Consider the following 47,520-nt stretch of genomic DNA (forward strand, 5'->3'; position numbering starts at 1 on the left):
TACCACCAGCGCGAGCTGGAAGGACAGACCGTGCGCGAGCATCGGGGCCTGCCGTACAAGGCCTGCCGCTATTCGAGCGACGCCGAGCCGGCGCTACCGAGTTCTCTCCGCTCATCGCCCTACCCCGCCTTCCGCGCCGGCTCGGCGTCGGTCGAATAGCGGCTGGCCTTGTACGGCAGGCCCAGATGCTCGCGCAGGGTCTGTCCTTCCAGCTCGCGCTGGTGGTAGCCGCGCGCCTGCAGGATCGGCAGCACCTGGGTCACGAAATCGTCCAGGCCCTCGCGCTGCGCGGCGAAGCCGAGAATGAAGCCATCGCTGGCACCGGCATCGAACCAGCGGATCAACTCATCGGCCACGTGCTCCGGTGTGCCGATGAAGTTCGGCCGTGGGCTCACTGCTTCCAGTGCCACCTGGCGTAGGCTCAGGCCCTTCTCACGCGCATTCTGCTTGATGCGGTCGGTGGTGGAACGGAACGAGTTGCTGCCGATGTCACCCAGCTCCGGGAACGGTGCATCCGGGTCGTACTGGCTGAAATCGTGGTGATCGAAGAAGCGCCCCAGGTACGCCAGTGCATCCTCCAGCGTGGCCAGTGCGGCAATCGCCTGATACTTGGCTTCGGCTTCCTCGGCGGTGCGGCCGACGATGGGGCCGATGCCCGGGAAGATCTTCACATCGCTGCCGCTGCGGCCGTGCGCGATCGCCGAGTTCTTCACCTTCTGGGTGAATGCACGGGTTTCTTCCAGCGACGGCGAATGGGTGAACACCGCATCGGCGTACTTCCCGGCCAGCGCGATGCCGTCGTCAGACGAACCGGCCTGGAAGATTACCGGCTGTCCCTGCGGCGAACGCTGGATGTTGAGCGGGCCTTCCACCTGGAAGAAGCGGCCCTTGTGGTCGAGGCGGCGGAATTTCTCCGGTGCGAAGAAGGTGCCGCTGTCGCGCTCACGCACGAAGGCGTCGTCATCCCACGAATCCCACAGCCCCTGCACGACGTCCAGATACTCATCGGCGATCTGGTAGCGCAGCGCATGCTCCGGGTGTGGCCGACCATAATTCCGGCCCGAACCTTCCAACGGCGACGTCACCACGTTCCAACCGGCGCGGCCGCCACTGAGCAGATCCAGTGAAGCGAATTGCCGTGCCACCGTGAACGGATCGCTGTAGGACGTCGACAGCGTGCCCGCCAGGCCGATCTTGTTCGTTGCCGTGGCCAGCGCCGACAGCAGCGAGATCGGCTCGAAGCGGTTGAGGAAGTGCGGGATCGACTTCTCGTTGATGTACAGGCCATCGGCCACGAAACCGAAGGCAATGCCGTTGTCCTCGGCGGTGCGCGCAATGTCGATGTAGAACTGCAGGTTGACGCTGGCATCGGCCGGATTGGACGGATGCTTCCAGGCATGCATGTGGCTGCCGGGGCCCTGCAGCATGATGCCGAACGGAATGTGGCGCGGGGTGGTGCTCATGGGAATCGCTCCTGCAGGTCAGGCCACCGCCGCGCGCGGCGCGGGCGACAGCAGTTCAAGGGATGTCAGGCGTGCGTCGAGGTCGGCCACCGGCGCGTCGAGGATGAATTCACCGACGCCGAAGCGTCGGTGCAGCGCATCCAGTTCGCCGCGTACCTGTTGCGCATCGCCGGACAGCACGCTTGGCCGTGTTTCCTCGATGCGGAAGTCCGCCACACCTACCTGGCGTGCATACTCGGCAGCCGCCTCGGGGCTGGGCAGGTTCACCGTCTGCCCCGGGCCAAGATGCAGCTTGTAGACGCGCAGCGCGCCGATATGGCGTGCGGCTGCTTCGGCAGTCGGTGCGGCGAAGGCCACCGTGGCCAGCAACGGCGGCTGCGAGGCGACGCTGCGGTAAGCGTCGAACGCAGCCTCGATATGTTTCGGGTTGCCATCGAAGTGCGCGGCGTACACGAAGCGCCAGCCGAGCTCGGCCGCCTGCCGTGCACTCTGCGGGCTGGCACCGAGCAGGAAGCGCTCCGGCGCCTGCTGCGGAATCGGCCGCGCCAGCACATCGGCTTCCGCGCCGGACAGATAGCCCTCAAGGTCGCGCACTTGCTGGTCGAAGTCGGCGAACGCCGGGCGCCCGGCCGCCAGCGCGGCAGTCGACGCTGGCAGGCCGCCCGGTGCCTTGCCCACGCCCAGATCCACGCGCCCTGGCGCCAACGCTGCCAGCAGGTTGAAGTTCTCCGCCACCTTGTACGGCGCGTAGTGGCGCAGCATCACCCCGCCGCTGCCGACACGGATGCGCCGAGTCTGCGCCAGCACCCACGCCGCAAGCACCTCCGGTGCGGGACTCGCCAACGTCGGCGCGGCATGGTGCTCGGCAAACCAGTAGCGGTGATAGCCCAGCTGTTCGGCGCGCTGCGCCAGCTGCAGGCTGTTGCGCAGCGCCTGCTCCGGCGAGGCGCCTTCGGCCACCGGGCTCTTGTCCAACACGCTGATCTGATAGCTCATGGTCGCGTCCTCGCTCAGGGATGGGCCACGGGGATGCCGAGCAACCCGTTCAGCGCGGCCAGGATCGGCTCGGCACCGGAGATGTACTGGCGGTCCTGGTGCACGCCACTCGCGAGGTCACTGCGCACGCCCTGCGGCAGCACCAGCTTGGGCAGCGACTGGTCCTGCTCGCCGATCTCGGCGATCACCTCCCGGCGCGGCCGTGCGAAACCGATGCGGCGCACGTCCAGCTGCGCGTCCAGGCCGTCGATGCTCGACAGCGCACCTTCCAGCAACAGGCTGTGCCGGCAGAAGAAACGCTGGCCGGGAATCTGTCCGTCCTCGAACTCACGGTCGAGCAGGAACAGGATGGGCTTGTCGGTTGCGTCCAGACTCACGGGGTCGTCCTCATCGGGGGGGCGGCAATGCGATGCCGCTTCGATATCGATGCTAGAGATGACGGCGGTCGGCACGGCGATGCCAGGCGACAATCGGCGGTCAGATCCGGCCATGCAGATGCGGCTTGGCCATAAGCAAAGCGCCGCCGGTTATGCCGTCAGGCGATGCGTCGCAGCGGCGCCGCTACCGCCAGCGCCTGCGTAGCCAGATGGCCGGCCGCCCGCTCGGTCGCCAGCGCGATCCGCGCCTGCAAGGCCACACTGGTGATGTGCTCGCCATCGAAGTCGGCAGGCGTGGCATACACCCCGATCGGCAGCGTGTGCGCCTGCAGGAAGCTGAACAATGGCCGCAGCTGGTGGTCGATCACCAGCGCATGGCGCTCGCTGCCGCCGGTCGCTGCCAGCAGTACCGGCGTATCCACCAGCGCTTCCAGCCCGATGAAGTCGACCAGGTGCTTGAACAGTCCCGGATACGATCCCCGATAGACCGGCGCAGCCACTACCAGCAGCCCGGCCGCCTCGATCTTCTGCAGCGCCTGCTCCACGGCGGGCTCCACTTCGTCGCGCGACAACGACTGCCCCAGCGAACGCGCGATCGGTGCCAGCTCCACCAGCTCCACGCTGGCATGCACCCGCTGCTGCAGCGACGCCAGCAGGTGCCGCACCAGCAGCAACGTGCGCGACGTCGCCGAACTGGTCGGCGACCCCACCACTGCAACCACCCTCAATGCAGAAGACATGAACTGCTCCTCGATGATGCCGAACTGCCGCCGGCCGCCTTTCGCCTTGTGTAGAACCGAGCCATGCTCGGCTGCTTTCGCCTTTGTGGAGTCGAGCCATGCTCGACTGCTCCAGATCAGAACCGGTAATTGATCCGCCCGTACCAGAACGCCCCGATTCGGCTCAGCACGTCGCCCGAATCCCAGGTCGTCTCGATGCTCGCCACATCGGTGGCACTGCGCGCGTACTCCGGCACCTTGCGGGTGCGCTTGTCGAACACGTTGTTGATGCCCAGCGCCGCACTCCAGCCCGCACCCAGTTCCACGCCACCGGAGAGATTGGTCACCAGCACCGGCGGCTGTTTGTACTCCACGCCGTTGTTCAGGCGCTTGATCGGGCCGTAGTAGGTGAAGTCGACGTTCGAGCGCCAGCGCCCGTTCTGCCAGCCCAACCCCGCCACCTGCGTGTAGCTGGGCGTACGGAAGCGCAGCGCGTACTCGCTGCTCTTGGTCAGCAGGTTGATGTTCGGCAGCCCCTGCAGCGCCCCTGGAATGTCGCTGACCTTCTGGATGGTGGTGCGCCCCACGTTGGCCGCATAGCTCCAGCGCAGCTTGCCCCACACGGTTTCCTGGTTGGCCTCCAGGGTCAGCTCGACACCGCGTGTGCGGGTATTGCCCACGTTGGTGAAGTAGCTGGCATAGAACGCATCACCCGGCAGGATGCTGATGCCGGCCGAACCCAGCAGCGCATCGATGGTGTTCTTCTGCGCCGCAGTCAGCACCGTGCCGCTGTTGTCGGTGATGCGCGCTGGATCCTGCGCGTTGTAGCCGATCTGGCTGGACTGGCCGAGCTGGCCACGGATGTCGATCTGGTAGGCATCCACGGCCAGGTGGAACGCCGGGCTCGGGTCCCAGGTCACGCCCAGGCTGTAGTTGGTGGCTTTCTCGGGCTTCAGCGGCGTGGCACCCAGTGCAACCGCCGCCGGCGAAGACACCTGCGCCACCAGCGTGGTGCCGCACGGGCAGCTGCCGGTGGCCTGGTAGTACTGCGCGCCCAGGCTGGGCGCGTGGAAACCGTTGCTGACCGTGGCACGCACGCCCAGCGCGTCGGTGAAGTCGAAACGCGTGGTCAGGCGGCCGGTGGAGACACTGCCGAAGTCGGAGTGATCTTCCCAGCGCGCGGCCGCATCCAGATACCAGCGCGAGGTGATGTTGGTGGCCGCGCCCACATAGACCGCCTTGCTGTTGCGGGTAGCCTTCACCGCGTCCGCCGTGGAATAGCCGACGAAGGCCGCAGCACCAAAGCCGGTATACGACTCCCACTGCCCCGCCCCACGTTCGTACTGTTCGTGCTGGTACTCGGCACCTGCGCTCACTTCCAGCGGCGAGGCGAACGCAGCCACCTCGAAGCCACGGCGCAGGTCGAGGTTGGCGATACCCTGCTGGTAGTCCAGCTTGCCGTCGTAGAAGTCGGTAGGCGAACCGGGGTATGGCAGCGAGTAGTTCACCGAGTTGCGCGTATAGGTGCGCACCGTGCTGCGGTTGCCGGTAAGGCTGGCGTCGTAGTCCCAGCCTGCGATCTGGCCTTTCACGCCCGCGGTGCCGGTGTACTGCTTCTCCTTGGTTTCCAGCACCGGCAGGAAGCCATCGGGAAACACGCTCAGCACGCCTGGAGCCTTGTAAGTGGTGAAGATGGTCGCCGGCAGACGGAAGTTCTGGATCGCCTGCGCGGTGCGGTCACTGGCCGTAGCGTTAGCGTAGAACTGCGCGCTTTCGCCCAGGCCATGGCCCGCATTCACTGCGAAGGCCTTCAGCGCATACGATGGCGAACTGAGGATGGTGTTGGCCTCGGCATCGCGGCTGGCTTCGGCCGGGTTCAGTGATGCGCCGGCCGGCAACCGGTTGTTCGGGCGCAGCGCAACGAGATTGCCGTTGGCATCCACTGCCGGATAGCTCAGGTAGCCATCGATGTAGCGGCGGGTGCGGATCGCATGATGCTGGCGGGTGGTCTCGCCAGACAGGTTGACGAAGCCATCGGCGCCCCACGGCAGGCCCACGTTGGCGCGCACGCTGGTTCGCGATCCATCACCGTCGATGCTCTGCCCGCTTTCCACGGCGAACTCGCCACCGTGTGCCTGCGATTTCAGGATCACGTTGACCACGCCGGTGATCGCGTCCGAGCCATAGATGGCCGACGCACCATCGCGCAGCACTTCCACATGGTCGATGGCCGAGACCGGAATCAGCGCCAGGTCGGCCCAGGCGTGGCCTGGGAAGCCGCCGCCGTTGGCACCGCTCACATAGGCACTGGCATTGCGGCGCTTTCCGTTCACCAGCACCAGCGTGTAGCCGGGCGACAGGTTGCGCAGCTGGTAGCCACGGATCAGGCTCTCCTGGTCGCTCTGGTAGCCACCAATCTGGCTGAGCGACGGCAGTGCGCGCTGCAGTGCTTCCAGCAGGTTGGCCTGGCCGGTGGCGGTGAGGTCTTCGGCGGAGATCACGTCGATCGGCGTGGAACTGTTCTTCACCGTACGCGTACTGGTGCGCGAGCCGGTCACCACCACGGCATCCAGCGTGGACGCGGCCACGTTGGCCGTCGCGGCGGCGGCAGCAGGATCCGCATCGGCTTCAGCCGCAAGGCTGGGCGAAGCGGCGAGGATGGCTGTGATCAGGACAGCGAGAGTGCTCAGGACAGGGGCGTGGGCGACAGGCATGGGGGCTCGTGGGGGTGGGCCGGAAACACGCTTCCATTCAAGGGCCTGTTCACCTGACGCGACAGGCGGGATCACGTCACCCAACCGTCATATCCGGCCACCCACATGACCGCTGGTAATGAGGTTAGGCGGCATTGCCGGTGCACTGCTGTCTGTAGAGCCGAGCCCACGCTCGGCTGCTCTTCGCGACGGCGTCAGATGCATCCCCCTGCCGGTATTGAGCCGAGCGTGGGTTCGGCTCTACAAGAGGGGAGCGACCGCTCCATATGCCTGGTCGGCATCACCTCATGCCCGCGCACCACTCAGCGCCATGCATCTGCACCCGTAGCATCAAGCCATGCCCAGCCCACCCGCCGACCCCGCTGCGCCGCTCGTTGCCATCGTCGCCTGCCACGGCCAGGGGCTGTTCGAATTCGGCTGTGCGGTGGGCCTGTTCGCGCCGATAAGACCCGAGCTCGGCGTGGCCTGGTATCGCACCCAGCTGTGCGCGGGTGAACCCGGTGCGCTGCGCATGCTTGGCGGAACGCAGGTGCAGCTTCCCTACGACCTCAGCACAGTTGATGACGCCGACATCATCGTCATTCCCGGTTGGCGCGAGCCCAGCGAGCGCCCGCCACAGGCGCTGCTTGATGCACTCATCCGTGCCCACGGCCGTGGCGCGCGCATCGCTTCGATCTGCTCCGGTGCCTTCGTGCTGGCGTGGGCCGGGCTGCTCGATGGCCGCCAGGCCACCACCCACTGGCGCCTCACCGAAGCGCTGGCGCGCGACTTCCCACGCATCGATGTGCGCGAGGACGTGCTGTACGTCGATACCGGCAGCATCATCACCTCGGCCGGCTCGGCCACCGGCATGGACATGATGCTGCACATGGTGCGCAAGGACTACGGCGCGCGCGTGGCCAACCTGGTGGCCGAGCGGCTGGTACTGGCGCCATGGCGTGATGCCGGGCGCAGCCAGCGCGTCAGCCGCGCCATTCCCCATGGCGAGCCCTCGCGTCTGGCAAAACTGATGGAATGGATGCGCCGCAACCTGCGCGAGCCGCACTCGCTGGGCAGTCTTGCCGAGCAGGCCGCGCTCAGCCAGCGCACGCTGCAGCGGCAGTTCCTGGAAGCCACCGGCCTGTCACCCATCGACTGGCTGATCCGCGAGCGCGTGGCATTCGCCCGCGAGCTGCTGGAAACCACTGACCGGCCGCTGCAGTGGATTGCCGAGCAGGCCGGCTTTGGTTCGCAGGAGTCGTTCCGCCGGCACTTCCGCGGCCAGGTGGACGCCAGTCCTACCGAATACCGCAGCCAGCATCGCGGCGGAATTGGCGCGGATCGGCTGGTGGGCTGCTGATCCAACGCATCACTCCCAGGTGATGCGTGAGGAAAGGCTCACGGCAGGCTACGGCGCCCCACGTATAGTGACGGGCGTCACAAGAAGCCCCTTCCATGCTCCACGCATTTGCCTACTCCAGCCACATGTCGGCTGGGCTTTCCGATGAAATCCTCCGGCAGATCGTCTCCTGCTCTGCCACGTTCAACCGTCGCGTGGACGTTACCGGAGCGCTGCTCGTCGACGGTCAGCGGTTTTTCCAGTACGTCGAAGGTCCTCCCGACGGGCTGGAGGCGGTCAAGCGCCGCATCCATGACAGTCGCTCGCATGCTGCCGTCGTTCCGGTACTGGACATGGCCATCAGCGCGCGTGCTGTTCCCTATTGGGCCATGACCCGCATCGACACCGGGCAGATCATGGTGTCCGGCCTGGTCAATGCGCGATGGGACGAATTTGGCCATGCCGTTCCGGGCATGGATCAGCTCGTCGGCCTGCTGCGTCCGCACTTTCCGCGCATCGGCCCGCTCAGTGCGCACCATGCGTCCGTCGGATCCAGCTGAACCGCCGCCTTGCGCGCGTAGTCCCACGCGGCCGCGTACTCCCTGCGCACGTCATCATTCAAGCCGCGTTACCCATCGTTCCTGCCAGATCCACAGCATGCCTGTACCCGCTCAACCTTCAACGCAAACACGTGCCTCGCCCGCCGAGTTGTTCGAGGTCGTCGTCCTTCGTGCAGGCACGGCCCTGTTCGCGATCGACGTCCAGGCTGCCGTGGAAATACGCGGCCCCGAGACCTTCGGCCCCGCAGATCATCAGGGCCGGCGGACCCTGGAGGTACGGGGGCAGCCGTTGCCGGTAGCCGACCTGCGCAGGCTCAGCGGTCAACCGGCATTCGGTGGCGGCAGCCCTGCCGTGCTCTTGATCAACGCCGGTAGCGCAACCCTGGCGCTGGCGGTGGATGAAGTGCTGGAGATCGAGACGCCGGACGCAACGCCAGACGTATCCGCGCCTGCCGAGGGTCGGGTGTTCAACTTCTGCAGCCGGCGTGTTCGGGTGGATTCCACACGTTCGGCTGCACTTATCGAACCGCAGTCGTTGCTGGCTGAAATGGCGGTGCGGGACTGAGGTGCCTCTGCTTAAGGGCGCCTGCGAACCGGTTGAGACCGCATGCGCCAGCACTGCGCGGCAAAGGCCAGCACAAACACCGCAGCCAATCCCAGCAGCGTGTGCAGCACCACCGGCGCCATCGGCGCCGCAGCAATCGGATGCGCTGCCGGCAACCGTGTCAGCGTTTCATTCACGCCCGGCACCAGCGACAGCAGGAAGCTGAAAGACAGCGCAAATGTCGACACGTAAGGTGCGGCGCCACCCAGCCAGCGCAGCCGGGCCGCCAGCACGCCGCCGAACGCCACCAGCAGCACGATCACTCCGAATGCGTGGCCCGGGTTGATCCCGCCCGTACTGGAGACGGTGAACGACGTTGCCACCGACAGCACCAGCCCGAGCAGGTACAGCTTGCCGGAGCGTGTCGCGGGGTCGATCGCGCGATGGCGAATGAAGGCATACAGGCCGGCGAACACCGGTACAAGGCTGACGGCCGTGTGGATCACGCCCAGCGTGGACAGAGAGTGCGACATGGAACATCTCCAAGGGTTGATTGAACCTACTAGTAGGTAGACTTCTGAATCAAAGAAAAGGCCTACGTTGCCGCAGGCCCAGCACACATCAATCAGGCAGCCGCGCTCACCCGCGCGATGGCCAGTCGTGCCAGCGCAGCAAACGTCGCCGCATCGCCGAAACCGCGCGCGGCCAGCATCGCGCCATGCACCGATGACATGAACGCCTTGGCCTCATCGGCCACCGAACCCTGCAGGCGCAGTTGACCCAGCGCCGCGCCCTTTTCCAACGTGAGCGCCAACCAGCCACTCAAATCATCGAAATGCCCGCGTACTTCTTCGGCAATCTCCGCAGGGATCATCGGCGCCTCTGCCGCCAGCATCGCGCAGATGCAGAACGAAGACGTGCCACCGGCAATACAGCTCGACCAGTAGTCCACATAGGCGTTGAGCTCCCGCAGCGGGTCGTCCAGCTGCCGGTCCAGCAGCGCCAGGCCTTCGCGCGCCTCGGCCCGGTACAGTTCAACCACCGTGCGCACCAGGTCCGCCTTGCTGGGGAAGTGGTGATGGATGCTGGCCTTGCTGATGTTCACCCGCGCCGACACGTCGGCGTAGCTGAAGCCGTTGTAGCCACCGGCCTCCAGCAGCGAGCGGGCATGGGCCAGGATCTCCTGGGCCTTGGGCGAGAGCGGCTCTTTCATGCCGTCAACCTACTAGTAGGTTGACGGCCTGTCAACTATCCGCGGCCGGGTGGGCAGCATCTGGTAGTGCCGGCCGCTGGCGGGCAACTGCACGCACCCAACTCCACCGGGATGCCGGCCAGCGGCCGGCACTACCGCATCCGGGCGTTCGTGACCGGTTTTGACATGCAGGTAGTTACCTGCATATAGTCCACTCAAGGGCGGCACCTGCCGGCCCATGCGAGGAACCTGCAATGGTGGATATCGCACACCGGGTCGGCATCAAGGCCCCCGTAAGCCAGGTGTACCAGACCCTGGCCACCCCCGAAGGCGTGGCGGCCTGGTGGGCTGAAGACACCCACGGCGACCGCAACGTCGGCAGCACGGTCAGGGTGCGCTTCACGAACAACGGCCAGGAAATCGGCGCCATGGAAATGCTGCTGGAACAGCTCATTCCCGGCGAGCTGGTGCTCTGGAAGTTCCTGGCCGGCCCCGCCGAATGGATCGGCACGCATGCACGCTTCGCACTGAAACAGGAAGGCGAGTACTGCATCGTGCTGTTCACCCACGAAGGCTGGAAGGAACGCGTCGAGTTCACCTCCCACTGCAGCACCAAGTGGGCGGTGTTCCTGATGAGCCTGAAAGCCCTGCTGGAAACCGGCAAGGGCCAGCCCAACCCCCGCGACGTCAGGATCGACAACTGGAACTGAAGACGCCCCGCATGAATGCAGACAAGGTGTTCAAGGCCTTGGCCGACCCCACACGCAGGACGCTGCTGGACCTGCTCTGCGAAGACAACGGCCAGACCCTCGGTCAGCTGTGCGAGCACCTGGACATGGCCCGGCAATCGGTCACCCAGCACCTGGGCCTGCTGGAAGACGCCAACCTGATCAGCACCGTGCGCCGTGGCCGCGAGAAGCTGCACTTCATCAACCCGGTGCCACTGCATGAAGTCTATGAGCGCTGGGTACGCAAGTTCGAGCAGCAGCGCCTGAGCCTGCTGCATGACCTGAAACGCGAACTGGAAGGAGAATGACGATGTCCGCAGAGTCCACCCGCTTCATCCACGTGATCTACATCGCCTCCACGCCACAGAAGGTGTTCGAGGCCATCACCCGCCCCGAGATCGCCCGCCGTTACTGGGGCCACGAGAACATCTCGGACTGGAAGCCCGGCTCGCGCTGGCAGCATGTGCGCGCCAACGAAACGCGCTCGGTCGAGCTGGTCGGCGAGGTGGTGGAAAGTACCCCGCCCTCGCGGCTGGTCATCACCTGGGCCGCCACCTCGCAGGCCGACAACCCGGACGCCTACAGCCGGGTCACCTTCGACATCGTGCCCTACCAGGACATGGTGCGGCTGACGGTTACCCATGAGGAGCTGGAACCGGGCAGCGGCATGGATACCGGCATCCGCCAGGGCTGGCCGATCGTGCTGTCGAGCCTGAAGTCGCTGCTGGAGACGGGCAAGGGGCTGGATGTGTTTGCCAAGCCAGCGTAGCCGTCGGGAGGGTTGGGCCGCGCGAGCGGCACCGGGCAGATGGCCCCCTGTCGCCGCCGCCGCGCAATTCCCAATCGCTCCCGCACATTGCATTTCGTGGAACAATAGGGAGCACATGGTTCTCGAGTTCCGTTATGTCCCCCGCGTTGCTAACCGTCGATCAGGCTGCCCAGCAGCTCAGCCTGCACCCCAAAACCGTCCTGCGGCATATCCGTAGCGGCCAACTGCGCGCGACCCGCATCGGCAAGTCCTATCGCATCACCGCCGAAGACCTCGACGTGTTCACCGGCACCGTGCGTGAGCCCTCCGCTGCGCGCCCACAGCTGACCACAGTGGTGGACATTCCCGGATGCGGTGCGGCACGTGCCGCCGACCTGGTCTGTGCCCTGCATGCGCGCGTCACCGGCCGCGAGGCCGACGATGAGCCGCTGCGCATGGAGACGATCTATTCGCCTGAGCACGATGTGCTCAAGCTGATCGTGATCGGTGGCCTGGCAGGTTCCACGGCGCTGCTGGTCAGCCTGCAGCGTCTGCTGCAGGACCGCAGCGCATGAAGCGGCAGCGCCCCGGCATTCCCACGCAGCACGTACTTGCCGCCTATCGCCAGGTGCTTTCGGACTGGCCGGTACCACACGAATCGCATCATCTCGCCACCCGCGCCGGTTCGACATTTGTGGTCAGCTGCGGGCCGGAACACGGCCCTGCCCTGGTGCTGCTGCATGGCACCCTCAGCAATGCCGCCAGCTGGATGTTCGATGCCGAACGTTGGAGCGAGTACTACCGCGTGCATGCCGTCGACATCATTGGCGAACCGGGCCTCAGCGAAGGCACGCAACCTGCGCTGGACAGCGACGCGCATGCGCAATGGCTGGATGATGTCCTCGACGCACTTGGCGTGGAAAGCGCAGCATTCGTGGGCCTGTCGTTCGGCGGCTTCCTGGCACTGGACTACGCGCTGCGAAGGCCTGCCCGGGTCAACGCACTGGTCCTGGTCAGCCCCTCGGGTATCGGGCGCCAGCGTGCATTCCTGCTCAAGGCGCTGCCACTGTTGCTGCTTGGCCGATGGGGACGCGAGCGCCTGCGCCGCGCGGTCATGGGTCCCGCGCCACTGCATGCACCTGCACGTGCGCAGCCGCTGCTCGACCTGTTGGCATTGATCCGTGCCGAGGTTCGGCCACGTCCGCTGCGCATTCCCCGCATCAGCGACGAGCGCCTGGCTGCGTTGCATCCGCCGGTAGCCCTTGTCATGGGCGCGCGTGATGCCCTCATCGACACCCCTGCCGCCGCCGAACGCATGAAGCGGCTCGTCCCGACGGCGGACGTCACCCTGCTCGCAGACGCCTATCACTACATCCCCGGCCTGCGCGAAGACATCCTCGCCCGGCTGCGTCAACTGCAGAACCTCCAGCATGAATGATTCCATTGAACACATCGGCACCACCGGCCTCCTGCGCATCGCGCCGCAGGGCCCCGCACTCGATGCCAACGGCCTGCGCGATCTGGTCGGCGATGCCCTTGGGTACCAGGCCGAGTGGATTGCCGTGCCGGTGCAGCGCCTTTCGGCAGACTTCTTCGAGCTGCGCTCCGGCATGGCCGGGCAATGGCTGCAGATGCTGGTGAACTACCGCCTGCGTTTCGCCGTGCTGGGCGATGTCAGCGCTTACCGCGCACAAAGCGAATCACTGGACGCGTGGATCACCGAATGCAACCGCGGCCACAACGGCTGCTTCGTGTCCGACTGGGATGCCCTGCTGGCACGTCTTCCCGTGTCGGCCAGCTAGCGCGCCGTCCAGCCCCCATCCACCGGCAGCGCCGTGCCGGTAATCTGCGCTGCCGCGTCCGAGGCCAGGAACACCACCATCTCGCCCAGCTGCTCGGGCGTCACGAACTGCAACGAGGGCTGCTTCTCAGCCAGCAGCGCACGCGCAGCGGTCTCCTGATCCGTGCCTTCGCGCTCGGCCAATGCGGTGATCTGCTGCTCGACCAGCGCCGTTCGCACCCAGCCTGGGCAGATCGCGTTTGCGGTGATGCCGGTGCCCGCATTCTCAAGCGCGGTCACCTTGGTGAACCCCACCACGCCATGCTTGGCCGCCACGTAGGCCGACTTGTTCACCGAGCCCACCAGGCCGTGCACCGACGCAATGTTGATGATGCGGCCGGCGCCCTGCTGCTTCATGTGCGGCAACGCCGCCGCCGTGGCATGGAATACGGCCGACAGGTTCAGCGCCAGGATTGCATCCCACTTCTCGACCGGGAACTCCTCGATCGACGCGGTGTGCTGGATGCCCGCGTTGTTCACCAGGATGTCGATGCGGCCCATCTTCGCCACGGCGTGGTCGATCATGCCTCGCACCGCCTCGCCCCGCGACAGGTCCGCGCCATCATGCGCCACCCGTACACCGAACTCAGTTTCGAGTTGGGTACGGATGCGCTCGATTTCCGCCGCGTCGCCGAAGCCATTCAGCACAATGTCGGCACCTTGCCGCGCCAGGGCTATGGCGATGCCAAGACCGATACCGCTGGTGGAACCGGTGACCACCGCAACCTTTCCACTGAACATGGGCTAGCTTCCATTGGGCGTAGGTGGCCAGTGTAGCTTCACCGGCGCGCCCCTTTAAGCGACGCTACCTTGGTCAATCAACGGTTAGAACGCGTTAGGTACCCGCCGAGGGAAGTGTCCAGCGTTCATTCAAAACGGACGGTACACCTCAGAGGGGGCACAGTCGTGGCCTCCTAGCGATACTGTCCGACTCCGACATAGGGCAATGCATCCATGCTTTGCCCGGCGGATCGAAATCGAACAGGTCCGAAAATAGCTTCTGCGGCCGTTCTACTCCCCCCACCTCCAACCGGGCGGAGCGCCTTTCATCCAGCAGATAAAGACAAGGACCAACACTACGGCCCACGTGTAGAGCTGAAACGCGATGGGCTCGCGAAATGGAGAGAACAGAAACGGACCCGCCAGCAGCAGGCCGAATGCGACTGCGTACACAAGCCAGCCCTGCCACGCGCACGGCATCCCCCAACCCCATCCGTACTTTTTCCTGGTAAACCAGTACTTCCTGCTGATCATTGCAATCTTCCTCGATGGCCGCCGGTCTCACGTACCTGATCCAAGCATGCTTTGAGCTGTTCGTGAAGACGTCGGTCCAGAATCAAGTCAGTATCCCCTCTGGTTGTGACGAGAACAGAGCTACGGTCCGTGCGCAGCACGAAGACGTTGCGACCGTTCTGCATGCGGAACTTGCCAAGTTCAACGCCCCCTGTGCTGGTCCCAAGTTGCCGGTGAGGCAGCTTGATCCTTGAAGCATCGGAAGCGTCCTGCCACGAGACACTGGAAAGCGGGAGCTGCAGTCGGACAAACGCTGCTGACCCAATCAGCTGGCCATCTGTAACGGCGATGTACGCTGTCCGCGCTTGATATACGAGGCCAAAGGCAACTACGACAACAACGGCCAGCGCCGAGCCGAGCGCAGTATTCCTGGCTGGCACGCCGCCAGAGCGGGATGCAAACCATATTGTGATCAGAACCACGGCTGCTGCCACGCATATGCCGAGAGGAAGCGCGTAGGCGTGAATCAGGGATACATCCAGCGTCGATCGGCACATCATCAGGAACTACTGCGCAGAGATTGACCGCATGCCATAAACGTAAATCGTCTCGACAATTGTCTCAAATGCGTCTTCGTCACAGGTGACAAGGCCCACGCTTCGCATCGCGCGCAGAAACGAGCGGACCTCGTCCCATGCTACGGGCTTTGCGTGTTCATCGCAGATCACACTTGCACTGCCACGCATGAGAATGCTTCGGCATCAGATACCGCGCAACAAACGCCCATCTCTCATCGATCACATCGGTCGAACATGGGCTGCGCGCTGTGATGCCATTGCAGTGACACTGTTCATACCGAACTTCAAACACGCTCTAGAAGAGGACGCTCGCTCGATCAACGGTCGCCAGCGGGTTGGCCTTCCGCACCGCCTCCAGAAAGAGCAGGAAGTCGCGGTTGAACAGCGACAGGTTGTTGGTGAACGTCACGCACTTTCTACCCGATGCTCTTCTGAAGCACACCTGCCAGACATAGCGCGAATAGATGACGTCGGACGTTCGTGTGACTGAGGTGATCTGCGAGAGCGGAACTGCCGTGGGCACCGGCCCGCGCCGCAGGTAAAAGGACGCCGCATCAAAGAAGTAGTGCTCGCGATCCTCTTTGCCATCCACCATCACCAAGGTCATGGATGTGCCGGAAATCCGGCGAGGCGGACTCAAACGCAGCCCTGATCCCAACGCAGAACGGGCTCTCAGCGTCCTCCGCCGCTGGATGAACCAAATGGTCAACAACGGAAGTGCCGCAAGGGCAATGAAGCCTACAGTCTTCAAAACGGTTTCCAGCGTGCTTGGCACACAGATCTCCTGGATGATCGTTCAGGATGGGCGACGCCCTGCTCGCAGGCCCGGTAGATCCACGCCACGCGTTGGTGCTCTCGCCTTATCACCCCCCACTTCCAATGCTGAGCTTCCATCGGGTGCAGGAAGCCATTGTAGCTGCTGTCTTTCGCCCTACTGACGGTGTTGCGATGCCCCTCTTCTCTGACCAGAGCTGTTCTGCGTCCCGCCGATTCTTCGGATATCACAGCGTCTGTCGCTTACGCCCTGCCGGGATGGGTAGAATTGGCCAACTTGTGTCGTATAAGGCCATGTCATGGATCACCCTCTTGTTGAGGTTCGGGGCGCTGCCCAGGCGCTCAGGGAGTTCGCTGAAGCCCGCGACTGGGCTCAGTTCCACTCCCCCAAGAACCTTGTCATGGCGCTCTCTGGTGAAGTTGGAGAGCTGAACGAAATCTTCCAGTGGATGGCGGAGGCTGACTCCTTCAAGGCAGCGTCCTCTGAAGCCACCGCCAAGGCCGTGCGCGATGAGATCGCCGACGTAGCCTTGTACCTCATCCGACTGTCTGACGTGCTCGGCATCGACTTGAGTGAAGCCGTCAGCAGCAAGCTGGCCACGAACGCCGCCAAGTACCCGGTGGACCTCTCTCGTGGCGTCAGCACCAAGTACAACAAGCTGGCGCAGTCATGATCGTCTATCAGGCGGACAAGGACGCGTTCCTTCGTGACTGCAACAACGAGGAGATCGAGGAGGTCATCCTCGCCAGCTACAAGGCAGCCACGAACACCAGGGTCAGCAGCTCCGAAGTCGTTTCCTGGCGTGATTCGCTGAGATATGTCGCTCGCGCGCTGAATCACCCCTCCATTCCCGGGGACATCGGCGTGGCAGTGGAGTTCATTCTCCCACAATCGCGAAAGCGCATCGATGTTGTCCTGACCGGCCACGCCGCGGACGATTCGCCCCACGTCATCATTGTCGAACTCAAGCAGTGGTCGGTGATCAAGCCTTCCGCTCGTGACGCGATGATCGAGCTACGCCCGGGAGACCTACGCGTCCACCCCAGTTATCAGGCATGGTCCTATTCCACCTTCCTGGAGGGCTTCAATGAAGCCGTCTACGAAGGCAAGCTCCAGCTTCACCCCTGTGCCTACCTGCACAACTATGTGCGGGATGGCGTGATCGACTCGCCACACTACCAGCCTTACATCCAGCGTGCCCCGCTCTTTCTGAAGGGCTCGTCCGACCTTCAGGATCTGCGCACCTTCATTGGTCAGTACACCAGCAAGGGTAACGGTCTCTCGGTGTTGGCCGAACTGGACAGCGGGCGTATCCGCCCCTCCAAGGCACTCGCCGACGAAGTGTATCGGCTCCTGTCAGGGAATAGTGCATTCACCTTGCTGGACGAGCAGAAGCATGTATTCGAGGCAGCCAAGGCAGCATGTGCTCAGGCGCGCGCAGACAGGAAACCCCGTGTTGTCATCGTTGAGGGCGGCCCAGGAACGGGCAAGTCTATCGTCGCCGTGAACCTCCTGGCCACGCTACGCGATGGCCTGAACGTCAAGTACGTCTCGAAGAATGCCGCACCGCGCGCGGTCTACAGTAACGCGCTCGGAAAATCGAAGGATAACGCGCGCCTGCACCACTTCTTCGGCGGTTCCGGGGCGTTCATTGATTCTCCTGAGAACCAGTTCGACGCTCTGATCGTCGACGAAGCGCACCGGCTTACCGAGCAAGGCGGATTCTACGGAAACGAGGGCAAGAACCAGATCATGGAGCTGATCAACGCTGCCCTGTGCAGCGTGTTCTTCATTGATGAAGACCAGCGGGTCACGCTCAAGGATATCGGCACCAAGGAAGCCATCCGGGAATTTGCGATTGCCCGTGGCGCCACCGTGGAGGAGTACGTTCTGTCGTCGCAGTTCCGCTGTGCGGGCTCGGACGGCTACCTGGCATGGTTGGATGACGTGCTGCAGATCCGCCCAACCGCAAACACCACACTGGATGGGATCAGTTACGACTTCCAGATATTTGACGACCCGACTGCGCTGCATGCCGCCATCGAATCAAAGAACGCCGACAACCGCGCGCGCGTCGTAGCCGGCTACTGCTGGCCATGGAACAGCAAGAAGAATATCAAGGAGATGGACATTGTCATCGGCAGCTACCGGCGGCAATGGAACCTGGACAAGGACGGAAGCCTCTGGATCGTCTCCGCAGACTCGATTGACCAGGTGGGTTGCATCCATACCTGCCAAGGGCTGGAAGTCGACTACATCGGGGTGATCATCGGGCCGGACCTGGTCGTGGAAGACGGCGAGCTCAAGACCGTACCTCGCGCGCGGGACCGGCACGACAAGACCATGAAGGGGTTCGTAAAGCTGTCAAAGTCTCACCCCGCCCAGGCCGCCGAACTCGCGGACACCATCATCAGGAATACCTACCGCACCTTGATGACCCGAGGAATGAAGGGCTGCTACGTCTACGCGACCGACCCACAGGTTGCCGCCTACTTCAGGGCCCGGCTGCAGCGACAGGCAGCCGTAGAACAGTCGGTTGAGGTGGAGGCCTAAGCGCTCCACCTGACGGCCATCCCCGGTAGGTCCACGCCACACGGGGGGCTCTCGCCTCAGCGCCCCATCACTTCCAATGATCCGGCCCCAGGAACGGCAGGCTCAACACAAACACCGGAACCGCCACCGGTACCAACGCGGCGCCCAGCACTTTACCGGCCGCCGAACCCACACCCGGCTTGTCCTCCCGCTCCGGCAGGATCCGCTGCGCCCGCGCATTGATCGGCTGTGCCAGCTTCCCCTTCTCCGCCAGTGCCGCAGCCTCCGGCAACTGCACCTGCTCGCCGTCGCCCTCGAACAGCGCGCTGTAATAGCTGCCGCCCTTCCGTGAAAGATTGCAGGCGCGATCAAACGCCAGCGCGTAGCGGGTCCGGTCCATCGGCAGGTAGTAGCGCGCCCGCTCCTCCACGGCCTTGGCCTCGCGCGGGGGGACCTCAATCCGCTCCAGCTTGAACTGCGCGGCCTGTTCCGCCGTCACCTGCTCCGGCCGCAGCAGCAGCGCATAGCTGCCGTGCACCTTGGCCTTGTTGGCCGGGTCGCGCCAGTCTTCATGGAAGTACATCTGCGCGCAGGCCACCGCCTCGCGCAGCGGGCTGTCCATCAGCGCCCGATATTCGCGGAACGGCGCGGCATTGAAGCGCATCGGCGCGTCATAGCGCGGCAGCAGGTACAGCTGTCCGTCTTCGGCCACAAAGGCGCTGGTGACCTCACGGTTCCAGACGTGTTCCTCCGGCCCGCTGGCGCAACCACCCAGCAGGCCAAGGCACAGGGCGGAGAGAATGAAGAAGGACGTTCGCATGTCGTGTTCGAGGGCTTCCCTGGGAAAACGGCCCCGCCCGAAAGGACGAGGCCAGCCCGTCATGGTGCCACGGCACCGCATGCGATGGAGAACCCGGCTTACTTCAGACGCTCCACCAACCGCTGCCCCACCTCCAGCGCCGAAGCCGGGTTCTGCCCGGTAATCAGCTCGCGGTCCACCACCACATGCCCCGTCCACGGCGTGGTGTTGCTACTGAACGTCGCACCCGCTCGCTGCAACGCCGTCTGCGGGTAGAACTTCATCTCGCCACCACCCAGCATCGGCTTGGCCTGCTCTTCTTCCTCGTTGCTGATCACCGTCATCTGGTAGCCGCTGTAGATCCACTTCGGCGCGGCCGGCATCGCACCCGCCTCTAGCGTCGCCACGAAACCATTGGCATCCGGCAGCGTGGACAGCAGCGCGATCGGCCCGTGGCAGACCAGCGCGGTGGTCTTGTTGCGCTGGTGGAAGTCGGCCAGCAGCCGGCCCAGCGCCGGGCTCTTCAGCAGGTCCTGCATCGGCGCGTGGCCACCGGGGATGTAGACCGCATCGAAACGCGCGTAGCCCTGCTGCTCGATGCGCGCCAGGCTGACCACCGGCGAGGCCGTCGGCGAAGTCAGCGCCAGCTTTTCCAGCAGCGCCTTGTGCAGCGTCAGCTGCGCGGCATCGTTGCCGAAGTACGTCGGCGTTACCGAGGACGCATCCACCGTCGGTGCCCGCCCCTGCGGCGTGGCAAAGGTCACCTCGTGGCCCGCGTCCAGCAGCAGCTTGACCGGCTGCATCAGCTCGTTGAGATAGAAGCCGGTGGACAGCACCTTGCCGTCCTTCAGATCCAGGTGGTTTTCGTCGGACAGCACCACCAGCACGTTGGCGGCCTGCGCGCCGCTGGCGGCCAAGGTCAGGGCCAGCGCTGCGGCCAGCCGGGTCATCAAGTTCATGGGGGAGCTCCTATCGGGGAATGGCCGTCACTTTATTCATCGCCCCTGCGGCGATAAATTGGCCCCATCGCAAAACATCTGTTCCCCGGAGAGCTAAATGAGCCGCAAGTTCGACTACCTGGGCGATGTGGAGGTGTTCCTGGCGGTGGTCGAGCACGGCTCGTTCACGGCCGGCGCGGTGGCGCTGTCCACCACGCCCTCGGTGCTGAGCCGCGCGGTCACCCGGCTGGAATCACGGCTGGGCCGGCAGCTGCTGCAGCGGACTACCCGCCGCGTGGGCCTGACCGACGCCGGGCGGCTCTATCTGGAACAGGTGCGCACCGCCTTTGGCCTGCTGGACGACGCCGAGCGCGACGTACTGGCCCAAGACGGTGCGCTGGCCGGCCGCGTGCGCCTGAGCGTGCCCACCACCTATGGCCACTACCGACTGCCGCCCGTGCTGGCGCGCTTTGCGCGGCAGTACCCGCAGGTGCAGGTAGAACTGAACATCACCAACCGCAACGTGGACCTGGTGGCCGAAGGCTTCGACCTGGCCATCCGCCTGGGCCAGCTGCCGGACAGCGGGCTGGTGGGGCGAAAGCTGGAGGACGCCCCGCTGCTGCTGGTGGCGGCGCCGGACTACCTGCAACGCCGCGGCACGCCGCAGACGCTGGACGACCTGCAGCAGCACCTGTGCCTGCCCTTCGTGATGCCGCGAACTGGGCGGCTGGCGCCTTGGGTGTTCCGCGACGAGGGGTGCAACGTGGACTGGCTGCCGCGTTCGTCCATCGAGACCTCCGACGATGTGCTGGGCGTGGTGTCGCTGGCCGCACAGGGCATCGGCATCTGCCAGAGCTATGAGTTCATCGTGCGCGAGCGACTGCAGCGCGGGCAGCTGGTGGAAGTGCTGCCGCAGCTGCGAGGGCGGTCAAGGCCGTTCTCGGTGATCTATGCACCGCATCGGCGGCAGTCGGCGGCAGCGCGGGCGATGATTGAGTTGTTGGTGGGGAATGCGGCTGAGGATCGCGTTGGTTGAAGTTGGGAGGCTCGTTGGCGGTGTCGGGTTTGAACCGCTTTTCGGGCTGTGCGGCTGATCGCGCGCCGTTGCTTGGCGAGGCGGGCTAAGAACTATTGCAAAGCAGGCTATCGCGCTATTCGCTTGTGGCGTAGGCGATTGCGCCACTTTGAATCGCAATCGACACAGCAGTTGCTCGAATGCGTCTGGTGGCGTCGCGCGATGCACGGATGCCGCATGCAACAATAGTTCTTCGCTCTCGGATTCCGCGATTCCTTCGCGAATTTCTATTGGCATTCGGAGCGGCCGCGTAAACACCATGACGTGCCACCGACAACGGGTGGCTCCGGGTCTGCAAACCCGCGATGAGCAACGACTGTTGTTTACGCTTGCCCGTCGGCACCGTCCTTAACCGGTGCCGGCGGGCAATCCGTCGGCCTATCTGGCGGGCGGTGCGTGGGGGTCTTCGGACCCACCGGTCATTCGTTGCTTCATCCCGGTTTGCAGCCACGCATCGTCCGCCACCCCGCTACGCGGTGGCGCTGTTAAGCACAGCCACGGAAGCCGACGCCATGAACGAATCCGACACCTTCTCTTCGTACAGCGTTGTTGAACCCATCAACGACGACACTCCCCTGCCCGATCTGAACTACCTGCTTGGCATCCTCAAGCGCATGCGCGGCTGCGAGGGGGCGGGTGGGCATCCTTGGCCAGAAACCGATGTCTCGCCCGGCCGCCGCGTGAGTCTTGCCAGGAGCGAGCGCGCGATGGTGGGCGCGCTTACGGTGCTGGAGCTATTGCACGCGGCAGACCGCTGCCGGGTGGCAGCGGACCCGGAGCGGCATCTGGATGAGGGAGTTGTGGATGGGTTGTTTCTGGCTTGTAGGGGGTTGGTTGAGTGGGCTTGTCGGGAGGTAAGGCCGGATTGATCCACCTCCCCAAGCAAACTCACGGCAGACTTGGTCAAGCGTCACATCGAACAACATCCGATTCCGGCCAAGACCGGTTGGTCCACCTGAGAACCTCGAGCACCAGTCTGCCCAAGCAGTGTGGTCTCAGGTTGGTCAATCCTCCCTGCGCATCAGGGTCTCAAATGGATTTTTTCTGGACGCGCGCCAACAACTTCCGCCCGGTCTGCAGCGCGGTGGAGCTGGACCGGCAGCACGGCGAGCGTTACAGCGAACTACTTGGACAGCGCGAGCTCAACACCGCCTAGGTGGAGAAAGCAGAAACCCCGTACGCTTGGCGCAACTAAAAATAGCTAATCGGAATGTCGATATAGAAACATGTTCAACCCTCTTCGACTGAACTAATCCCATGATCTGCAATGACCCGCTCGGCCTCCCGATCATAATCTTCAGCAACTTCCCTGAGCGTTACTGCGAACCGCTGAAAGCCGGCATTTTCAACCTCCTCAGCCTTACAGCGATACTCCTCAGCAAGCTCCCTCTCGGGCGCCCCAGTAGGATCAACCCAATGAACCCCGCGCGAGTTGTAGACCGCAGTTCTAAACCCCCTTCTCAATCCATCGTTATCCCTGACATTAAGTTCCGAGGCGACAGAAGCATCTATCCACAGCCCACTAGCGTCAGGGGGAACGCGTATCAACACCTCGCCCACTTGAATCAAAGCCGCATCCAAATGTCCCGACTCTTTGCAAATTTCCCTGGTTTTCGCCAGCCACTGGGAGAAGCAGGACCCTGAGAATGAACCATCGATTTGAGTTCCGGGGGGAGTTTTCCAGTCATGCAAAAGTCGCCAAGCATTTGTAGCAATGGCTTTTGCATCCTCGCCGTGTTCGACAGCGGGTGCATCCTCCCTCTGAGATCGATAAATCAGCCTAACTATTTCACAGAAGAACTCTGGCTCCGTCGCCAACTTGTGCTCGAGGAGCTTGGGCTTTCCGTGGCCAAGAGAACCCAGTAGTGGAAGATAGGCCCACTCGACGCGAAAGAGATCGTCTTCAGAGACCGATTGTTCTGACTGCAAGAATTTGATCAACTCCCCGATATAGTGGGTGTCCATCGAACTGGACTGGCGAGCGGAAGAAATGGCCAGAAGCAATGCCTGGACAACTTGCTCGACGATGATTAGCTGATTTTCATGAAGTGCTTTATAGAGGCACTCGATTGCGGGATGAGGTCGCTCAAATTCGATTAGTTTGGCAACAGCGAACGAGAGATCCTCATCCGACTGGTATGGGTTTGCCAACACCGCCGACCAGTACAAGCCCTCTTCAGATCCAAGCCAGCTAATTACGCGATCCCAGGTGTCCTTGGAGAACGGCAGTTGGCATAAGAACGCGGCCTTCTGATTCAAAGTCCAATTGGATTCGACGACGCCGTCGCACCACTCCCAGCCCATGACGCTGTAACGCCGAAAAATATATGCATCGACCAAATCCCTCAACTTCCCAGTCGAGCGATCCAGAAAGTCGGGCAGGAGATGCTGATCAGTTGCATTACTGGCGATGCCACCCAACGCACGCCCCACATGCCTCGGGGATCGAACTGCTTCGGCAAACCGGAGAACTTCGCAGACGCCACGAACAGTCAAAATCTCTTGAATAGCACTCTCTCTCTTCGCCTCAAGCCTTCTGAACTGCTCCTGCCAATTTCCCGTTTCTTCGTAGAGATCAAAGTCTCTCTCACTAAATAGATACTGGTACAGGTCGAAGGGGTCCTTTGGCGCGAGCGTCTTGGCCGCCTCCTCAATTTGCTCAACCGCGTCACCAGGCATAGCCCATTCAGCATCTGCAAATTTCCGGTGCTTGCTGGTGAAGCTGACGAGAGCGTCCCATATCTCCCTGCGCTGACCCTCTGGCAATCCAACGACGTCATTTGACTTGAGCCTGCTGAGCAGTTCGTCGAAAGACGGGCGCACGAGATCATCGAGCCGAGAGACCAATTGGCTCAGTCTTTCCGGATCCACACCAGCCGTTCGGACCGCAATTTCAGAATACGCGGATACTTGTTCCGAATACTCCTTACGCGAAACACCCTTCTCCCAGTTTTCGGGAATAGACTTTCGCCACTCAGGCCTGTGCGATCCGGAAGACATTTGGTGGTGGCCTGGCAAGAGTTGAAGCAACAGATTCCAGCCGACTTTAGGTTGCTCAGCAAGCACGGCTTGAACTGCAACCTTGCGCTTCTCGATGGAGCCCAGCGTCTGAGGCAACCAAGGTAGCAATATAGTCACAAGCGAATTCGACGGGCGATTTGCCCAGTTGCCTCCGGGATCATGGCTTGCCAGTTCGGCAAGCAGCACTGAAACCCTGACAAGTAATTCTGGGTCCCAAGCCAGCCCCTCCAGCGCCCAAAGCAGGCCAGTTAAGTAATTCCCCCCCGTCATGCCATTCCCTTCCTGAGCAAACAGCTCATCAAAGGGACATGGGTTGAGTTGAAGCGCCGCGTCGACCGCGTCAAGGAAGTCTTTAGGGGCTGCTTCAGCTAGAGACGGCAGCAGGTTATTCAGGCTCCCCCAAATAACCCAGTCTGCATCGGCGAAGATTTCCCTGACAGCCAGAATAGCAACTGCCTCCGCCTTTCCTCGGGAAGCATTGGGGAACGCTTCGGGATTATTGCCAATTAAGGCCAGCCCTTCGGCTAATCCTTTACGGAAGACCGGCGAATAGGACTGTACCTTTCCATAAATGCTCGCTGCGTAGCGTTCACCTATCGCAAGCTCAAATGCGGGATCTCGTTCCTTCAGCACCTTGACAGCCGCGACTCGGAACGCATCAAGGTTCTGATCAAGAATCCGTGGCCCCAAAAGCTGCAACAGCTCGGCTCGACGTGAGACTTTCCACACGCCATCCTTGACCGAAAGAGGGCTATCCGGTCTTTGAAGTACTTCCTTTGCCTTTGGGAGCCATGATTCATAGCTGACCCCAAGAAGGTTGGAAATTTCCTGGGTGTCGCTATTTTTCATTCCATGCCCCTATCAGCAAAGTCATCGCTATATAGCTCGCATCAGGATGGATGGTCCAGTCGGTGATTGATTGACGGGTCTTCGCCGACAGCTCCTTTGGAAATTCAATCGGGGCCCTCTCTTTAAACATCTCCAGCAAGTCTTCAGGAATGCTGCTCTTCGTTATGGTCGCCGCGTGCTTGTTCATCCTCTGAACAAACTCAACTACACGCAGCCATGCCACAGCAGAGAGTTCCTTCTGGTATTGAGCGATATGTGAATGAAGCAGAGACTTCGTCACGCTGCTCTCAATGTCCAAGTCGTACCCGAGCAGGTGGAAATGCCGCAAGAACTGAAAAGTATCCGCATCAGACACAGGCTCACCACTGTTCGCGGCATCAAGGTGATGCCTGATGGCGTCCAGCTTCTCTCCGCACTTGGCAGGGCTAAAGTTCGCCTGATTGACGTGCCGATAGAACTCTTCGGCACTGGCGGTTGCCCGGGCATGTTCGAGTATCCAAGGCACGTTGCTCTGGTCTACGCCACTGAGCGGCCCTGTAATCAATGCAATCGCATCTTTTCCTTGGTTGAACACGGCGGGGTTGCTGTAGTCATCCCACGCCGCCTGCAAAACCTCCCCCAGCAATTTATCGCCCTTGGTAAACGCTATGAAGTGCTTAACCTGCCCAAGCATTTTCCGAGTCACTTTGCTGGATACGTCCTCCGTGGTGATGATCAAGTCGTCGGTTGCGTACCCATCAACTTTGCCTTGAAGTTTTATTTCTACAATCGGCTTAGATGGAAAGCATGGCGCGTAGCCACCAGTTATCATCAAGGTGACGAAGGCGGCTTGCACATGAGCCTCAAACAGGACGCCTCCACCGCCAGTCGAAAACGGATTGCTAAGCTTCTTCCTGCTCATGCCGTCTGCTCAGCAATTCGCATGAAACCCTCCACCCGCAGTTGCCCGAGAATCTGGCGCAGCAGTGGCGTGTCGCGTATAGCGGCGGTGACGGCGGCCTCGGCTGCCTGCCCTAATACGTCCCGGATCCGTCCCTTTGGGAACGGCTTGTTCATCACCAAAGGCGGTGGTCGGATCATAGACAGGCCCCTAATCTGCAGCATTCATATCCAGTTTAGCTCATGACCGCCTTGCCTGTCGGCGATCTCAATCTCCCACGTGCCACCTTGGATCCCCCGCTCTTCCCCAACAAGTCGGTGTGCTTTTTGGGCGCTTGACGCCCTGCGGCCAAGAAACGAGTTCGTGCGCCCCGCCATGAGGTTGCCAAGATGGACGGTTAGTGCTTCCGCGGCTCAATTACAAGAGGGCGGCCTTGAATGCTGGGCACGGACTACTCCTCCACCGTGAAAGGGCCTGGTTCGGCAGGGATCAACACTAGAATCGCGTCGCGGATGCCACTGGCAAGCATGTAGCGCTCGACTTGAGCGATCGACATCTGGGTGTTCCTTCTGAAGTGGTGCTTCAATTCGATAAACACTCGCTCATCGCGACTTGCAGTGCCTCCGATGCAGCACGAAGGTCGGTGGAAAGCGCGGTTGATTTGTGCATCGTGCATGCTCCTTGCTGCGCGGGTGGCTGAGGGACTGAGTGGTGTTCACTCTGACGTAGCATCGGAATTAAGGAGAAACAGCTCTCCAACTGGCACCTTTCATTGATCGCGCAGTTTCCTTCTCGATAACTTTCGCTGAGCCCTGGTGGCACCAGTGGCAATCTTAGTCTCGAAGTCCATCATATGCTTCAGCAAGCGTGTCCACAGGCCTTCGACCAAGTGGGCCTCCGCCCTCAACATGCGCTCCTCACCTCGCAGATCTTCAATGTTGGCCGGGAGCTTTGTGGGCTGATGTCGCACGGTCAATGGGCCAAGCAACCATTGAGGAACTTGAGAGCTTCCACCCCAAGGGGCCTGCCCGTCGTACGGAAATTGATTAAGCCAACGCGACATGTCAGTGCTGGACATACGTGAGCGTGATGTGTTCCGAACCTGGCAGAGAGGAAACTCGGCATCGTCTGCCCTGCGAAGAACTTCAACCAGATACGTGTACTGGTCGGCTACCTGAAGCTCAAGTATGAGGAAGTAGCGAGGTACAGGGCCAGCGGTCACGAATTGGTCGACAGAGTTGTTAAACACCATCTCTGCTGTCCAACGCCAACCTGCCGGGTGAGGGTTGTCGTGAACGTACTGGATTATTGCTTGGTAAGCGGCGCGACTTCGTTCGAAAAGCGCAGCGGGGTCCTCTGGAGGTTTGGCTGGCGCTGCCGCCGACTCAATGCCGACGGCAAATATCGTCTTGTCCGGCTTGCCCTCCGACACCAAAGACGCAGTCTCTACAACTAAGGTTGGATCAGGCAGAACCAGAGATTGCCCGATCACTTTGGATGTAGGGCGTTCATCTATGCGTGTCGTCTCATTGACGTCTTCCGCGCTGTAGTCAACGAAGGTCATGCCATTCATTCGAGGCCCACGACGCCTGCGCGCACCAGACTGCCCGCTCACAAGAGGGAGAGGCTTGTCTGGATCAGGCAATGCAGGCCCATTCTGGGCTATGGTCGGCGGCAGGTTCTCTGTCGCTGGCTCGGCCGTTCGCTGACGAACCACCTCAAAGGTATCGTACGGAAGCGGCAGGTGTGCCCCCATCAGATGAAGAAGTAGCCAGCGGGGCTTGCCGTTAACCGTCTTCAACGGCCTCATCCGGAATGACCACTTTGCCGGTACCGAATGAGGGGGGCGCGCCATGGGCAGGAATGTTGACCTGGGCTCCATTAGCTTTGCCCAGATGTTTATTGCATAGCGGCGTGCCTGTTGATCAAACAGCAGCCTGGAGAACTGCTTGGCAACTGGCACTGAGATGTGCTCAGGCAAGTGGTAGGTGACTGCCCTTTCCACACATGCGGTTCCTGGCAGCCATGGGACCTCCGTACCATAGTCTTTGGTGACATCAAGCATGCCAGCAAGGACGCTAGCCATGATCTCCCGATCAAAGAGGTACCAGGCCTGCAAGATTTGCCAGCCTGGCACCACCAACTCAACACCCTCGACTGTATCGAAGACCCAGCAAGAGGAAAGAATTTGACGCTTGTAGAATGGATACTCGGCCTCGGTAAATGGCGGATTCTTCGTCATCTCAGCGTATCGCGCTGAGTCGGGTATGACCGTCAGGTGCTGAATCGGAAAATTCTTGTCGCTGTAGCCTTGGAAGCGCCCATTTCGCCAGGAAGCCTGGGAGGCGAGCAATGGCAACTCTTCGATCGGTCGCTCATCCACCACCCACGGTCTGTACGCCCGGTGATCAATCGGGTGCTTTAGGAAGATCGCCTCAACTCGAAGTGGTGATGCTGCCTGCGCATCACGGATGAGGCGTCCGAGCCACATCAGCCGATAGTCACCATCTTTGATCTTTTCAATGAAAACGGCTTGCGTCACTGCATCCTCGGCACTCTGATAGACCTTAACTTTCAGTCCCGCGGCCCCGCCGCGTCGTAGCCAGTATCATAACGTTGCCGTCTTAGCGCAAACGCGAGTGCCATCCCCCTCCAAACTGCATGTTCAACTGCGGCGCGCGTCAAGATTCCGACGCTCGGCGGCCTGCCCAGCGCAGCTGCAGGTTCGCGACAGGGCGCTCAATCTTAATCAAGGCATTCTCTAACTATCTAGGATGGGAGACGCGAGCGCGCCCATCGAAATGACACCTGTAAACTCCTGCAGCTCTTGCTGTACCCACGAAAGAATCGGGCCAGCCAATCAAACTCCGGCGTATGACGTCAAGCATGTATCACCGTTCAGAGGCTCGGCAATGCTCTATCACCCTTCCCAAATTTTCGGCTCGTCTTGAACGATGTTGAAGAACAGGCCAGAGGTCCGGTTAAGCCGGTGGACCGTGTCAGGGTCATCGCCGAAAAGCTGGCGGTACTGTTGCCAAAGAACGTGAGGTTCCACGAGCTTTCGGTGCAGCTCATAGAAGCTCGCCCCAAGCTCTTGTCCCATCGAGGATATGTACTCGCTATGGACTTCATCCATGGACCGAGTGACCATTAGTGTGCGCCCCAATTACCTAATAGTCGGGTCCGTGGGTCCGGTTATACGAAGTATCCACAAATCACCGTATGGTGCACTTCCCCCTGATACAGCTCGATATTAGGGCGACTGGGTCCGGCCAACAAGCCGGCGTAGAACCGGGCCTAGCACTAGCGGACAACACAAACAAAAAGGGCGCCTCTCGGCGCCCTCGTTCTTTCAACTCATTCCCACTCAATAGTCGCCGGCGGCTTCCCCGAGATGTCATAAACAACCCGCGACACCCCCCGCAACTCATTGATGATCCGGTTGCTCACCGTACCCAGGAACTCATACGGCAGATGCGCCCAATGCGCGGTCATGAAGTCAATGGTCTCCACCGCCCTCAGCGCAATCACCCACTCATAAGCGCGCGCATCACCCACCACGCCCACCGACTTCACCGGCAGGAACACGGCAAACGCCTGGCTGGTCTTGTCGTACAGGTCCGCCTTGCGCAGCTCATCAATGAAGATGGCATCGGCCTTGGCCAGCAGCTCGGCGTACTCGCGCTTCACTTCGCCCAGGATGCGCACGCCCAGGCCCGGGCCCGGGAACGGATGGCGGTAGACCATGGTGCGCGGCAGGCCCAGCTCGACGCCCAGGCGGCGCACTTCATCCTTGAACAGCTCGCGCAGCGGCTCCACCAGGCCCAGCTTCATGTGCTCCGGCAGGCCGCCCACGTTGTGGTGGCTCTTGATCACATGCGCCTTGCCGGTCTTGCTGCCGGCGGATTCGATCACGTCCGGGTAGATGGTGCCCTGCGCCAGCCACTTGGCGTTCTTCAGCTTGTTCGATTCTTCGTCGAAGATCTCAACGAACAGGTTGCCGATGATCTTGCGCTTGGCTTCCGGGTCGCTCACGCCTTCCAGCGCGGCGAAGTAACGGTCGGCGGCGTTCACGCGCACCACCTTCACGCCCATGTGCTCGGCGAACATCGCCATCACCTGGTCGCCTTCCTGCCAGCGCAGCAGGCCGGTATCCACGAACACGCAGGTCAGCTTTTCGCCGATGGCCTTGTGCAGCAGCGCAGCCACCACGGACGAATCGACGCCGCCGGACAGGCCCAGGATCACTTCGTCATCGCCCACCTGTTCGCGCACGCGGGCGATCTGGTCGTCGATGATGTTCGCGGCGGTCCACAGGGTCTGGCAGCCACACACGTCCACCACGAAGCGGCGCAGCAGCGCCTGGCCCTGCAGGGTGTGGGTCACTTCCGGGTGGAACTGCACGCCGTACCAGCGCTTTTCTTCGTTGGCCATGGCGGCCACCGGAATGCGGTCGGTGGTGGCGGTGATGGTGAAGCCCGGCGGCGCAACGGAGACGTGGTCGCCGTGGCTCATCCAGACATTCAGCTTCGGCTCGCCGCCGTGGTCGCTCAGGCCCTTGAACAGCGCATCGGGGTTGATCACGTTCACTTCGGCGTGGCCGAATTCGCGCTGGTCAGCGGCTTCGGTGGCACCGCCCAGCTGCGCGGCCAGGGTCTGCATGCCGTAGCAGATGCCGAAGATCGGCAGGCCGCTGTCGAACACTTCCTGCGGCGCGGCCGGGGCGCCCGGCAGCGTGGTCGATTCCGGGCCACCGGACAGGATGATGCCCTTGGCGCCAAACGCGGCGATCTCGGCCGGGTTGTGGTCCCACGCCCAGATTTCGCAGTAGACGCCCAGCTCGCGGATGCGGCGGGCGATCAGCTGCGTGTACTGCGCGCCGAAATCGAGGATGAGGATCTTGTCGTTATGGATATTGGTCATGGCGCCCCGGCAATGCAGTAGGGAAAACGAAATCAGATTTACGGCCGCAGATGGAGAAAGAGGAACGGGAAGTGCTTCCTCGTTCCTCTTTGCTCGGCCCGCGTCAGGCGCGGTAGTTCGGCGGCTCTTTGGTGATGGTCACGTCGTGGACGTGGCTCTCACGCTGGCCGGCGCCGCTGATCTTCACGAACTTGGGCTTGCTGCGCATGTCTTCGATGGTGGCGCAGCCCACGTAGCCCATGGTGGCGCGCAGGCCGCCCATCAGCTGGTGGATGATGCCGCCCACCGGGCCGCGGTACGGCACGCGGCCTTCGATGCCTTCCGGCACCAGCTTGTCGGCGGTGGCGGCGTCTTGGAAGTAGCGGTCCTTCGACCCCTTCTCCATGGCAGCCAGCGAACCCATGCCGCGGTAGCTCTTGTACGAACGGCCCTGGTACAGCTCGGTCTCGCCCGGCGATTCCTCGGTACCGGCCAGCAGGCCGCCGACCATGATGGTCGAGGCACCGGCGGCCAGCGCCTTGCCGATGTCGCCCGAGTAGCGGATGCCGCCATCGGCAATCAGCGGGATGCGGTCCTGCAGCGCTTCGGCCACCAGGTCGATGGCGGTGACCTGCGGCACGCCGACGCCGGCAACGACGCGGGTGGTGCAGATCGAGCCCGGGCCGATGCCGACCTTGACCGCGTCCGCGCCGCTGTCCAGCAGCGCCAGTGCGGCTTCGCCGGTGCAGATGTTGCCACCGATGACCTGCACGTTCGGGAAGTTCTTCTTGACCCAGCTGACGCGGTCCAGCACGCCCTGCGAGTGGCCGTGCGCGGTATCGACCACGATCACGTCCACGCCGGCGGCGACCAGCGCTTCCACGCGGCGATCGGTATCGCCACCCACGCCGACGGCAGCGCCGACCAGCAGGCGGGTCGACAGGTCCTTGGCAGCGTTCGGGAAGTCGGTGTTCTTCTGGATATCCTTGACGGTGATCAGGCCACGCAGTTCGAACGAATCGTTGACCACCAGCACCTTTTCGATGCGGTTGCGGTGCAGCAGCTGCAGCACTTCATCAGACGCGGCGCCTTCCTTGACCGTGATCAGGCGATCCTTCTTGGTCATGATGTGGCGGACCGGATCGTCCAGCTCGGTCTCGAAGCGCATGTCGCGGTGGGTCACGATGCCGGCCAGCAGGCCGTCGCTGCCCACCACCGGCACGCCGGAGATGTTGTGCGCCTGGGTCAGGGCCAGCACGTCGCGGATGGTGGTTTCCGGGCCGACGGTGATCGGGTCGCGGATGACACCGGCCTCGAACTTCTTGACCTTGGCCACTTCCGCGGCCTGCTGTTCCAGGCTGAGATTCTTGTGGATGATGCCCATGCCGCCGAGCTGGGCCATGGCGATGGCCAGGCGGGCTTCGGTGACGGTATCCATCGCGGCGGACAGGATCGGAAGCTTCAGCTTCAGGTCTCGGGTCAACCGCGTTTCGAGGTTGACGTCCTTGGGCAGGATGGTCGAGTGGGCGGGGACGAGCGAGACGTCGTCGTAAGTGAGTGCTTCAGCCTGGATGCGCAGCATCGGCATACCCGAGATGTGGGGAAGCGCGACATTTTACCCTGTTTTCGCGCCGCGTGGCAGGGGGTAGATGCGACGCAGTGTCGCGCGGGCGGCGATTGGTTCAGGAGGGTTTGGAACCGGCTCTCAGGGCCTGGAACCTGCCCTTGGTGGGTGCGGACCGTTGATCCGCACTACCTTCATACACCTGTGCACCGGCATTGTGCCGACCAACGGTCGGCACCCACCTTGACCTTGAGAGGATCACCTGGGCCAGCCCTGGGGCATCTTTGGTAGGTGCGGACCGTTGGTCCGCACTACCCTTCAGACACCTGTGCCCCAGCATTGTGCCGACCAACGGTCGGCACCCACCAACAGCAGATAGCCCCAATTGGGGTCAGCTCAGCGCTTCCGCCGCTTCCAGGGTGTTCTGCATCAACGTGGCCACGGTCATCGGTCCCACGCCGCCCGGCACCGGGGTGATCCAGCTGGCCCGCTGCGCAGCGGCCTCAAACCCAACATCGCCCACCAGCCGGCCGTCATCCAGCCGGTTGATACCCACATCGATCACCACCGCGCCGGGCTTCACCCATTCGCCCGGCACGATGCCCGGGCGACCGACCGCCACCACCAGGATGTCGGCGTTGCGCACGGCCTGTTCCAGCACGTCCTTGGGGGTGAACTTGTGGCAGCTTGTGACGGTGCAGCCGGCGATCAGCAGCTCCAGGCCCATCGGGCGGCCGACGTGGTTGCTCACGCCCACGATGGTCGCGTTGCGGCCGCGCACCGGCTGGTCGGTGTGGCCCAGCAGCGTGGTGATGCCGCGCGGGGTGCACGGGCGCAGGCCGAACTCGCGCAGGGCCAGGTGGCCGACGTTTTCCGGGTGGAAGCCGTCCACGTCCTTGCGCGGGTCGATGCGCTGGATCAGCCGGCGCGCGTCGGGGATGCCCGGCAGCGGCAGCTGGATCAGGATGCCGTTGATCTTCGGATCGGCGTTGAGCTGGTCGATCAGGTCGAGCAGCTCGGCTTCGGTGGTGCCGGCCGGCAGATCGTAGTCATGTGCCTCGATGCCGACCTTCTCGGCGGCACGGCGCTTGTTGCGCACATACACGGTCGAGGCCGGGTCGCCACCGACCAGCACCACGGCCAGGCCCGGACGGCTGCCACCGGCGGCCACGCGGGCGTCGACGCGCACCTTCAGGCTGTCGAGCAGGTCCTCGGCGATACGGCGGCCATCAAGGATTCGGGCAGGATGCTGGGGGGCGGAATCGGTCATCGGAGGCAGGCGTGGGGCGGCGGGGACGCTATTGTCCCCGATTCAGGCCCCCTCGCCCACCGCCACGGCACCGACCCACCCGCCCTTGTAGAGCCGAGCCTGCGCTCGGCTTACGCGCGTAGCGCGGCTTTATCGCAACCTGACCGAAGCGCAAGCCGAGCATGGGCTCGGCTCTACAGCCGACCGGCCCGCCCTTGTAGAGCCGAGCCTACGCTCGGCTCACGCGCGCAGCGCGGCTTTATCGCAACCTGACCGAAGAGCAAGCCGAGCATGGGCTCGGCTCTACTCTTCCTCCTCCGGCACATCCTGCGGGTTCAGCGTCTTGCTCTCGCGCTTCGGCGCGGTGAACGGCGTCGGCGTCGGCACGCCCTGGCCGGAGTTGCCGAAAACCATCTTGGCGCCGGCATTCAAGCCACCACCGGCAATCTCCAGCTCGAAGCGCTCGGCATCGCGGCGACGGATCTGCTCGGCAATCTCCACCGCATCGTCTTCATCCGCACCCAGTTCCACCAGCGCGGCCTGGCCGAACAGCACCGCCGATTCAAACGTCTCGCGGATCTGGAAATCAACACCGGCATGGATCAACCGCAGCGAATGCTCGCGGTCGAACGAGCGCACCATCAGCTTGGCCTGCGGGAACTCGTGCGACACCAGCTCAACAATGCGATCAGCCGCCTCGGCCTTGTCCACGCACACCGCAATCGCACGCGCGGTGGCCGCGCCCGAGGCATGCAGCACGTCCAGTCGCGTACCGTCGCCGTAATAGATCTTGAAACCGAACCGCGCCGCGCTCTGGATCATCTCCACATCGTTGTCGATGATGGTCACGTCCACATCGCGCGCCAGCAGCGACTGGCTGGCAACCTGGCCGAAGCGGCCGAAGCCGATCAGCAGCACGCTGCCGGACAGGCCCTCGGCCTCGTCCACGCCGTCCATGTTTACCGTCGGCTTCGGCGCGATGCGCTTGTAGAGCAGCACCACCAGCGGGGTCAGCGCCATCGACAGCACCACCACGGCAGTGAAGTTGGCATTGATCTCCAGGTTGATCACGCCGGCCGATGCCGCGGCGGAGAACAGCACGAAGGCGAATTCGCCGCCCTGTGCCATCAGCACGCCACGGTCCAGCGCCTGCGCGTGGTCGCTGCCCATGATGCGTGCGACCACGTAGATGCACAGCGCCTTGGCTGCCATCAGCGCCAGCACCAGGCCGAGGATCAGCTGCCAGTTGCCAGCCACCACGCCCAGGTCCAGCGCCATGCCCACGCTGAGGAAGAACAGGCCGAGCAGGATGCCGCGGAACGGCTCGATGTCCGCCTCGATCTGATGGCGGAAGGTCGACTCGCTCAGCAGCACGCCGGCCAGGAACGCGCCCATCGCCATTGACAGGCCCGACAGCTGCATCAGCAGCGCCGCACCCAGCACCACCAGCAGCGCGGCGGCAGTCATCACCTCGCGCGCCTTCGATTCGGCCAGCACGCGGAACAACGGGTTGAGCAGGAAGCGGCCGACCAGCACCAGGCCGACGATGGCACCGACGCCGATCGCCACCGACAGCCAGCGCGAACCCTCGCCGTCGGCACTGCCCGCGCTCGGCGCCATCCACGCCACAAGGGCCAGCAACGGCACGATCAGCAGGTCTTCGAAGAGCAGGATCGAAACGATCTTCTGCCCCGACGGCAGCGCGATGTCACCGCGCTCGGCCAGCAGCTGCATCACCACTGCGGTGGAGGTGAGCACGAAGCCGGTGGCGCCGATGAAGGCCACCTGCCACGGCAGGCCGAACAGCTTGGCGATGCTGGTCAGCACCAGCGCACAGGTGACGATCTGCAGCGTGCCCAGCCCGAAGATCTCCTTGCGCAGGCTCCACAGGTGCGAGGGCCGCATTTCCAGGCCGATCACGAACAGGAACATCACCACGCCGAGTTCGGCGGTATGCAGGATCGCCTGCGGGTCGGAGAACCAGCCCAGCCCGAACGGTCCGATCGCCAGGCCAGCGGCGAAGTACCCCAGCACCGAGCCCAGGCCGGCCCGGCGGAACAAAGGCACCATCACCACCGCCGCGCCCAACAGGGCCACGACCTTGACCAGCTCGCTGGTCGCTGCTTCTACCGCCATGCGGTGTGTTCCCCAAGATCCAGAATCGGGTTCAACAATAGAGCAATGCCGATGTCGGCAATAGCACGCATGTTGCGCCGGATTGTCTTGGAGGTGGAACGATGATGGGCGCCCGCCCCGGCATCATCCCGAAACCGTTGCAAGTCGCTGTAGAGCCGAGCCCACGCTCGGCTGCTCTTCGTGCCGAGGCCAGAAGCAGCCGAGCATGGGCTCGGCTCTACAGTAGATCCACGCCATGCGTGGATGACGCACAGCCGCCGCGCCCCGGTAGATCCACGCCATGCGTGGATGAATCTCCGGCCAGCCTCACCCATCCCGGCAGAACGCGGCGTAATCGATATACCCCGGGAACGGCACGCCCGGCGCACACACCGGGCAATGCGGGTCCGGCCGGATGCCGGTCTCGCGGAAGCGCATGCCCAACGCGTCGAAGCGCAGCAGCCGCCCCACCAGCGGCTCGCCAATACCCAGCAGCAGCTTCAGCACTTCGGTGGCCTGCAGCACACCAGCCAACCCGGGCAGCACGCCCAGCACCCCGGCCTCGGAACAGTTCGGCGCGAACTCCGGCGGCGGCGGTTCCGGGAACAGGCAGCGATAGCACGGTGCCACGCCACGCTGGCGGCCGGCGTCAAACACGCTTACCTGGCCGTCAAAGCGCTCGATGGCGGCATACACCAGCGGTTTGGCGTGCTTGATGCAGGCGTCGTTGAGCAGGTAGCGCAGCGGGAAGTTGTCCGAGCCATCCAGCACCACGTCCACGCCCTCGAGCAGCGCATCCACGTTCTCAGAGGTCACCCGCTCCGGCACCGCCTCGACCTCGATGGAGGGATTCAGCGCCAGCAGGCGCTCGCGTGCGGAATCGACCTTGAGCTGGCCGACGCTGGCCTCGGTGTGCACGATCTGCCGGTGAAGGTTGCTGCGCTCCACGCGGTCGTGGTCGGCGAGGCGCAGGTGCCCTACCCCAGCCGCTGCCAGGTAGAAACCAGCCGGTGCGCCCAGCCCGCCCGCGCCCAGTACCAGCACGCGCGCTTGCTGCAGCCGGCGCTGGCCGGCTTCGCCCACCTGCGGCAGCAGCAGGTGCCGCGAATAGCGATCAAAGAAATCGCGGTCGGCGGCGCTGGCGAGCGGCTGCACCAAGGGCAGCGACTGCTCGCGCCAGGCCACGGTACCGCCCGTCACGGAAGCGACGTGGGTGTAGCCGGCCTGCAGCAGGAACTGCGCGGCATCGGCCGAGCGCTTGCCGCTCTGGCAGATCAGCAGGATCTCCTGGTCGTGCCGCGGCAGGTGTGCGGCCGGGTCGGCCTGCAGCTCGCCCTTGGCCACGCCGCGCGCGCCCTCGGCCATCCCACCGGCCCGTTCGTGCGCTTCGCGCACATCGATCAGCACCGCGCCATGGGCCAGGCGCTCGCGTGCCTGCGCGGGGGAAAGCTCTTGGATGCTCATGGCCGCATTATCACGCACGTGGCGGCAGGCCGCGTTGACCAGAATCTGTAGAGCCGAGCCCATGCTCGGCTGGCGCGCGTAGCGCGCCTGCGGCAATGCGCGAAAAGCAGCCGAGCGCAGGCTCGGCTCTACAGGTCCACCGCAAGCCTACGGTAGCGCCAGCCCCGCGCCCGGGATCAGATCCCATTTCCCAACAACGAAAAAGGCGGCCCTGCGGCCGCCTTCCCGTGAATCACTTGCCCTTGACGTGCTTCATCAAGCGCCGCTTGGACTTGATCTGCCGCTCGGTGAGGACGTTCTTCTTGCCCTCGTACGGGTTGGTACCCTCGCGGAAGATGAAGCTCACTGGCGTGCCGATCAGCTTGAAGCGCTTGCGGAAGAAGTTCTCCAGGTAGCGCTTGTACGACTCCTGCAGTTCCTTCAGGCGGGTGCCGTGCACAATGAAGGTCGGCGGGTTGGAACCGGCCGGGTGCACGTAGCGCAGCTTGGAGACATGGCCGCGGATGGTCGGCGGCGGATTGGTCTCGTACGCCACTTCCAGCGCCTTGTTCACTTCGCTGGTGGTGAAGGTCTTGTTGGCCGATTCGTGCGCGCGGTGCACCGCACGGAACAGCTCGCGCAGGCCCGAGCCGTGCTTGGCCGAAATGCGCACCGATTCGGCCCAGGGCACGAAGCCCAGCTTGAGCGACAGCATGGTTTCAGCCTGTTCGCGCTGGTACTCGGTCAGGCCATCCCACTTGTTGATGGCGATCACCAGCGCGCGGCCGGCGTCGAGCACGGCACCGAGCACGGTGGCGTCCTGGTCGGTCACGCCTTCGGTGGCGTCGAGCATCAGCACGGCCACCTGGCACTGCTCGATCGACTGCATGGTCTTGACCACCGAGAACTTCTCGACGACCTCGTCCACGCGCGAGCGACGGCGCAGGCCGGCGGTATCGATCAGGCGGTATTCGCGACCGTCGCGCTCCAGGTCCACTGCGATCGAGTCGCGGGTGGTGCCCGGCACGTCGGAGGCGATCATGCGCTCCTCGCCGAGGATGCGGTTGACAAGGGTCGACTTGCCCACGTTCGGGCGGCCGACGAAGGCGATGCGGATGCGGTTCGGATCGTTGTCCAGCTCTTCGCCGCTACCTTCTTCCGGCAGGCGCTGGATCACTTCGTCCAGCAGGTCGTCCAGGCCCTGGCGATGCGCGGCCGAGACGGTCAGCATTTCGCCGAAACCGTAGCGGGCGAACTCGGAGCGGACGCTGTCCTCGTCGGTACCGTCGATCTTGTTGATCAGCAGCAACGTCGGGCGCGACAGCTTGCGCAGCCACGCCAGGATCTCGTCGTCCAGCGCCGAGGTGCCCTCGCGGGCATCGACGACGAACAGGATCAGGTCCGCTTCGGCAGCCGCCGCACGCGCCTGGCGGGTGGTGGCACCGGCCAGGCCTTCGTCCTCACCGGCAATACCGCCGGTATCCACGACGAGGAAATGATTGTCCTCGTCGAGGCGGCAGACGCCGTAGTTGCGATCACGGGTGACGCCGGGCTGGTCATGGACCAGGGCGTCACGGGTGCGGGTCAACGCATTGAAAATGGTCGACTTGCCGACATTCGGCCGTCCAACCAGGGCGACCAAAGGCAGCATCGCGAGTACTCCGTATTAATTTGCCAACCGGAAGGCGGTCAGCTTGCCATCCACGTTCTGCACCAGCAGCACCCCGTCTGCGACGACCGGCTGGGCCAGCAGGGCATCACCACCGCTCTTTGCCCGTGCCGCCATCGCACCATCGGAGGCCTGCAACCAGTGCACGTATCCCTTGTAGTCGCCGACCACGACGTAGTCGCCATGCAGCGCCGGGCCGGTCAGCGAGCGACGGGCCAGTGCGGTCTGCGACCACATGGCTGCGCCGCTGGCCTTGTCCAGGCCGAACACGCCGCCCTTGTTGTCGGTCACGAACACATTGCCCGACGACACCGCCACGCCACCCGCACCGCCATGGTCGCGCGCCCACAGCGGGCGACCGGTCGGGCCTTCGATGGCCATCGTCTGGTTCTTGAAGCTGCTCACGAACAGGGTGTTGCCATCCAGCACCGGCGCGCCGTCCACATCGGCCATGCGCTCCAGCTCGGTACGGCCTTCACCGTTGCCCACGTTCTGTTCCCACAGGGTGCGGCCATCCTGCTGGGCCAGGGCGGCAACCGCGCCCTCGTCCTTGCCGATGAACAGCACGCCCGGGCCGGTCACCACCGGTGCGTTGCCACGCACGGTCAGCGCCGGCAGCTCGCTCGGGTTGAACCACTTCTGGGTGCCGTTGCCGGCATCGAACGCAGTGATACGGCCGTCGTTGCTGCGCACGTAGACCGCGCCCTGGGCGATGGCCGGCGCGGCGATGACTTCACCCGGAACACGGGCGCGCCACTTTTCGCTGCCGTCGTTGATGTCCAGCGCGATGACCTGGCCATCGAGCGTGCCGATCACGACCAGGTTCTCACCGACACCCGGGCCACCGGACAGGCGCAGCTTGGCCTTCTTCTTTTCCTTCTGCGGCTCCCAGGTCCAGACCTTCTTGCCGGTCTGCAGGTCGATGGCGTGCACGCCACCGGTGATCGCCGCAGCGAACACGTGGCCGTTGGCCACCGCCGGGCCCTGGCGCACGCCGATGCGGCGCTCGCCCTTGCCGAGGTTGACCGACCAGGCCTTGTTGACCTTCAGGGTCGGCTCGAACTTGACCAGCTCAGCCGGTTCCTGTGCCTTCTTCGCGGCCGCGTCCTTGCCGGCGAACCAGCCCTTCACGGTGCTGCAGCCGGTCAGGGCCATGCCCATCAGGAGCACGGTGGCGACGCGGGTGATCATGACCTTCTGACTCATCAAACCGACTCCGCAGGGGCGGCGACGGTGCCGCCGGCGTCCATAACCTTGGTTTCCAGCAGGCGCCGCTGCGGCGCTGCCACGTCCAGCGTCTTCAGCGCCTTCTCGTACTGTGCGCGGGCCTCATCGCGCTTGCCCTGCGCCATCAGCGCATCGCCATGGATTTCCAGGCTGCTGCTGTCGGTGGCGCTGCCCAGCAGCTTGATCGCCTCGTCGCTCTTGCCGGTGGCCACCAGCAGGCGTGCCACGCGCTGGTCGACCACGCGCTGCAGGTCACCTTCAACCTTCACGCCGCGCAGGGTAGCCAGGGCTTCTTCGTTCTTGCCCGCGTCGACCTGGGCCTTGGCCAGCTGCAGCGCCGCCAGGTCGCCGTAAATGCTGGACGGGCCGGCTTCGAGCGCCTTGACCGCCTTGGCGGCGTCGTCGAGCTTGTTCTGCTGCAGGCCAACGAGCGCCTTCTGGTACTCGACATTGGCCGAGGCCAGCTTGCCGCCCTGATCCTTCTGGTACCACTGCCAGCCGGCAATGGCACCGATGGCGATGACCACGCCACCGAGGATGCTGGCGCCATTCTTCCGCAGCCAGCTGCGGACGCGTTCACTTTGTTCGTGCTCGTCGAGCAGATCGTCGATCGCCATGCGTACTCTCGCCCCGCCCATCGGGAGGGACCATTGGAATTAATCGAAGGTGGTGAAACCGCGCCTCAGTGCGAAACCGGGACTACGGAGCCTTCAGAGGATACCTGAAAGCGTGCCACGTTGGCTCGCTGGTAGGGGGTCAAATCGACGATAGCGCCGTTCTGCTGAACCTGGACCGCCGAGGCGTTGCCCAGGGTCACCCGGGTCACCTGGCCCGGCGTGAAGCTGCGGCTCTCGCCGGATTTGATCAGCGCCTTCTCGACTGTGCTGCCGTCCGGGCCGCCGATATCGACCCAGCTGTCGCCACTGAACTGCATGTCCAGCGTATTGGCGGCAGCGGCCGGTGCCGGGGCTGGACGCGGCACCGGGGCCAGCGAGGCCACGTACGGAGTGGCGGCCGGCTTGCTGGCCGGAGCGCTCGCCACTTCAGCCGGCGCCGAGGGCTCGACACCCGCAGCGGACGGGGTTACCGGTACGGCGGCCGGGATGGCGTCCAGCGAGGCGGTATTCGGCGACGGGGTGGCACTGCCATCGAAATGGCCACGGGTGGCAAACCACACCGGCACCGCCAGCACCGCGGTGATGCCGACGTACAGCACGCGACGGCCGAGATTCTCGGCAATGCGGCGCGCACGCGGGGTATGGGTATGGCTGACCAGGGTAGGCGGCACCACCGGGCCGACCTGGGCCTGCTCCAGCAGCTCTCCCACGTCCACGTCCAGAAGCCGCGCGTAGCTGCGCAGCTGGCCGCGCACGAACACCGGCGCGCCAAGCTTCTGCCATTGTTCTTCTTCCAGCGACCTGACCACCTGGACCGGCATTCGCAGGCGCGAGCCGACATCTTCGAGGGTCAGTCCGGCCGCCTCGCGGGCCTGGCGCAGGCGGGTGCCGCAGCCGGCCGCAGTCTCGAGAGCGCTCACAGTCTGGTCATCAATCACAATGCATCAACCCTGGAGTTAGGAGCCCGCTTCCTGCGGAAATTCCTGTCGAATCCGCTGAAGATAGCGATCAGATGCCGCCCGATCACCCAGCCGCGCTTCGATTTGAGACGCAAGTTGTAACACGGAACGCGTTGCGGGTGCAGCCGCAATCCTACGTTCGGCGAAGGCCCGCGCCTCCATGAAGCGGCCCTGGCGGAAGCTGAGCTGGGCCATCGCCTCGAGCGCGACCGGGTTTCCCGGCAGCACCGACAGCGCCGCGCGCAGGTCGCCTTCGGCACGTTCAAGTTGGCCAGCGTCCAGTGCACAGCTGCCCGCATTGGCCTGGGATTCGGCCGGTGTGGCGTAGCCCGGCGCCTGCAGCGCTCGATCGAACCACGCCAGCGACTCGGCCGGCCGCCCCTGCTGGCACAGCCACGCCCCGTAATTGTTGAGGATGTCACCGCGCTGCGGCGCCTGTTCGGCCGCCCTGCGGAAGCTCTCGCCCGCTTGCTGGCTCCGGCCACGGCGCTCATCGATGCCGGCCAGCAGCACCAGCGCATCCGGCGAGTCGGGCGCCAGCTTCAGCGCCTCGCGCGCCTTGCGTTCGGCCGCATCCAGGTTGCCGACCTGCATGTCACGGGCAGCCAGCGCCAACAGATCCTGCAGGCGCACCTGGCGCCGCACGCTGTCCGGATCGCGCACCGAATAGACCGGCGCTTCGCTGGGGCCCAGCTTGGCCTTGGGTTGGGATTTGCAGCCACCGACCGCAACGGCCAGCACGCCTGCGAGAAGCGCCAGCCAGAGGCGGTCAGGCCGCGGCATCGCTCCCCTTCCCCGCCTGCAGCGTCTTGTTGAACTCCGCCTGGCGGCGGGTGCGGTCCATCACCTGGCCCTTGAGCTGGCCACAGGCGGCGTCGATGTCGTCGCCACGGGTGCGGCGGACCATCGTCAGCACGTTGCTGTCGAGCAGGATCTTCTGGAAGGCGCGGATGTTGGCCTCCTCGGAACGCTCGTAGCGGGTGCCCGGGAACGGATTGAACGGGATCAGGTTGACCTTGCCCGAATCCTTGGCCTGCACCGCGTTGTCGAACTGGCGCATCAGGCGGGCCAGCTCGCGGGCATGCTCGGGCTTGTCGTTGATGCCCTTCATCAGGGTGTATTCAAAGGTGACCGATTCGCGGCGCTTGTTGGCGCGCAGGTAGCGTGCGCACGAAGCCATCAGCTCGGCGATCGGGTACTTCTTGTTGAGCGGCACCAGCGTCTCGCGCAGTGCGTCGTTCGGCGCATGCAGCGACACCGCCAGCGACACGTCGCTTTCGGCAGACAGGCGGTCGATCTGCGGCACCAGGCCGGAGGTCGACAGGGTCACGCGCTTATTGGCCAGGCCGTAGCCCAGGTCGTCGCGCATCACGCTCATGGCGCGCACGACGTTGTCGAAATTCATCAGCGGCTCGCCCATGCCCATCATCACCACGTTGGTGAGGCGGCGCATCTGGTGCGGCACGTTGCCCAGGTGGCGTGCGGCAACCCACACCTGGCCGATGATCTCGGCGGTGGTCAGGTTACGGTTGAAGCCCTGGGTGGCGGTGGAGCAGAACGTGCAGTTCAGGCCGCAACCGACCTGCGAGGACACGCACAACGTGCCGCGGGTCTTGTCCGGGATGTACACGGTCTCGATGGCGTTCTTGCCATCCACGCCCATCGCCAGCAGCCACTTGTGGGTGCCGTCGGCGGAGGGCTTGTCGAACACGATGTTCGGAACCAGCACCTCGGCATGGGCCTGCAGCTTGGCGCGCAGGACCTTGCCGAGGTCGGTCATTTCATCGAAATCGGTGACGTAGCGATGGTGGATCCACTTCATCACCTGATGGGCACGGAACTTCTTCTCGCCGAGAACCTCGACGAAAAACTTCTCCAGGCCCGCGCGATCGAGGTCGAGCAGGTTCTGCTTGCCAGCCGTGGGTGCCGACTTCGGCAGCGGCTGGATGGCGGGGGACTGTACGACCTCGTTCACGGCATTACTCTCAGCGCGAGACGACTTCGGTGGCGGCGAAGAAGTAGGCGATCTCAATCGCGGCATTCTCGACCGAGTCCGAGCCGTGTGCGGCGTTGGCATCGATGGATTCGGCGAAGTCGGCGCGGATGGTGCCCGGCGCGGCTTCCTTCGGGTTGGTGGCGCCCAGCAGGTCGCGGTGGGCCAGGACCGCGTTCTCGCCTTCCAGGGCCTGGATCATCACCGGGCCGGAGATCATGAACTCGACCAGCGCGTTGAAGAACGGACGCTCGCGGTGCACGGCATAGAAGCCTTCGGCTTCACGGCGCGACAGCTGCTTGTACTTGGCGGCCACGACCTTCAGGCCGGCCTTCTCGAAGCGGGCGTAGATTTCGCCGATGACGTTCTTGGCAACGGCGTCCGGCTTGATGATCGAAAGGGTGCGCTCCAGCGCCATGGGATGTCTCCAATGGAATCGGGCCGCTGATGGCCCGAAGGGTAACATGAAAAAAACCCGCGTCGGGACGCGGGCTTAGCCTGATAAACGTAGGCGAATTGTAAAAGATAACGTGGGCGGGTGGTAGAGGGCCATGTGGCCCTGTTGTAGCGCCGAGCCCATGCTCGGCTGGCCTTTGGGCCTAAGAGCAGCCGAGCGCGGGCTCGGCTCTACAGGTTCAGGTCCACCCATTCACCCACCTGAGTGAAATCTGACCGGAGCGGCCGATTTTGCTGCACTGCAAAATGCCATACGGTACCGTCTGGTCCTAGTATCAAACAATCGTTTGATTAAGGTCTGCCCGCCGATGGCCAAACCCGCCCACTTCTCGACCAAGGACCGGATCCTCGGCGCGGCCGAGGAGCTGTTCGCCCAGCACGGCTTCGCCGGCACCTCGCTGCGCCAGGTGACCAGCCAGGCCGACGTCAACATCGCCGCGGTCAACTACCACTTCGGTTCCAAGGAAAATCTGGTCAATGAGGTCTTCCGCCGCCGCATGGACGAGATGACCGGCGCGCGCCTGGCGCAGCTGGAGCGGGCCCGCAGCGAACACCCCGGCGAACTGCGCCCGGTGCTGGCCGCCTTCGTCGAGCCGGCCCTGGCGCTGGCCCAGGACCGCCAGAACGGCGGCGCCTTCGTGCGCGTGATTGCCCGCGCCTACGCCGAGAAGAACGACAACCTGCGCAAGTTCCTGTCCGACCACTACGGCCACGTGCTGCGTGCGTTCGGCAAGGCCATCGGCGAATGCGTGCCCGGCCTGAGCAAGGAGGAGCTGTACTGGCGCCTCGACTTCCTGGCTGGCTCGCTGACCTATGCGATGGCCGACTTCGGGCTGATCAAGCGTCCCGCCGGTGTCACCGAAGCGGCGCATCGTGCCCATGCCGCTCACGAACTGATCCATTTCGCCGAAGCCGGGTTCCGCGCCGCCGCACGCGCCAGCGCCCTGCCCGCTTCCCGTTGATTCCACCCAGTAACTGCTGACCAACAAAGGCCCTACACCATGTCCAATTCCCTGCTAGTCCGCCGCGCCGCCGTGCTGGGTGCCGGCGTCATGGGTGCCCAGATCGCCGCCCACCTCACCAACGCCGGCGTCGACACCGTGCTGTTCGACCTGCCTGCGAAGGAAGGTCCGGCCGATGGCATCGTGCTGAAGGCGATCGCCAACCTGGGCAAGCTGAGCCCGGCGCCGCTGGCCAGCAAGTCGCTGGCCGAAGCCATCACCCCGGCCAATTACGACTCCGGCCTGGAGCAGCTGAAGGACTGCGACCTGATCATCGAGGCCATCGCCGAGCGCATGGACTGGAAGCAGGACCTGTACAAGAAGATTGCGCCGTTCGTGGCCGACCACGCGGTGCTGGCCTCCAACACCTCGGGCCTGGGCATCAACAAGCTGGCCGACGTGCTGCCCGAACAGCTGCGCCACCGCTTCTGCGGCGTGCACTTCTTCAACCCGCCGCGCTACATGCACCTGGCCGAGCTGATCCCGGCCACCACCACCGACGCCGCCGTGCTGGAAGGCCTGGAAGAGTTCCTGGTCACCACCCTGGGCAAGGGCGTGGTGTACGCCAAGGACACCCCGAACTTCATCGGCAACCGCATCGGCGTGTTCTCGATCCTGTCCACCATCCACCACACCCAGCAGTTCGGCCTGGGCTTCGATGAAGTGGACGGCCTGACCGGTCCGCTGGTCGGCCGCCCGAAGTCGGCCACCTACCGCACCTCCGACGTGGTCGGCCTGGACACCATGGCCCACGTCATCAAGACCATGGGCGACACCCTGCCGAATGACCCGTGGCATGAATTCTTCAAGTCGCCGAAGTGGCTGGACGCGCTGATTTCCAAGGGCGCGCTGGGCCAGAAGACCGGCGCCGGCATCTTCCGCAAGGTCGGCAAGGACATCGTGGTACTGGATCTGGAGAAGCAGGACTACCGTCCGGCCGACCGCACCGCCGCACCGGAAGTGGTCGAGATCCTGAAGATCAAGAACCCGGCCGAGAAGTTCGCCAAGCTGCGCGAGAGCCAGCACCCGCAGGCGCAGTTCCTGTGGGCGACCTTCCGCGACCTGTTCCACTACAGCGCCTACCACCTGGCCGACATCGCCGAGACCGCGCGCGACGTCGACCTGGCCATCCGCTGGGGCTACGGCTGGTCGCTGGGCCCGTTCGAAACCTGGCAGGCCGCCGGCTGGAAGCAGGTCGCACAGTGGATCGCCGATGACATCGTGGCCGGCAAGAGCATGAGCAACGCCCCGCTGCCGGACTGGGTGTTCGATGGCCGCGACGGCGTGCACGCCGCCGAAGGCAGCTACAGCCCGTCGCGCAACGCCAAGCTGCCGCGTTCGTCGCTGCCGGTGTACCAGCGCCAGCGCTTCCCGGATCCGCTGCTGGGCGAGCAGTTCGCGCCGGGCGAAACCGTGTTCGAGAACGACGGCCTGCGCATGTGGCACGACGGCGATGGCATCGCGGTGGTCAGTTTCAAGACCAAGATGAACACCGTCTCCGACCAGGTGCTGGACGGCCTGCAGGAATGCGTCAGCCGCGCCGAGAAGGACTTCCAGGGCCTGGTGATCTGGCAGCAGAAGGAACCCTTCTCCGCCGGTGCCGACCTGGCCGGCGCGCTCGGCCTGCTGCAGGCCGGCAAGGTCGACCAGTTCGAGGAAATGGTCGCCAACTTCCAGCGCACCAGCCAGCGCATCAAGTACTCCCTGGTGCCGGTGGTGGCCGCCGTGCGTGGCCTGGCCCTGGGCGGCGGCTGCGAGTTCCAGATGCACAGCGCCAAGACCGTTGCCTTCCTGGAAAGCTACATCGGCCTGGTCGAAGCCGGCGTCGGCCTGCTGCCGGCCGGTGGTGGCCTGAAGGAACTGGCCGTGCGTGCCTCGCAGGCCGCGGGCCCGGGCGGCGACGTGTTCGCCGAACTGAAGAAGACCTTCGAGACCGTGGCGATGGCCAAGGTGTCCAACTCGGCGGTCAACGCCAAGGAACTGGGCCTGCTGCGCAGCACCGACAAGGTGGTGTTCAACAGCTACGAGGCGCTGCACATCGCCAAGGCCGAAGCACGCGCCCTGGCCGAAGCCGGCTACCGCCCGCCGCTGCCGGCACGCCGCATCCAGGTCGCCGGTGACGTGGGCATCGCCACCTTCAAGATGATGCTGGTCAACATGCTGGAAGGCCGCTTCATCAGCCCGTACGACTACGAGATCGCCGAGCGCATCGCCACCGTGCTGTGCGGCGGCAAGGTCGACCGCGGCACCCTGGTCGACGAAGAGTGGCTGCTGACCCTGGAGCGCAAGCACTTCGTCGAACTGGCCCAGCAGGAAAAGACCCAGGCCCGCATCGCGCACATGCTGAAGACCGGCAAGCCGCTGCGTAACTGATCGCCCATCCCTGCTTCCGGTGGGGGGGGGCGCGCGGGGGGGTTTTAGGGGCCCCCCCCCCCCCCGCCCCCCC

General features: G+C 63.9%; 43 protein-coding genes and 1 pseudogene. 16 read left to right on the plus strand and 28 right to left on the minus strand.

Annotated features, from left to right (window positions below; all coding sequences use genetic code 11):
* Positions 1–119 precede the first annotated feature (119 nt).
* From O0J15_RS10485 to O0J15_RS10505, 5 genes are all read right to left on the minus strand, one after another.
* A complete protein-coding gene (locus O0J15_RS10485; RefSeq protein ID WP_308305612.1) occupies positions 120–1,463 on the minus strand; it encodes an LLM class flavin-dependent oxidoreductase in 1,344 nt (447 codons plus the stop codon).
* A gap of 18 nt (positions 1,464–1,481) precedes the next feature.
* Positions 1,482–2,459: an MsnO8 family LLM class oxidoreductase gene (locus O0J15_RS10490; protein ID WP_308305613.1), complete on the minus strand. Its 978-nt coding sequence runs from the start codon at positions 2,457–2,459 to the stop codon at positions 1,482–1,484.
* A gap of 14 nt (positions 2,460–2,473) precedes the next feature.
* On the minus strand, positions 2,474–2,836 hold the full coding sequence (locus tag O0J15_RS10495; RefSeq protein ID WP_005409341.1) for a DUF3088 family protein: 363 nt from the start codon (positions 2,834–2,836) through the stop codon (positions 2,474–2,476).
* Positions 2,837–2,994: 158 nt separating this feature from the next.
* Positions 2,995–3,576: an FMN reductase gene (gene msuE, locus O0J15_RS10500; RefSeq protein ID WP_308305614.1), complete on the minus strand. Its 582-nt coding sequence runs from the start codon at positions 3,574–3,576 to the stop codon at positions 2,995–2,997.
* A 116-nt stretch (positions 3,577–3,692) separates the two neighbouring features.
* Complete coding sequence (locus tag O0J15_RS10505; RefSeq protein WP_308305615.1) at positions 3,693–6,269, minus strand: TonB-dependent receptor; 2,577 nt, start codon at positions 6,267–6,269, stop codon at positions 3,693–3,695.
* Positions 6,270–6,606: 337 nt separating this feature from the next.
* Here O0J15_RS10505 and ftrA point away from each other — a divergent pair, with 337 nt between their 5' ends.
* The 3 genes from ftrA (at position 6,607) to O0J15_RS10520 (ending at position 8,712) form a co-directional block, all read left to right on the plus strand.
* Entirely contained in the window at positions 6,607–7,608 is a 1,002-nt protein-coding gene (ftrA, locus tag O0J15_RS10510) for a transcriptional regulator FtrA (protein ID WP_058982599.1), read from the plus strand.
* A 95-nt stretch (positions 7,609–7,703) separates the two neighbouring features.
* Positions 7,704–8,147 (plus strand): BLUF domain-containing protein, encoded by a 444-nt coding sequence (locus O0J15_RS10515; protein WP_019661341.1) that lies wholly within the window; start codon positions 7,704–7,706, stop codon positions 8,145–8,147.
* Between the two features lie 97 nt (positions 8,148–8,244).
* The gene (locus O0J15_RS10520) at positions 8,245–8,712 is read left to right on the plus strand and encodes a chemotaxis protein CheW (RefSeq protein WP_164144331.1); all 468 of its coding nucleotides are present in this window, start codon (positions 8,245–8,247) and stop codon (positions 8,710–8,712) included.
* 11 nt (positions 8,713–8,723) lie between these two features.
* Here the strand turns inward: O0J15_RS10520 and O0J15_RS10525 are convergent, their stop codons facing one another.
* Together O0J15_RS10525 and O0J15_RS10530 are read right to left on the minus strand one after the other, a co-directional pair.
* A complete protein-coding gene (locus tag O0J15_RS10525) occupies positions 8,724–9,224 on the minus strand; it encodes a hypothetical protein (RefSeq protein ID WP_164133596.1) in 501 nt (166 codons plus the stop codon).
* A 92-nt stretch (positions 9,225–9,316) separates the two neighbouring features.
* On the minus strand, positions 9,317–9,904 hold the full coding sequence (locus tag O0J15_RS10530; RefSeq protein ID WP_164133597.1) for a TetR/AcrR family transcriptional regulator: 588 nt from the start codon (positions 9,902–9,904) through the stop codon (positions 9,317–9,319).
* Positions 9,905–10,137: 233 nt separating this feature from the next.
* Between O0J15_RS10530 and O0J15_RS10535 the strand changes: the two genes are divergently transcribed.
* From O0J15_RS10535 to O0J15_RS10560, 6 genes are all read left to right on the plus strand, one after another.
* Positions 10,138–10,593, plus strand: a complete 456-nt coding sequence (locus tag O0J15_RS10535) for an SRPBCC domain-containing protein (protein WP_308305616.1) — start codon at positions 10,138–10,140, stop codon at positions 10,591–10,593.
* 11 nt (positions 10,594–10,604) lie between these two features.
* Positions 10,605–10,919 (plus strand): helix-turn-helix transcriptional regulator, encoded by a 315-nt coding sequence (locus O0J15_RS10540; protein WP_005416268.1) that lies wholly within the window; start codon positions 10,605–10,607, stop codon positions 10,917–10,919.
* Positions 10,920–10,921: 2 nt separating this feature from the next.
* Positions 10,922–11,380, plus strand: coding sequence for an SRPBCC family protein (locus O0J15_RS10545; RefSeq protein ID WP_058982588.1), 459 nt, complete (start codon positions 10,922–10,924; stop codon positions 11,378–11,380).
* Positions 11,381–11,514: 134 nt separating this feature from the next.
* Positions 11,515–11,934: a helix-turn-helix domain-containing protein gene (locus O0J15_RS10550; protein WP_308305617.1), complete on the plus strand. Its 420-nt coding sequence runs from the start codon at positions 11,515–11,517 to the stop codon at positions 11,932–11,934.
* A complete protein-coding gene (locus tag O0J15_RS10555; RefSeq protein ID WP_188249789.1) occupies positions 11,931–12,797 on the plus strand; it encodes an alpha/beta fold hydrolase in 867 nt (288 codons plus the stop codon). Before O0J15_RS10550 ends, O0J15_RS10555 begins: the two co-directional genes overlap by 4 nt.
* Positions 12,790–13,161: a DUF4180 domain-containing protein gene (locus O0J15_RS10560; RefSeq protein WP_134732350.1), complete on the plus strand. Its 372-nt coding sequence runs from the start codon at positions 12,790–12,792 to the stop codon at positions 13,159–13,161. The genes O0J15_RS10555 and O0J15_RS10560 overlap by 8 nt, the downstream gene beginning before the upstream one ends.
* Here the strand turns inward: O0J15_RS10560 and O0J15_RS10565 are convergent.
* Both O0J15_RS10565 and O0J15_RS10570 read right to left on the minus strand, forming a co-directional pair.
* Positions 13,158–13,940 (minus strand): 3-hydroxybutyrate dehydrogenase, encoded by a 783-nt coding sequence (locus O0J15_RS10565; RefSeq protein ID WP_308305618.1) that lies wholly within the window; start codon positions 13,938–13,940, stop codon positions 13,158–13,160. The two genes, O0J15_RS10560 and O0J15_RS10565, sit on opposite strands and share 4 nt — an antisense overlap.
* 1,365 nt (positions 13,941–15,305) lie before the next feature.
* The gene (locus tag O0J15_RS10570; protein WP_308305619.1) at positions 15,306–15,785 is read right to left on the minus strand and encodes a hypothetical protein; all 480 of its coding nucleotides are present in this window, start codon (positions 15,783–15,785) and stop codon (positions 15,306–15,308) included.
* 298 nt (positions 15,786–16,083) lie between these two features.
* On the opposite strand from O0J15_RS10570, the gene O0J15_RS10575 reads away from it, so the two are divergent.
* Entirely contained in the window at positions 16,084–16,458 is a 375-nt protein-coding gene (locus O0J15_RS10575) for a nucleotide pyrophosphohydrolase (RefSeq protein WP_308305620.1), read from the plus strand.
* Positions 16,455–18,338, plus strand: coding sequence for a DUF2075 domain-containing protein (locus O0J15_RS10580; protein WP_134735369.1), 1,884 nt, complete (start codon positions 16,455–16,457; stop codon positions 18,336–18,338). Before O0J15_RS10575 ends, O0J15_RS10580 begins: the two co-directional genes overlap by 4 nt.
* 67 nt (positions 18,339–18,405) lie before the next feature.
* Here O0J15_RS10580 and O0J15_RS10585 read toward each other — a convergent pair whose 3' ends face one another.
* Entirely contained in the window at positions 18,406–19,137 is a 732-nt protein-coding gene (locus tag O0J15_RS10585) for a hypothetical protein (RefSeq protein ID WP_308305621.1), read from the minus strand.
* A 98-nt stretch (positions 19,138–19,235) separates the two neighbouring features.
* Positions 19,236–20,075, minus strand: a complete 840-nt coding sequence (locus O0J15_RS10590; protein ID WP_308305622.1) for a type 1 glutamine amidotransferase domain-containing protein — start codon at positions 20,073–20,075, stop codon at positions 19,236–19,238.
* A gap of 97 nt (positions 20,076–20,172) precedes the next feature.
* Between O0J15_RS10590 and O0J15_RS10595 the strand changes: the two genes are divergently transcribed.
* The 3 genes from O0J15_RS10595 (at position 20,173) to O0J15_RS10605 (ending at position 22,285) form a co-directional block, all read left to right on the plus strand.
* A complete protein-coding gene (locus tag O0J15_RS10595; RefSeq protein WP_308305623.1) occupies positions 20,173–21,090 on the plus strand; it encodes a LysR family transcriptional regulator in 918 nt (305 codons plus the stop codon).
* Between the two features lie 551 nt (positions 21,091–21,641).
* Positions 21,642–21,998 carry a hypothetical protein gene (locus O0J15_RS10600; protein WP_308305624.1) on the plus strand — a complete coding sequence of 119 codons (357 nt, stop codon included), beginning with the start codon at positions 21,642–21,644 and terminating at the stop codon, positions 21,996–21,998.
* Positions 21,999–22,162: 164 nt separating this feature from the next.
* A complete protein-coding gene (locus tag O0J15_RS10605) occupies positions 22,163–22,285 on the plus strand; it encodes a hypothetical protein (RefSeq protein WP_258009919.1) in 123 nt (40 codons plus the stop codon).
* Positions 22,286–22,359: 74 nt separating this feature from the next.
* On the opposite strand, the gene O0J15_RS10610 is transcribed toward O0J15_RS10605, so the two are convergent.
* The 17 genes and pseudogenes from O0J15_RS10610 to ndk all read right to left on the minus strand — a co-directional run bounded on the left by O0J15_RS10610 (position 22,360) and on the right by ndk (position 44,035).
* On the minus strand, positions 22,360–24,999 hold the full coding sequence (locus O0J15_RS10610; protein WP_308305625.1) for a hypothetical protein: 2,640 nt from the start codon (positions 24,997–24,999) through the stop codon (positions 22,360–22,362).
* Positions 24,989–25,900: a hypothetical protein gene (locus O0J15_RS10615; protein ID WP_196757854.1), complete on the minus strand. Its 912-nt coding sequence runs from the start codon at positions 25,898–25,900 to the stop codon at positions 24,989–24,991. Before O0J15_RS10615 ends, O0J15_RS10610 begins: the two co-directional genes overlap by 11 nt.
* Entirely contained in the window at positions 25,897–26,055 is a 159-nt protein-coding gene (locus O0J15_RS10620) for a hypothetical protein (protein WP_155730707.1), read from the minus strand. The genes O0J15_RS10615 and O0J15_RS10620 overlap by 4 nt, the downstream gene beginning before the upstream one ends.
* 593 nt (positions 26,056–26,648) lie before the next feature.
* Positions 26,649–28,421, minus strand: a complete 1,773-nt coding sequence (locus tag O0J15_RS10625) for a hypothetical protein (RefSeq protein ID WP_155730706.1) — start codon at positions 28,419–28,421, stop codon at positions 26,649–26,651.
* Positions 28,422–28,805: 384 nt separating this feature from the next.
* Positions 28,806–29,030 (minus strand): annotated as a pseudogene (locus O0J15_RS10630) (hypothetical protein); the annotation flags it as partial.
* A 206-nt stretch (positions 29,031–29,236) separates the two neighbouring features.
* The gene (gene guaA, locus O0J15_RS10635) at positions 29,237–30,802 is read right to left on the minus strand and encodes a glutamine-hydrolyzing GMP synthase (protein WP_005413109.1); all 1,566 of its coding nucleotides are present in this window, start codon (positions 30,800–30,802) and stop codon (positions 29,237–29,239) included.
* 103 nt (positions 30,803–30,905) lie between these two features.
* Positions 30,906–32,363 (minus strand): IMP dehydrogenase, encoded by a 1,458-nt coding sequence (gene guaB / locus O0J15_RS10640; protein WP_005409308.1) that lies wholly within the window; start codon positions 32,361–32,363, stop codon positions 30,906–30,908.
* Between the two features lie 373 nt (positions 32,364–32,736).
* Complete coding sequence (folD, locus tag O0J15_RS10645) at positions 32,737–33,615, minus strand: bifunctional methylenetetrahydrofolate dehydrogenase/methenyltetrahydrofolate cyclohydrolase FolD (RefSeq protein ID WP_049402332.1); 879 nt, start codon at positions 33,613–33,615, stop codon at positions 32,737–32,739.
* A gap of 282 nt (positions 33,616–33,897) precedes the next feature.
* Positions 33,898–35,730 (minus strand): monovalent cation:proton antiporter-2 (CPA2) family protein, encoded by a 1,833-nt coding sequence (locus O0J15_RS10650; protein WP_171952109.1) that lies wholly within the window; start codon positions 35,728–35,730, stop codon positions 33,898–33,900.
* A gap of 306 nt (positions 35,731–36,036) precedes the next feature.
* Positions 36,037–37,173, minus strand: a complete 1,137-nt coding sequence (moeB, locus tag O0J15_RS10655) for a molybdopterin-synthase adenylyltransferase MoeB (RefSeq protein ID WP_227844658.1) — start codon at positions 37,171–37,173, stop codon at positions 36,037–36,039.
* 232 nt (positions 37,174–37,405) lie between these two features.
* On the minus strand, positions 37,406–38,803 hold the full coding sequence (der, locus tag O0J15_RS10660; protein ID WP_019661312.1) for a ribosome biogenesis GTPase Der: 1,398 nt from the start codon (positions 38,801–38,803) through the stop codon (positions 37,406–37,408).
* A gap of 15 nt (positions 38,804–38,818) precedes the next feature.
* Entirely contained in the window at positions 38,819–40,027 is a 1,209-nt protein-coding gene (gene bamB / locus O0J15_RS10665) for an outer membrane protein assembly factor BamB (RefSeq protein ID WP_308305626.1), read from the minus strand.
* The gene (locus O0J15_RS10670) at positions 40,027–40,665 is read right to left on the minus strand and encodes a tetratricopeptide repeat protein (protein WP_019661310.1); all 639 of its coding nucleotides are present in this window, start codon (positions 40,663–40,665) and stop codon (positions 40,027–40,029) included. The genes bamB and O0J15_RS10670 overlap by 1 nt, the downstream gene beginning before the upstream one ends.
* A 65-nt stretch (positions 40,666–40,730) precedes the next feature.
* Positions 40,731–41,603: a RodZ domain-containing protein gene (locus O0J15_RS10675; RefSeq protein WP_019661309.1), complete on the minus strand. Its 873-nt coding sequence runs from the start codon at positions 41,601–41,603 to the stop codon at positions 40,731–40,733.
* 18 nt (positions 41,604–41,621) lie between these two features.
* Positions 41,622–42,407, minus strand: coding sequence for a type IV pilus biogenesis/stability protein PilW (gene pilW / locus O0J15_RS10680; protein ID WP_058982451.1), 786 nt, complete (start codon positions 42,405–42,407; stop codon positions 41,622–41,624).
* Positions 42,394–43,599, minus strand: coding sequence for a 23S rRNA (adenine(2503)-C(2))-methyltransferase RlmN (gene rlmN / locus O0J15_RS10685; protein WP_019661307.1), 1,206 nt, complete (start codon positions 43,597–43,599; stop codon positions 42,394–42,396). The genes pilW and rlmN overlap by 14 nt, the downstream gene beginning before the upstream one ends.
* A gap of 10 nt (positions 43,600–43,609) precedes the next feature.
* Positions 43,610–44,035, minus strand: coding sequence for a nucleoside-diphosphate kinase (ndk, locus tag O0J15_RS10690; protein ID WP_005409295.1), 426 nt, complete (start codon positions 44,033–44,035; stop codon positions 43,610–43,612).
* A 346-nt stretch (positions 44,036–44,381) separates the two neighbouring features.
* Between ndk and O0J15_RS10695 the strand changes: the two genes are divergently transcribed.
* Both O0J15_RS10695 and O0J15_RS10700 read left to right on the plus strand, forming a co-directional pair.
* On the plus strand, positions 44,382–45,035 hold the full coding sequence (locus O0J15_RS10695; protein WP_019661306.1) for a TetR/AcrR family transcriptional regulator: 654 nt from the start codon (positions 44,382–44,384) through the stop codon (positions 45,033–45,035).
* A gap of 39 nt (positions 45,036–45,074) precedes the next feature.
* Positions 45,075–47,447 (plus strand): 3-hydroxyacyl-CoA dehydrogenase/enoyl-CoA hydratase family protein, encoded by a 2,373-nt coding sequence (locus O0J15_RS10700; RefSeq protein ID WP_134735391.1) that lies wholly within the window; start codon positions 45,075–45,077, stop codon positions 47,445–47,447.
* The last annotated feature ends 73 nt before the right edge of the window (positions 47,448–47,520 follow it).

The sequence above is a fragment of the Stenotrophomonas sp. Sm10 genome (assembly GCF_030985515.1).
In the GTDB taxonomy this organism is placed as follows: domain Bacteria; phylum Pseudomonadota; class Gammaproteobacteria; order Xanthomonadales; family Xanthomonadaceae; genus Stenotrophomonas; species Stenotrophomonas hibiscicola.

Excerpts from the sequence above, each read along its gene's own strand:
- O0J15_RS10485 (WP_308305612.1), bottom strand. The coding sequence starts at position 1,463 with ATGAGCACCACCCCGCGCCACATTCCGTTCGGCATCATGCTGCAGGGC.
- O0J15_RS10490 (WP_308305613.1), bottom strand. The coding sequence starts at position 2,459 with ATGAGCTATCAGATCAGCGTGTTGGACAAGAGCCCGGTGGCCGAAGGC.
- msuE (WP_308305614.1), bottom strand. The coding sequence starts at position 3,576 with ATGTCTTCTGCATTGAGGGTGGTTGCAGTGGTGGGGTCGCCGACCAGT.
- O0J15_RS10505 (WP_308305615.1), bottom strand. The coding sequence starts at position 6,269 with ATGCCTGTCGCCCACGCCCCTGTCCTGAGCACTCTCGCTGTCCTGATC.
- ftrA (WP_058982599.1), top strand. The coding sequence starts at position 6,607 with ATGCCCAGCCCACCCGCCGACCCCGCTGCGCCGCTCGTTGCCATCGTC.
- O0J15_RS10515 (WP_019661341.1), top strand. The coding sequence starts at position 7,704 with ATGCTCCACGCATTTGCCTACTCCAGCCACATGTCGGCTGGGCTTTCC.
- O0J15_RS10520 (WP_164144331.1), top strand. The coding sequence starts at position 8,245 with ATGCCTGTACCCGCTCAACCTTCAACGCAAACACGTGCCTCGCCCGCC.
- O0J15_RS10525 (WP_164133596.1), bottom strand. The coding sequence starts at position 9,224 with ATGTCGCACTCTCTGTCCACGCTGGGCGTGATCCACACGGCCGTCAGC.
- O0J15_RS10530 (WP_164133597.1), bottom strand. The coding sequence starts at position 9,904 with ATGAAAGAGCCGCTCTCGCCCAAGGCCCAGGAGATCCTGGCCCATGCC.
- O0J15_RS10535 (WP_308305616.1), top strand. The coding sequence starts at position 10,138 with ATGGTGGATATCGCACACCGGGTCGGCATCAAGGCCCCCGTAAGCCAG.
- O0J15_RS10540 (WP_005416268.1), top strand. The coding sequence starts at position 10,605 with ATGAATGCAGACAAGGTGTTCAAGGCCTTGGCCGACCCCACACGCAGG.
- O0J15_RS10545 (WP_058982588.1), top strand. The coding sequence starts at position 10,922 with ATGTCCGCAGAGTCCACCCGCTTCATCCACGTGATCTACATCGCCTCC.
- O0J15_RS10550 (WP_308305617.1), top strand. The coding sequence starts at position 11,515 with ATGTCCCCCGCGTTGCTAACCGTCGATCAGGCTGCCCAGCAGCTCAGC.
- O0J15_RS10555 (WP_188249789.1), top strand. The coding sequence starts at position 11,931 with ATGAAGCGGCAGCGCCCCGGCATTCCCACGCAGCACGTACTTGCCGCC.
- O0J15_RS10560 (WP_134732350.1), top strand. The coding sequence starts at position 12,790 with ATGAATGATTCCATTGAACACATCGGCACCACCGGCCTCCTGCGCATC.
- O0J15_RS10565 (WP_308305618.1), bottom strand. The coding sequence starts at position 13,940 with ATGTTCAGTGGAAAGGTTGCGGTGGTCACCGGTTCCACCAGCGGTATC.
- O0J15_RS10575 (WP_308305620.1), top strand. The coding sequence starts at position 16,084 with ATGGATCACCCTCTTGTTGAGGTTCGGGGCGCTGCCCAGGCGCTCAGG.
- O0J15_RS10580 (WP_134735369.1), top strand. The coding sequence starts at position 16,455 with ATGATCGTCTATCAGGCGGACAAGGACGCGTTCCTTCGTGACTGCAAC.
- O0J15_RS10585 (WP_308305621.1), bottom strand. The coding sequence starts at position 19,137 with ATGCGAACGTCCTTCTTCATTCTCTCCGCCCTGTGCCTTGGCCTGCTG.
- O0J15_RS10590 (WP_308305622.1), bottom strand. The coding sequence starts at position 20,075 with ATGAACTTGATGACCCGGCTGGCCGCAGCGCTGGCCCTGACCTTGGCC.
- O0J15_RS10595 (WP_308305623.1), top strand. The coding sequence starts at position 20,173 with ATGAGCCGCAAGTTCGACTACCTGGGCGATGTGGAGGTGTTCCTGGCG.
- O0J15_RS10600 (WP_308305624.1), top strand. The coding sequence starts at position 21,642 with ATGAACGAATCCGACACCTTCTCTTCGTACAGCGTTGTTGAACCCATC.
- O0J15_RS10605 (WP_258009919.1), top strand. The coding sequence starts at position 22,163 with ATGGATTTTTTCTGGACGCGCGCCAACAACTTCCGCCCGGTCTGCAGC.
- O0J15_RS10610 (WP_308305625.1), bottom strand. The coding sequence starts at position 24,999 with ATGAAAAATAGCGACACCCAGGAAATTTCCAACCTTCTTGGGGTCAGC.
- O0J15_RS10615 (WP_196757854.1), bottom strand. The coding sequence starts at position 25,900 with ATGAGCAGGAAGAAGCTTAGCAATCCGTTTTCGACTGGCGGTGGAGGC.
- O0J15_RS10620 (WP_155730707.1), bottom strand. The coding sequence starts at position 26,055 with ATGAACAAGCCGTTCCCAAAGGGACGGATCCGGGACGTATTAGGGCAG.
- guaA (WP_005413109.1), bottom strand. The coding sequence starts at position 30,802 with ATGACCAATATCCATAACGACAAGATCCTCATCCTCGATTTCGGCGCG.
- guaB (WP_005409308.1), bottom strand. The coding sequence starts at position 32,363 with ATGCTGCGCATCCAGGCTGAAGCACTCACTTACGACGACGTCTCGCTC.
- folD (WP_049402332.1), bottom strand. The coding sequence starts at position 33,615 with ATGACCGATTCCGCCCCCCAGCATCCTGCCCGAATCCTTGATGGCCGC.
- O0J15_RS10650 (WP_171952109.1), bottom strand. The coding sequence starts at position 35,730 with ATGGCGGTAGAAGCAGCGACCAGCGAGCTGGTCAAGGTCGTGGCCCTG.
- moeB (WP_227844658.1), bottom strand. The coding sequence starts at position 37,173 with ATGAGCATCCAAGAGCTTTCCCCCGCGCAGGCACGCGAGCGCCTGGCC.
- der (WP_019661312.1), bottom strand. The coding sequence starts at position 38,803 with ATGCTGCCTTTGGTCGCCCTGGTTGGACGGCCGAATGTCGGCAAGTCG.
- bamB (WP_308305626.1), bottom strand. The coding sequence starts at position 40,027 with ATGAGTCAGAAGGTCATGATCACCCGCGTCGCCACCGTGCTCCTGATG.
- O0J15_RS10670 (WP_019661310.1), bottom strand. The coding sequence starts at position 40,665 with ATGGCGATCGACGATCTGCTCGACGAGCACGAACAAAGTGAACGCGTC.
- pilW (WP_058982451.1), bottom strand. The coding sequence starts at position 42,407 with ATGCCGCGGCCTGACCGCCTCTGGCTGGCGCTTCTCGCAGGCGTGCTG.
- ndk (WP_005409295.1), bottom strand. The coding sequence starts at position 44,035 with ATGGCGCTGGAGCGCACCCTTTCGATCATCAAGCCGGACGCCGTTGCC.
- O0J15_RS10695 (WP_019661306.1), top strand. The coding sequence starts at position 44,382 with ATGGCCAAACCCGCCCACTTCTCGACCAAGGACCGGATCCTCGGCGCG.
- O0J15_RS10700 (WP_134735391.1), top strand. The coding sequence starts at position 45,075 with ATGTCCAATTCCCTGCTAGTCCGCCGCGCCGCCGTGCTGGGTGCCGGC.